Source organism: Amycolatopsis jejuensis, from assembly GCF_000717335.1.
GTDB lineage: Bacteria > Actinomycetota > Actinomycetes > Mycobacteriales > Pseudonocardiaceae > Amycolatopsis > Amycolatopsis jejuensis.
Window position 1 is genome coordinate 55,638 of the sequence record NZ_JNYZ01000032.1, and the last position, 47,092, is coordinate 102,729.

Below are 47,092 nucleotides of genomic sequence, written 5' to 3' on the forward strand. Positions count from 1 at the left end.
GTCCGCGGACGACGTCGAGACGACCTTGCGCACCCTTCGTGCACTTGGCCAGACGGCAACGGGACTAGTACCCTCCTCGCTAGAGCGATCTATCAAATCGCAAGGGGGCGAGAAAAGTGGACGTTCTGCGTGAGAAGGGGCTCGGGCCGCTGCGGGTGGTGCTCGGGTTCACGCTGGTCACAACGGTGCTGCACTACACCCACAACGTCGTCCGGGCGGCCGACTACCCGCAGATTCCGGGTCTCAGCCTGCTGGTGGTGCAGGTCGTGGTGGCGATCAGCTGGTTCGTGTTCACCGCGTTCGGGGTGCTCGGGTACCGCGATTTCGTGGCCGGGAGATATTGGCGGTCGCTGGCGTTTCTGCTGGTCTACTCGCTGTCCGGGCTGGCCAGCGCCGGGCACTTCCTGGTCGGCGTACCGCAGGTCCCGGCATTCTGGTTCGCGACGATCTTCACCGACACGTTCGCCGCGCTGGCGATGTGGGTCTTCGTGTGCTGGGCGGCGATGCGGCTCAACCGGGTGAGCGTTCGCGATCAAGTGTCTACACAATATTGACGTCCGTCGAGATCGTGTAGACAATCGAGGTCGTGACCACCACCACACCAGTCACGTTCGAGCGGCATCCGGACACCTACCGGCACTGGCGGCTGACCGTCGACGGCGAGGTCGCCTGGCTCGAGATGGACGTCGACGAGCAGGGCGGCCTCGTACCCGGGTACGAGCTCAAGCTGAACTCCTACGACCTCGGTGTCGACATCGAGTTCTACGACGCCACCCAGCGGCTGCGGTTCGAGCATCCGCAGGTGCGCGCCGTGATCGTGACGAGCGCCAAGGACAAGGTGTTCTGCGCGGGCGCGAACATCCGGATGCTGGCCGCGTCGCCGCACGAGTGGAAGGTGAACTTCTGCAAGTTCACCAACGAGACCCGCAACGGGATCGAGGACGCCACCGAGTTCTCCGGGCAGACGTACCTCGCGGCGGTGAACGGCAGCTGCGCCGGTGGTGGGTACGAAATCGCCTTGGCCTGCGAGAAAATCCTGCTGGTGGACGACAACTCGTCCACAGTCGCGTTGCCGGAGGTGCCGCTGCTCGGCGTGCTGCCCGGTACCGGCGGGCTCACGCGGGTGGTGGACAAGCGGCGGGTCCGGCGGGATCTCGCGGACGTTTTCGCGACGCGGCCGGACGGCGTCAAGGGGCGTACGGCGGTGGACTGGCGGCTGGTCGATGAGCTGGTGCCGCGGGTCGGGTTCCGGGAGAAGGTGCTGGAGCGGGCCCACGAACTGGCCGCCGAATCCGAGCGGTTACCTGCTGAGCAGGGGATTTCCCTGGCGCCGCTGGAGCCGTCGGTCACTGACGACGGGATCGAGTACCGGTACGTGCGGGTCGCGTATGACCGGCCGAACGTCACGATCACCGTCCACGGTCCGGATGGCGAACCCGAGGTCGACGGCTGGCTGCTGCGGCTCACCCGCGAACTGGACGACGCGATCCTGCGGCTGCGCACGAACGAGCCTGACCTCGGTACCTGGGTGCTGCGTACCGAAGGCGACCCGGCGCAGGTACTCGCGCACGAGCAGGTGGTGCTCAGCGGAAAAGACTGGCTGAGCAACGAAATCCTGCATTACTGCAAGCGCACGCTGAAGCGGCTGGACGTCACCAGCCGCACGCTGATCGCGTTGATCGAACCGGGCAGTTGCTTTGCCGGAGTCCTGCTGGAGCTCGCGCTGGCCGCAGACCGGCAGTACCTGCTCGACGGGCCGCCGATCGACGACGAGGACAGCGAGGAACGCGCGTCGATCACGTTGTCGGAAGCCAACTTCGGCGTGTTCCCGATGGGCAATGGCCTGTCCCGCCTGCAATCGCGGTTCTACGGCGACGACGATCACCTCGCCTGGCTGGCCCGCGAACGCGACCGGGCGCTGAGTGCTGCCGAGGCCGTCGAGCTGGGCCTGGTCACCGACGCGCCGGACGACCTCGACTGGGAGGACGAGATCCGGATCGCGCTGGAGGGCCGCGCTTCGCTGTCGCCGGACGCGCTCACCGGGATGGAGGCGAACCACCGGTTCGTCGGCCCGGAAACCATCGAGACCAAGATCTTCGGGCGGCTCACCGCCTGGCAGAACTGGATCTTCACCCGACCGAACGCTTCCGGTCCCGAAGGTGCGCTGCGCCGTTACGGTACGGGGCAGAAGGCGGTCTTCGACAGGAAGCGGGTTTGAACCCATGCCCGAAAAGATCGACTACGACTCCAAGATCCCGAACAACGTCCACCTCGCCGACGACCGGCGGCTGCAGCGGGCGCTCGAGGGCTGGCAGCCGAAGTTCATGAACTGGTGGGGCGAGATGGGGCCCACGCTGGAGACCCAGGGCGTGTACCTGCGCACCGCGGTCAGCGTCGGACGCGACGGCTGGGCGCATTTCGACCACGTGAACGTGCCGGACTACCGCTGGGGCATCTTCCTCGCCGAACGGGACCCGGACCGGCGGATCGTGTTCGGCGAGCACACCGGCGAACCGGTGTGGCAGCAGGTACCCGGTGAATACCGCGCGGACCTGCAGCGGCTGATCGTGATCCAGGGCGACACCGAACCGGCGTCGGTGGAGCAGCAGCGGCTGCTCGGGCTCACCGCGCCGTCGCTGTACGACCTGCGGAATCTCTTCCAGGTGAACGTGGAGGAGGGACGGCATCTGTGGGCGATGGTGTACCTGCTGCACGCGTACTTCGGGCGCGAGGGCCGCGACGAGGCCGAGGGGCTGCTGCTGCGCAACTCCGGCAGCCCGGACGCGCCGCGGATTCTCGGTGCGTTCAACGAGGAAACCGCCGACTGGCTGGCGTTCTACATGTTCACCTACTTCACCGACCGCGACGGGAAGTACCAGCTCGGCACGTTGAAGGAAAGCTCGTTCGACCCGCTGTCGCGTACTTGTGAATTCATGCTCAAGGAAGAGGCGCACCACATGATGGTGGGCACCACCGGCGTCGACCGCGTGGTGTTGCGCAGCGCCGAGCTGATCCGCGAGCACGACACGTACGACATCGCCTCGCACGGCGGGATCCCGCTGGACGTGATCCAGCGGTACCTGAATTTCCACTACACGGTGTCGCTCGACCTGTTCGGCAGCGAGACGTCCACGAACGCGGCGAACTACTACACCGCCGGGCTCAAGGGCCGCTGGCAGGAGACGCGGCGCAAGGACGACCACAAGCTCACCGACGACAGCCGCCTGCTCGACCGGCCGCGCGACGACGGCACCTGGACGTCCGAGGAACTGCAGGCCATCCTGCTGCTGAACCTCGACCTGCGCGGCGAGTACACCGCCGACTGCCAGACCGGGGTCAACCGGTGGAACAAGATCCTGTCCGACGCGGGCATCGACTTCCGGTTCGCCCTGCCGCACCCTGGTTTCAACCGCGAGGTCGGCATAAACTCCGGCCACCACGTGACTCCCGACGGCAGCATCGTCGACGAGGCCACTTGGGAGGCGGCCCGGCACAAGTGGCTGCCGACGGCGGAGGACCTCACGTTCGTCCGCTCGCTCATGCACCCGGTGTACGAGCGGGGGAAGATCGCGAGCTGGGTCGCTCCGCCGCGGCAAGGCATCAACGGCAAGCCGTTCGACTACGAGTACGTGTACCTCACCTGAGGGAGCACCGATGACCGTTCCCGGGAGCTTCAACGCCGCGGAGTACCTGCTCGGCCAGGGAAGACCGGACGCGCTCGCGGTCGTGTCCCCGCGCCGCACGCTCAGCTACGCCGAACTCGCCACCGAGGCCCACCGGGTCGCGGCCGGGCTGCGCGCGCTCGGCGTGCGCCCGGAGGAGCGGGTGATGTTCTGCATGGTCGACGACGTCGAGCTGCTGAGCGGCATCCTCGGCGCGATGCTGGCCGGTGCCGTCGCGGTGCCGGTGTCGACCATGGTCACCGGGCTGGAACTGGGCCGCGTGCTCGCCGATTCGCGGGCGCGGGTGCTGTGCGTGTCCGGGGAGTTCTCGGGGCAGGCGGCGGCCGCGCTGACCGGCGCGCCCGAGGTGACCGACGTCGTGCTCGATCGCGCAGACCCGGCGGAGTTCCCGGCGGGGGTGCGGGCGCATCGGTGGACCGAACTGTCCACTTCGGACGATCCGGTGACTTCCCTTACCTGGGAGGATTCTCCGGCGCTGTGGCTGTACACGTCGGGGACCACCGGGCAGCCGAAGGGCGCGATGCACCGGCACGCGAGTATCCGTGCGGTTTGCGCTACTTACGCCGAGAAGGTCTTGGGCGTGGTGGCCGCGGACCGGTTCCTGTCGGTGCCCAAGCTGTTTTTTGCTTACGGGCTGGGGAATTCGGCGTTCTTCCCGCTCTCTTGTGGAGGGACGACGCTCCTGGAACCAGCTCGGCCGACCCCGGCGATCATTGCCGCGCGGGCGCTCGCGGATCAGCCGACGTTGTTCTTCGGGGTACCCACGTTCTACGCCGCGTTGCTGGCCAGCGATGTCCCGGACGACGCGTTTTCCTCGGTGCGGTATGCGATTTCGGCCGGGGAACCGTTGCCCGCGGCGCTTTTCACGCGGTTCCGCGACCGGTTCGGGGTGGAGATTCTCGACGGGATCGGGTCGACGGAGGCCTTGCACATTTTCCTGTCCAACCGGCCGGGTGCGGTACGTCCGGGAAGCACCGGGGTCGCGGTTCCGGGGTATTCCTTGGAAATCCGGGACGAACAGGGTGCGGTGATTTCGGCCGCGGGTACGCCGGGTGAGCTGTTCGTTTCCGGGCCGTCCACGGCAATGGGGTACTGGGCGCGTTATGAGACCACGAAACAGGTTTTCCAGGGCCAGTGGCTGCGGACCGGCGACAGTTACGTGCTCAACTCCGACGGGACCTATACGTGTCTCGGCCGGTTCGGGGACATGCTGAAGGCAGGCGGGATCTGGGTGTCACCGTCCGAAGTGGAGGAACGATTGCTGCAGCATCCGTCGGTGGCCGAGGTGGCGGTGGTCGCCGCGCCGGACGAGGACGGGCTGGACAAACCGGTGGCGTGCGTGGTCGCGGCGCCATCGGCCACTGTGGACGCGGACGAGCTGATCGAGTTCTGCCGGGCCGGGCTGGCGGCGTTCAAACGTCCGCGCGGGGTGGTGGAAATGGCCGAGCTGCCGAAGACGGCCACCGGGAAGATCCGGCGTAACGTGATCCGCGAAATGGTGCGCGATTCGCTGCTCGTACCGCAACCGCAATCATGATCGATGACCATTTCGTGGTGGACGCCCACGTACACACGCCGCGGTTGCCCACGTTGAAATCGTCGTGGCTGGAATGGGCGCGGGATTTCGCCGGGGAATATCCGTGGCGGACGGTTTATGATGCCGAGGGTTCGGTGGTGCCGTCGGCAATGGACGACCTGATGGCGCGCGAGGGTGTCGACCGGGTTTTGCTGTTTTGTGAGTACAGCCCGCGCGCTACTGGCATTCAGCCGATCGAGGACAATCTGCCGCTGGTCGAATACAATCCGGAGCGGTTTCGCTTGGTGGCCAACGTGAATCCGCATTTGCACCATCCGTTGCGGGACGAGGTTTCGCGGCAGCTCTCGCTGGGTGCGGTGGCGTTGAAAATCCATCCGGTACACGGCGCGTTTTCTCCCGCGGACAAGGAGTTGTATCCCGTATACGACCTGTGCGCCGAGCGCGGGATCCCGGTGATCCTCCACTCCGGACTGTCGATTTTCCCTGGCGCGCGGGCGAGTTTCGGAGACCCGGCGTTGCTGTCCGATGTGGTCGAAGACTTCCCGTCGGTGAATTTCGTGTTTGCCCACGGCGGCCGCGGCTGGTGGTACGACGTGGCGGCTTTCATGGCCCAGTCCCGCCCGAACGTGTGGCTGGATCTGGCCGGGCTGCCACCGAAGAAACTCCCGGAATACTACGCGCGCTTCGACCTGGTACGGCTGGCGCGGAAATGGATTTTCGGCACGGATTGGCCGGGAATCCCGGGAACGGCGGCGAACGTCCGAGCGGTGGCCGATCTGGGTTTACCGGAGGAGGTCCTGGATGGGGTCCTGTCGGGTAACGCGCTGCGGTTGATGCCAGGGTTGCGCTGAGCCGCTCAGCCGGTCTCCATCGGCTCTCTGCCGGTCCCGGGATCCGTTGGGGAGCCCGCTGTGCATCGGACGCGCCCCTTCTGTGGCCGGTCTGTTGTCCCCGATTCGGCTCGGAGCTATCGGCAGGTGCGCTTGGCGGGTCCGCGGATACACCTGGCCAAGTTGATCACTCGTTTCGGCGTTCGTGCTGCTCAGGGGGATCCTCCGGGCCCGGATGCCCGTCTGCCTTCCCGACCGTTTCGGGAAGGGAGCCGGGAATGCCGGACGAGGACGAAGTGCGCCGTTTGTCGGCTCGGATGGTGGGGATCGTCGGGGCGAACGCGGGCCTTCGGGGCGACGCAGACGATGCGTGCCAGTCGGCGTGGGTCGATTTCCTGGCGCGCCCGCCGGCACTGCGCGACGAGACGCGCTTGGCAGGCTGGCTGACGACAGTCGCCCGGCGGCACGCACTCCGGGAAGCCGACCGCCGCACGCGAGTGGTGACCGGTGACGTGCCGGAGGATGCTCGCGAGCTCGAGGATTCCCCGGAGGAGCACACCCTGACGGGTGAGTTGGCTGCAGCTTTGTGGCGCGCAGTGGCGACATTCCCGGAACGCCACCGGCGGATGATGGTGCTGCTGGCTTATTACCCGGAGCTGCGGCGCCACGAATTGGCCGCTGAGCTGGGGATATCGCCAGCCAGTGTGGCGAAGACCCGGCAGCGGTGTCTGGAGGCACTTCGGCGGAAGCTGGAATCTCAGGGGTTCAGTTATCCATGACAGGCGTGGCTGGTGGGTGCCGTGCTGGTGGTGGGTGCCTGCTGGAGTTGGGATGCGGTCCTGGTGGTGGGCATCCTGCGAAGCCCGCCACCACAGCGCCCGCCACCACAGCGCCCGCCACCACAGCGCCCGCCACCACAGCGCCCGGCACCGCGGAGCCCGGCGCCACAGCGCCCGGCACCGCGGAGCCCGGCGCCACAGCGCCCGGCGCCACAGCGCCCGGCACCGCGGAGCCCGGCGCCACAGCGCCCGGCACCGCGAAGCCCGCCACCACAGCGCCCGGCACCACCTATCCGTTCACCGATCGCAGGGTTCGCATTGCCTCCGCCAGCCCCGCCGCGTCCTCTCCCAGCGGCGTCAGCACGATGCGCCGCAGGATGTCCGCGCATGCCGACCGTGCCTTGACCGCCACTTCCAACCCGTGGTCCGTCAGTGCCGCGAACGTGACCCGGCGGTCGTCCGGGCTTGGGATTCGCCGGATGAGGTCCGCGGCCACCAGGCGGTCGGCCACCTTCGTGAAACCGCCGCTCGACAGGGCTGCTTCCGTCGCCAACCTGGTCATCGGCATGCGGTGGTCCGCCGACCGCACCAGGCGCAGCAGGATGTCGAACGACGCGGGTGCCAGGCCGAACCTCTCGGCGATCTCGCCCATCAGCTTGGCCTGCGTGGCGAGGTAACCCTCGATCACCAGGCCCCACCAGGTCACGATCTCGTCGTCGTCCGTGTGCGGATCCGGGGTCACCCGCGGGAGCCTACCGTACAATCTCTCGGGAATACATCTTCCGCGCGAGAGGTTATCCGGACATTCGAAAGGAGTACGGCCATGACCGTCCGGACCAGCGGGCTTCACCACGTCACCGCGATCGGTGGCGACCCGCAGCGCAATGCCGACTTCTACCTCCGCACGCTCGGCCTGCGGCTGGTGAAGACCACAGTCAACTTCGACGACCCCGGTACCTACCACCTCTACTACGGTGACGCCTCCGGCAAACCCGGCTCGCTGATGACCTTCTTCCCCTGGCCCGACGCCCCCGCCGGGCGGATCGGCACCGGGCAAGCGACCACCACTGCGTTTTCCATTCCCGAAGCCTCCCTCGGCTGGTGGAAACAGCACCTCTCCGACCACGGTGTCGAGACCACCGTCGACGACCGCTCCCTCACTTTCCGCGATCCCGACGGCCTGCAGCTCGCCCTCGTCGCGCATCCGCAGGGCGATCCGCGCGATCCGTGGGACACCAAGCTCGTCCCGGCCGAGAATGCCATCCGGGGCCTGCATTCCGTGACCCTGTCAGTGTCCAAAGAGGACGCGACGGCGGACCTGTTCACCGGCGGCCTCGGGCTGACCTTCCACAGCCAGGACGGCAACCGCATCCGGTTCCAGGCCGGTGAAGGCGGGCCGGGGGCGTTCGCCGACGTGCTCGTCACCCCGGACGCGCCCCGCGGCCAGGTCGCCACCGGCACGGTCCACCACGTCGCCTGGCGGGCGCCCGACGAGCCGACTCAGGCCGCCTGGCGCGACGAGCTCCTGGACCAAGGCGTACGGGTCACGTCGATCCTCGACCGGCAGTACTTCCGTTCGATCTACTTCCGCGAACCCGGCGGTACGCTGCTCGAAGTGGCCACCGACGCCCCCGGCTTCGCGATCGACGAACCCCTCCTCGAACTCGGCCGCGCGCTGAAACTGCCGCCGTGGCTGGAACCTCGTCGCGACGAGATCGAGCACCTGCTGCCGAAACTTAAGCTGCCAACGGAAAACAACCCGGAGCAGGCATGACCTTCGACCATCAGTACACCGAGGGTGACCCGGCTCGCCCGGTTCTCCTTCTGCTGCACGGAACCGGCGGCAGCCCGGACGACCTGCTGGGCCTCGCCCACGAGCTCAGCCCCGGTTCGGCCACGCTCGCGCCGGTGGGTCCGGTGTCGGAAAACGGTGCGGCACGGTGGTTTCGCCGCCTCGCCGAGGGTGTGTTCGACCACGCGGACGTTGAGGAAAGAGCCAACCAGCTCGCCGATTTCCTTCAAGTTGCCCGGGAAAAATACTGCATAGAAAGAAGAATGGTGGCCGTCGGATTCTCGAACGGGGCCAACATCGCTGCCGCAGTAACGCTTCTCCGGCCGGACGCACTGCGCGAAGCCGCGTTGTTCTCCGCCATGTCTCCGTTACCCCAACCGCCCGCGCACGACCTCACCGGCACCCGCGTCTTCCTGTCCAACGGCGAACGCGACCCGATGGCCCCGCTCCCCGCCGCCGACCACCTCGTGCGGCAACTCCGCGACCGGCACGCCGACGTGGTCAACCACCGGTGGCCGGGCGGGCACCAAGTGACCGTGGAAGGAGCGAACGCAGCCCGCGAGTGGCTCGCTAGGGTCGAGGGATGACCGACCTGACCCGCGCGCACGACCTGCTCGCCACCACCCTCCTCGCCGACGGCCACAACGACCTGCCCTGGGCACTACGGGTCAAAGCCGGTCCGAACCCGGTCGACGCCGTCGCCGCAGTGGACCTCACCGTGTCGCAGCCGAGCCTGCACACCGACTTCCCGAAGCTCGCCGAAGGCAAGCTGGGCCTGCAGTTCTGGTCGGTGTACGTGCCGTGCGAGTTCAAGGGCGACAGCGCGGTCACCGCGGTGCTCGAGCAGATCGAGGTGGTCCACCAGCTCGCCGAGCGTTACCCGGATCGGCTGCGGCTGGTGACCACCGCCGACGAGGCCGAGGCTGCCTTCGCCGACGGCCGGATCGCGTCGCTGCTCGGCGCCGAAGGCGGGCACAGCATTGCCGAATCCCTTGGCGTACTGCGGATTCTGCGCCGCCTCGGCGTCCGGTACCTGACGCTGACCCACAACTTCAACACCACCTGGGCCGACTCCGGAACCGACAAACCGGAGCATAACGGGCTCACCGAGTTCGGCCGCGACGTCGTGCGGGAGATGAACCGGATCGGCATGCTCGTCGACCTCTCGCACGTCGCGCCGAGCACGATGCGGGCCGCGCTCGACGTGTCCACCGCGCCGGTGATCTTCAGCCACTCGTCGTGCCGCGCGGTGAACGACCATCCTCGCAACATCCCCGACGACGTCCTCGCCCAGCTGCCCGGCAACGGCGGCGTCGCGATGATCACGTTCGTACCCGCGTTCATCTCGGCCGCGGTCACCGCGTGGGACGACCAGCTCAGGGTCGCGATGGAGGCCGCCGGGCAGGAGTTCCTCGACCTCGGCCAGCGCGGCCGCTTTGCCGAAACCTGGGACGCGCCGCCCAAGCCGAAGGCCACGATCGCCGACGTCGTCGCGCACCTCGAGCACGCCCGCGAGGTCGCCGGAATCGACCATCTCGGGCTCGGCGGCGACTACGACGGCGTCGGCGCGCTGCCCGAAGGCCTGGAGGATGTTTCGAAGTACCCGGTGCTGTTCGCGGCCCTGATGGAACGCGGCTGGAGCGACGAGGACTGCGCGAAACTCGCCGGCCGGAACACGCTGCGGGTGCTGCGCGAGGCCGGCACCGCGGGATGACCAGCCATCCGGGTCCGATTTGAGATCGCGGATCACGGCCGGTGGGCGGACAATCACGACATGTCCCATGCGCGAAACGACGACCCCACCGGGGCCGCGAAATCGGAGATCCCCGAGGCGCCGGGCGCCGAGGTGCCCGGCGCGCTCGAACCCGCCGGCGAACCTGCCCCGCCTGTTCCGCCTGTCCCTGGTGGCAAAGCCAAGGTCAAACCCACCCGCATCAGCGGTACCTGGATCGCCGTGGTCGTGGCGATCGTTGTGCTGGTGTTCCTGCTGATCTTCATCCTGCAGAACCTGGACACGGCGACCGTGCACTTCCTCGGCATTTCCGGCAGCATGCCGCTGGCCGTGGCGATGCTGTTCGCCGCGATTGCCGGTGCCGCGCTGGTCGCCCTCATCGGCGGTGCGCGGATCCTGCAGTTGCGGAAGCAGGCACGCCGGCGGAAGTGAGCGAGCAGTCGCGAGACCGCAGGCCCAGCAGGACCTCGCACACCGCGGGGTCCCCGCTGACCTGCACGCGCGCGGCCGTCTCCGCCGGGGCCAGCGTGCCTGTGCAGAGCCGCCAGAACGCATCCGCGTCGGTGGTCATCGAAGCGAGCGGCGAGCGCGACGAAGCTGCGCCGCGCTCGATGGACCAGCCGGTGGGTGTCGCCCGAATGGTCCAGCGGCCCGCGCCTTCCACCGTGCAGGCCACCTGACGGCCGGGCCGCGCCGACGGCAGGGCGTGCGGTAGCGGGCGCAGGAGTGTGTCCACCACCGGCGTACGGAACTCCGCATCGTCCAGCGGCGGAGCGCCCACGGCCGCGCGGATCTGCTGCTGGTGTACCCAGTGTTCGGCGTAGTCGCGCGCGACGGTGAGCCAGCCGTCCGACTCCTCGAGATCGCGGTGTTTCCACAGGTCAGTGAGCTGCGTCGTGCTGTCCACGAACATCGCGAACAGCACCTCCGGCGACAGCTGCCGCAACGCCGTCACCCACTCCGCACCGAACCCGAGGGCGGCTTCCGGAACATGGCCGTCGCGATCGCGGGACAGGCGCCCGAGCTTGGTGCCCAGGACATGCGCGGTGAGGTCGTGCACCGGCCATCCGGCCTCCGTCGGCGCCGTCCAATCCTGCGCGCCGAGGTCGGCGAGGACCCCGATCAGCGCCTGTTCCTCGCGGGCGAGCAGGGGCAGCACGTCGATCGGCGGCGCGGTCATGCGGGCCATCCAACACCGGGCCGCAACCATCACAGCGCCGTCCCGCCTACTCGCAGGTAGCATCAGCGCGAACAGTGAGGGGAGCACGCCCGTGGACTACGAGCGACCGAACGGCCGGGCCACCGCCGAGGACGTGGCCAACCTGGCTCGCCGGGCAGGCAAGCTGGCCGGATGGGCCGCGCGTACCGGCTTCGAGCTGACCCGCAAGCTGCCCGGCGTCGACACCGCCGAACGCAGCCTCAAGCAGGTCGAACGCGGTCTGCTGAGCGAGCTGCGCCGCCGCCTCGACGAGGTCGACGACCCGTACCACGCCGCCCTCACCGCCGCGTCCGCGATGAACCGGGCCGTCCCCGGCAGCCGTACGGTCGAGGCGACCGTGACGCTGATCCCCGCGCGCGATCACATCGAACCGCTGCGCGCGGCGATGGCCGAACTGCTCAACCACTCCATCGGCTTCGGCCGCGAACGGGCCCGCGAGTACCTGTACGCGATCATCCTGCGTCAGCTCACCCCCGATGAGGCCCGCATCCTCTCCGCACTGTCCGACGGCTCGCCGTTCCCCGCCATCGACGTCGCCGAGCGCACCTCGATGGGCGGCACCGGCCGGATCGTGCTGCGCAATGCGTCCACAGTGGGCAAAACGGCCGGGGTGTCGCTGCCGGACCAGGTGCCCGGCTACGTGACCCGGCTGATCGGGCTCGGACTGGTCGAACTCGACGAGGAGGTCCCCGCGCTCGAGACGCAGTACGAGATCCTGCTGACCGACGAATCGATCCGCGAGGTGGAGAAGCAGGTGAAGCGGACCAAGATCATCCGGCGCACCATCCACATCTCGCGGCTCGGCGCGCAGTTCTGGCAGGCCTGCGACCCGAGCCTCGGCTGAATGCGATGGGCGAGTTCGCCTCGAACCTCCTCGACGACTTCGTCCGCCACTGGCCGCTCTATGTCTCGATTCCGGTCGTCGCCGCGCTGATCGGGTACGGCACCAAGCTGGTCGCGATCCGGATGATGTTCCAGCCGGTCGAGTTCATCGGGATCAAGCCCTTCCTCGGCTGGCAGGGCATCGTCCCCAAACGGGCCGCGCGGATGGCCAGCATTGCCTGCGACACGATGACCGAGCAGCTGATCAAACCGGCCGAGGTCGTCGCCCGCCTCGACGCCGATCGGATCGCGAAGGAGATCGAAAAACCGCTGCTCGCGGCCGTCGAGGACATCGTGCGTGAGGTGGCCGGGAACTATCAGCCGGGGCTGTGGGAGTCGCTGCCGGTCGGCGTGCAGCGGCTCGTGATCCAGCGCGTACAAGCCGAATCGCCGCGCATGGTCAAGGCCGTGCTCGAGCTCATCCAGTCCGATGTGGACAGTGTGTTCGACCTCAAGGGCATGGTCGTCACCAGTCTCGTGAAGGACAAGCGCCTGCTCAACCGGATCTTCCAGGAAGCAGGCGCGGAGGAGTTCAAGTTCATCGCGCGTTCCGGGCTGGTGTTCGGCGGGATGATCGGCGTGATCCAGATGGTCGCGTGGGTCCTCTTCAAGTTCCCGTTGATCATGCCGCTCTTCGGCCTCTTCACGGGATGGTTCACCGACTGGCTCGCGCTGCGGATGATTTTCTACCCGCTGGAACCGAAGAAATACTTCGGCGTCACGTGGCAGGGGCTCTTCCTCAAACGCCGTGCCGAGGTCGCCGAGGCCTACGGCGAGCTGATCGCCAAGGAGATCATCACGCCGCACAACGTGATCGAGGCGGTGCTGCGCGGGCCGCTGTCCGACCGGGTGCTCGCGCTCATCCAGCGGCAGCTGGACCGCGAACTGGGCCGGGCGGCGAACGTGGCCAAACCGTTGCTGGTGTTCGCCATCGGCAGCCGCCGCTACCAGGACATGAAGTTCGCCATCTCGGAACAGATCATGGCCCGGCTGCCGGACACCATGCGGTACATCGAGGACTACGCCACCGACGCGATGGACATCCGGAATGTGCTGGTCGGCAAGATGAAGGAGCTCTCGCCGCAGGAGTTCGAGCAGCTGCTGCGCCCGGCGTTCCAGCAGGACGAGTGGATCCTGATCGCGACCGGCGCGGTGCTCGGCTTCGCCGTCGGTGAGGGACAGGTCCTGCTGCTGGAACATCTAGCCGCCTGACCTCTTGTGGTCGGCCGGGGCGGGCCGGGACACTGACCGCCATGGGTGAATCGGCGGTGCCGTGGCCGCAGGAAATCCGGATCGCCATGGCCATGGTCGGGGGGTCCAGCCTGGCAGTGTGGATGGGGGGAGTCGCCACCGAGACGTCGGCGCTGCTGCACGCGTCGCGCACTCCGGACGACCGGAGCGGGTACCGGAAAGTGCTCGACCTGCTGCGTTCGACGGTGCGGCTCGATGTGCTCACCGGCACCAGCGCGGGCGGCATCAACGCGGCGTGCCTCGGGCTGGCCGAGGCGTACCGGTCGACGCCCTCGGTGCTGCGCGACACCTGGTTCACCGCCGGGTCGCTGGAGAACCTGATCCGCGACCCGAACGAGGTGCAGCCGCGTTCGTTGCTCGACGGCGACCGGGTGCTGCTCGGTGGTCTGGACCAAGCCATGCACGACATCACCGGCGCGGGCGTCGTACCCACCGAGCCGCCGGACGTCACCGTGCTGCTCACCGGCACCATGATCGACGGCGAGACCACGCGGTACGACGACGCGCTCGGAAACCTGGTGCGCGACACCGAACACCGCATGCTGTTCCGCTTCGAAGGTCCACTGTGGAACAACCAGGTACACGGCCCGCTCGCGCTCGCGGCCCGGTCGAGCGCGTCGTTCCCGGGCGCCTTCGAACTGTCCCGGCTGCCGATCGGCCCGGACGCGGCCGACCGGATGCATCCGGACATGACCGAATACACCGAGTTGGTGCGTTCGCATTGGCTCGCCGACGGTGGCGTGCTCGTGAACAAGCCGCTGCGCCCGGCGTTGCGGGAGATCTTCGAGCGGCCGTCCACTGCGGACGTGCGGCGGCTGCTGCTGTACGTGGTGCCGACCGTCGACGGCGAAGCCCAGCAGCTGCCGTGCGATCCGGCGAACCCGCCGATGCTCGGCTCGGCGCTGGCGAAGGTCGTGTCCACGGTGATGAGCCAGACCATCAGTACCGAGCTGGAGGAGCTGAACCGGCACAACGCTTCCGTCACGCGCACGCGGGACACGCGGGTCGCGCTCGCGTCGCTCGGCCTGCGCGGCGGGCAGCTGGTGGACGACCGGGTGCGGAGGGCGTACCTCGATCGCCGGGTCGCCGAGGACGCGGCTGAGCTCGTCCGGTCGGTCACCCGCCGGTTCGCACTGTCCGAAGAGGACGATGCGTGGGCGTCGGGGCTGTCGGCCCGGCTGCAGGACGTCGCCGCGGACGGGCTGCGGCACGGCATGCCGGACGTGCCGCCGGGGGAATCGTGCCCGGTCGGCGAAATGGTCGCGTACCGCACGACCGCGCTGGACGACGCCGTCGCCACCGGGTTGCAGCTGGTCAACGCCGGTTTCCACATGTGCCCGGACCAGGCGCAGGCGGCGCAGCTCAACGAGGCCCGCGCACAGATGCACGCGGCTCGCCGGAGCGCGGAGCGCGACGTGCGGCTGTCCGCGTGGGTAGCCCGGCACGAACCGCCGGAGCCGGGGACGAGCATGACGGACTGGCTCGGCCATCTCGCCCGGGAATGGGCCGACCTCGGGGCGTCGGACGCGGTCCGCGAGGCGTGGCCGGAGTTCACTGCCGCGCTGCGGTCGGCGGTCCCGGCGCTGCGCGAGCTGGCGGGCCGGGAGAACCAGTGGTCGAAGGACGCGGCGGACACCGCGACGACGTTGCTGGACTGGTTCGGCTTCACCGACCCGGAGGTGGCGGACCCGGTCCTGATGTCCCGGATGCTGCTGCTGCACATGGCGACGCGGGGCATGCTCGCCGAGGCGCCGTCGGTGGACCAGCGCGTGGATCTCGTGCAGGTGAGCGCCGACAGCCGGACGTTGCTGGACCTGTCGCGGCCGCGCGGGCACACCAAGCTCACCGGAACGCAGGCGAACAACTTCGGGGCGTTCTACAAATCGTCGTGGCGCGCGAACGACTGGATGTGGGGCCGGATCGACGGCGCCGGATGGCTCGTGCAGTGCCTGCTCGACCCGAAACGCCTGCGCGTGCTGCGGGACATCGTGGGCCGCGAGGAATTCCGGACAGAGGTCAAGGCCACCTTCCTCGCGGTGGGCTGGCAGCCGCCGTCGCCCTCGGACAACGGGAAACTGGCGGAGCTGACCCGGCTCACCGAGCAGCTGGGCGAGGAGCTCGCGTTTCTCGGACTGGACGCGAACCTGTCGCCGGTGGAATTCGGGGACGACATCCCGACGAGCCTCCCGATCACGGCCATGGTGCTCGCGAAGGCCCGGCAGCTGACGATCGCGCGGGAGGAACTGCCGGTACTGGCGGAGCAGGCCGAGGAAGATGCCAAGGAAGGAAACGGAAAGGCTTCGGAGAGTTTCCGGAAGCTGATGGCTTCCCGCCCGCTCCCGGCCGCTACTGTCCACAATGGATCCGTTGGGGGCGAACAGGTTGTGGCCAACGAGGTTGCCCCCAACCCGGCTGCCGATACCACGCAACGCGCCTTCCAGACCTGCCGTGTTTCCGCCGAACGCTTCGAGGGCGAACTCGGCTCCACCTTGCTCACCAAAACCATCGTCAAGGCAAGCGCCGCCGGGCTCAACGCGGCGGCGACCGCGACCCGGGTGCCGAAATCCCTCCAGCCTGCCGCGAAGTTCGCCCAGCTCGGCGGCCGTAGTGCCTGGTGGGTGACGCAGGGCGCGTCCCGGCTCGGGCGGCCGTGGAACGTTCTCGCGGCGGCGATCACGGCCGTCGCCGGGTTCGTGCTCGGCGGGGAAGGCGGGCCGGTCCTGCAGTGGATCGGGCTGCCGATCGCCGCGGGCGCACTCGTGTTCTTGCTGGTGAGCCTGCTTACGCTGCCGCGTACCTGGCGCATGGTGCTGACCGTGCTCGGCGTGCTGGTGGTCGCCGCCCTGTTGTTCGCTGCCTTCCTGCCGCCGATTGCGCAGCCGTTGTTCGGCTGGCTCGGCACCATCGTCGACGGATGGCGGCGCGGACAGGCGCCGTTGTGGTGGCTGGCCGTGGTGGCGTTGCTCGTGCTGCCCGCGGTCTGGACCCCGCTCGCCGGCGTCGGGCGGCGGCTGCGCGGTACCCGCGGGAAACGCCGGTAACCGCTGGTCGGACGCTTTTCCGCGGGTCCGGACTTGCGTACCGGGCGGTGGTGGCTCATCGTCGGGGGTGACAGGTCGCGCACACCGGGTGTGCGGCCCAGGCGCACGCCGTGCCCAGATGTTCACCCGATCAAACATGTTTGTGGTACTCCTCACCGGGGTATCCGCGTCGCCCCTGGTGAGGGCGGTGGGCGTGGCGTGGATCGCTGGCGGCGGGAAAATTCTCTGTTACGTTTCCTTGGTATGTCCGGAAAGCACTTGATCGAATCGCCGACCAAGGCCGATGGCGCTGCCCTCTGGCGAATCGCGCGCGATTCACAGAAGCTCGATCTCAACTCTCCGTATGCGTACCTGTTGTGGTGCCGGGATTTTGCGGAGACTTCGGTGGTCGCCCGGGTCGACGGCGCACCGGTGGGATTCGTCATTGCTTACCGGAGGCCCGCGCAGCCGGATGCCGCGCTCGTGTGGCAGGTCGCCGTCGACGCTTCGCAGCGGGGAAAAGGCCTGGCCGGGCAGCTGCTCGACAGCCTGTACACGCGCTTGGTCGACGATGGGGTGCGCTACCTGGAAACCACGATCACGCCGGACAACGAAGCATCGATCCGGCTCTTCGCTTCGTTTGCGAAGCGCTGGAACGCCGCATTGGAGAGTGGCGAACTGTTCGCTGCGGACGATTTTCCCGAAGGGGAGGGGCATGCCGCCGAGGATCTTTATCGAATCGGGCCGTTGCTCCGTACCGGAACCGTCAATTTCGCCGAGTAGGAGCGAAAGAATAACGTCATGAGCATCTTCGAAGAGCTCGAATCGGAAGTCCGCAGTTACAGCAGGGGGTGGCCGGTCGTCTTCGACCGGGCGCAGGGCAGCAGGTTGTACCGCGAGGACGGCAAGCCCTACCTCGACTTCTTCGCCGGTGCCGGCGCGCTCAACTACGGGCACAACAACCCGCACCTGAAGAAGGCCCTGATCGACTACCTCCAGCGCGACGGGGTCACCCATTCGCTGGACATGTACACGGTCGCGAAGCGGGACTTCCTCGAGACCTTCCGCGACAAGATCCTCGGTCCGCGCGACCTCGACTACAAGATCGTCTTCCCTGGTCCCGGCGGGGCCAATGCCGTGGAGGCCGCGCTGAAGCTGGCGCGCAAGGTCACCGGCAAGGAATCGGTCATCAACTTCACCAACGCGTTCCACGGCATGACGCTGGGTGCGCTGTCGGTCACCGGCAACTCGATGAAGCGGGGCGCCGCGGGGATTCCGCTGGTGCACGCCACGCCGATGCCGTACGACAAGTACTTCGACGGCGCGATGCCGGACTTCATGTACTTCGAGAAGCTGCTGGAGGACTCCGGCAGTGGCCTCAACGAGCCCGCCGCGGTGATCGTCGAGGGCGTGCAGGGCGAGGGCGGGATCAACGCCGCGCGGCTGGAATGGCTCAAGGGCCTCGACGACCTGTGCAAGCGGCACAATATCCTGCTGATCCTCGACGACGTCCAGATGGGCTGTGGCCGTACCGGTCCGTTCTTCAGCTTCGAGGACGCCGGGATCACGCCGGACATCGTGTGCCTGTCGAAGTCCATCGGCGGGTACGGCCTGCCGATGGCGCTCACGCTGATCAAGCCCGAGCTCGACGTGTGGGAGCCGGGCGAGCACAACGGCACCTTCCGCGGGATCAGCCCGGCGTTCGTCACCGCCACCGAGGCGATCCGCGTCTACTGGAGCGACGACGAGCTCGAGAAATCCACCAAGGCCAAGGGCGAGCGCATCGCGAGCTCGTTCAAGGACCTCGTGGAGAGCTACCCGGAGGCGAACCTCACCGCGAAGGGCCGCGGCCTCGCGCGCGGCGTCGAGTTCGAGAACGGCGAGCTGGCAGGCGCCGTCTGCAAGGAGGCGTTCGACCGCGGGCTGCTGATGGAGACGTCGGGGCCGGACAGCGAGGTCATGAAGCTCCTGCCGCCGCTCACCCTCACCGACGACGAGCTCGGCGAGGGCCTGGAGATCATCGGCGACTCGGTCGCCGCAGTCCTCACCAAATAACCCCGAGAGCACCCGAGGAGCCGAGTTGCTGGTCCGCACACTCGACGAGATCACCGACACCGAAGCAGACATCAAGACGCCCAACTGGCGCAGCAAGCGCATCATCCTCGCCAAGGAGGGCGTCGGTTTCTCGGTGCACGAGACCACGCTGTACGCGGGCACGGTGAGCGATTTCTGGTACGCCAACCACATCGAGGCGGTCTTCATCACCTCGGGGGAGGGCGAGATCGAAGATTTGGCCACCGGCAAGGTCTATCCGCTGAAGCCGGGCACCCTGTACCTGCTGAACGACCACGACAAGCACCAGGTCCGGCCGAAGACCGAGATCAAGTGCGTGTGCGTGTTCAACCCGCCGGTCACCGGGCGCGAGGTGCACGACGAGAACGGGGTCTACCCGCTCGTCGTCGAAGAGAACTGACCGACCACCACGAGGAAAGAAACGCCAGCAGAACTGGAGGCGAGCCACTGTGACGATCATGGACACCCGGGTCGACGACGGTTACCCGACCCGGATCACCGGTACGCCGGAACATCTTCCGCGCGTGCACCCCACGGTGTGGGGTACCGAGGCCGACGGCCCGATCGACGCCGCCACCCTGGCCAATCACGACGCCAGGGGCTTCACCGTCGTCGAAGGACTGCTCTCGCCCGGTGAGGTCCAGACGTACTGGCAGGAGGTCGTCCGGCTCTCGTCGGACGAGGAGCTGCGCGCCGACGAGCGCGTGATCACCGAGGCGAAGACCGGCGAGGTCCGCTCGATCTTCGACGTGCACGAGATCTCCGAGCTCATCGCCGAGCTCGTGCGCGACCCGCGGGTACTCGACCGGGCCCGGCAGATCCTCGGCTCCGAGGTCTACATCCACCAGAGCCGGATCAACTACATGCCGGGCTTCAAGGGCACCGGGTTCTACTGGCACTCGGACTTCGAGACCTGGCACGCCGAGGACGGCATGCCGGCGCCGCGCGCGGTGAGCTGCTCGCTCGCGCTCACCGACAACTACCCGTTCAACGGCGGGCTCATGGTCATGCCGGGTTCGCAGCGCACCTTCGTGCAGTGCGTCGGCGAAACCCCGGACCACAACTACAAGAGCTCGCTCAAGGACCAGCGCGTCGGCGTTCCCGCCGAGGAGGACATCACCAAGCTCGCCGCCGACTACGGCATCGACCAGTTCACCGGGTCGGCCGGTTCGGCGCTGTGGTTCGACTCGAACATCATGCACGGCTCGTCGAACAACATCACGCCGTACCCGCGCTCGAACATCTTCCTGGTGTTCAACAGCGTGGAGAACGCCCTGCGGGAGCCGTTCGCGGCGAGCGAGCCGCGGCCGTCGTTCATCGCCGGTCGCAACAGCACGCCGATCCGGCGGTGACGAGCACCACCAGCCCGATGTGGCGGGTCGCCGGTAGCGGAGAATGTGCGCCCTGTTACGTTGTCGCCACTCCGCAGCGGGCCGGGAGCCCGTTCCGCGGAGGGAGGTTGTCCGCGCTGGTCCGGGTTCTTCGCTCGGGGTGAGCCCCCCGAACCGCGGGCGGACAGCCGCGAGAACCGGGCGGACCGCACCCCCTGGCGGCCCGGCCGAGGATCACCGAGTCCGGCCCCGCACCATCAGATCGGGACTGATGGTGCGGGGCCGGACTCGTCTGGTTTCCACGAAAGAGCGGTTTCTGTCCCCGCGGGGCGAGGCGTAAGTTGACCAGTCTGGCTGGGGACGAGCCCGGGAGGTGCGCGCGAGCATGGCCGATGCCGGCGCGCGGGTCGAACTGCTCGGCCCGGTGCGGCTGCTCGACGGCGCAAGGGCGGTCCCGATCGGCGGCCCGGGGGTCAAGGGCCTGCTGGCCCTGCTCGCGCTGCGGGTGGGCAAGGTGGTGCCGCTCGAGGAGATCATCGACGCGCTGTGGGGCCACGATCCGCCCGCCACGGCCCGCACCATCGTGCACGGCAACGTGTCGCAGCTGCGCCGCATGCTGCGGGAGATGGCCGAACCGGTCGCCGAGATCCGCACCAGCCCGCCCGGGTACCAGCTCGCCCTCGCGCCGGACCGGATCGACGTGCACCGCGCGCGGGTGCTGCTCGACCGCGCCACGTACGCGCCGTCGCAGCAGGCGTCGGAGGTGCTTGCCGAGGCACTCGCGCTGTGGCACGGCCCGGCGCTCGCCGGAGTGCCCGATTCGGTGCGGGCGCCCGAATTGGAGGAACTGCGGCACGCCATCCACCGCGCCCGCGTCGACGCCGACCTCGACCTCGGCAGGTACGACGAGCTGATCGTGGAGCTGAGCCCGATCGTGCGGGCCGACCCGCTCGCCGAACGCACCGTGGCGCAGCTGATGTACGCGCTGTACCACGCGGGACGGCGCCGCGAAGCCCTCGAGCTGTACCGCACCGTTTCGCGGGCCACGCTGCGCGCGCTCGGCGTGGAACCCGGCGCCGACCTGCGCTGGCTGCACGAGCGCATCCTGAACGACGACCTCGCCGTCCGCGGGACCTCCGCGCCCGCCGGGCCGGTCACCACGCCGTCTCAGCTGCCGCCTGCGCTGCCGGTGCTTGCCGGACGGGAAGCGGACCTCGAATGGCTCGACGGGCTCGCGGAGGGCGGCGACAGCACGGTCGTCGTGTCCGGTACCGCCGGGGTCGGCAAGAGCGCGCTGGTGATCTGGTGGGCGCACCGCGCGGCCCGGCAGTTCCCGGACGGCGTCCTGTACGCGGCGCTGCACGGTTTCGACCCGCGGCACGCGCCGCTGGAGCCGGGAGACCTGCTTTCGCAGTTCCTGCTCGGCCTCGGCGTGCCTGCCGACGAGGTCCCGGAGAAGACGCACGAGCGCGTGGCGCTGTACCGCTCGCTGATCGCCGGACGGCGGCTGCTCGTGCTGCTCGACGACGCGCGTTCGGCCGAGCAGGTGCGTCCGCTGCTGCCGCCGGGTGCCGGGTCGATGACGGTGGTCACCAGCCGGTCGCGGCTGGAATCGCTGGCGGTGTCGAACGCGGCGAAGCTGCGGGTGCTCGGCACGCTCGCGCCCGAGGACGCGGTGCGGGTGATCGAGGAGCTGGCCGGTCCCGCCGACTTCGACCTCAACCACGCGCTGGCCCGGCTGTGCGGTTATCTCCCGCTCGCGCTGCGGATTGCCGGGGCCCGGCTGGCCGCGAGTCCACAGTGGACCGTCAACGATCTCGTGGCGGAGCTGGGAAACGAACGCACCCGGCTCACCGGGCTGGACGTGCCCGGTGCCGACGACGGCGTACGCGCCGCATTCGACGTGTCCTTCCGCGGGCTGCCCGCCGGGCCGGCCGGCACGCTGCTGCGGCTGGGGGCCATGCCCGGCAGGCACTTCGGACCGCATCTGGCGGCGGCAGTCGCGGAAATCCCGGTGGCGCAAGCCCGCCGTGAACTGCGCACGCTGGCCGCGCACAACCTCCTTGCCGAGACTGCGCGCGACGTGTTCGCCCCGCACGACCTCGTCCGGCTCTACCTGCGTGAGCTGGCGGAAACCGAGCTGGACCCAGCCGAGCGCAACGCGGTGCTCGACCGGGCCGTCCGCTATCACCAGGCGGCTTCGGACACCGCACGACGGCAGATGCTGCGCATTGTCGACCCCCTCGATTTCACCGGTGCATTCCCGGCCGGGGAATTGCCGCCGCTGGAAACGTTCGACCAGGCGCAGGATTGGTTTGCGGCCGAATGGCCGAATCTGCTTGCCGTGCTGGACGCCGCGAATGCCGCGGGCCGGTACGGCGACGTCTGGCGGCTCGCCCGCGTCGCGCATACCTACCGGGTGGTCTGCCCGCTGTACGAGGAATGGACCCGGCTGGTCGACCTCGGTCTCGCCGCGGCCGAAGCCGCCGGGGAACCGCTCGGCCAGTGCTGGATGCTGATTTCCCGCTGCGCCATCGCGCTCACCTTCGAGCTTCCGCCCGGCTGCCTTGCCGACGCCGAACGCGCGGTGGCGCTCGCCGCGGGGCTCGACGCCCGGTCGCTCACCGTGGCCAAGATCCACCTCGGCAGCGTGCTCACCCTGCTCGGACGCTACGACGAGGCCATCGAACGGCTGCAGGAAGCCGCCGCGGACACCGAAGGCGACCTCGAGCTGCGCGGTCAGGCGCTCAACAACTGCGCCGAGACGGAGAAGCGGGCCGGCCGTCCGGTCGAGGCCATTTCGCACGAGCTGGCCTCGCTGGAGATCGACCGCGCGCTCGGCGACGACAGCTACGCCGTGGTGTCCATGAACAATCTCGCCGAGCTGCACCTCGGCATCGGTGACCTGGAAACTGCGGAGCGTTACGCGCGGGAGGCGGTTTCGCTGGCCGTCGCGCGGCAGTTCGAGCTGCAGGAGGGCGTCCTGCGGGTCACGCTGGCGCGGATTCTGCGGGCCAGGCACGAACCGGGTCCGGCAGCGCAGGAGTACGAGCTGGCGATCGGGCTGTACGAGCGGATGAACCCGCGCCGTCTCGGGGAGCTGCGGAAGGAAGCCGCCGAGCCGTTCTCTTGAACAATGTTCAGCCGTATTTGTGCAGGTCAGAGCACTGCGGTACAGTGATCTTTAGCGGATTCTTAGCGAAGGGCGGGCTGCCGCGCGTAGGGTCGGCCGCAACGTCGGCGGTGCCCTAGGGGAGGGGCAGGCGAGGAAGCCGGCGCCGGGGTCCGCGGTCGCGATCCGCGGGCTTGGAGAGCCGCCAGGAGCGGTTCGCGGCGGTTGGCCGGCCGAGATGGGGGTTAGGCCGGCCGGCCGCCAGGCTCAGCGCACGTTCGCGGTGCAGATCCTGCATCCACCACGCCCTTCCGTGAAGGCCACCTTCACGGAATGTAGGGCTGTGAAGGGAACCATGAGGGAATCTGATTCCGTGAAGGTTCCCTTCACGGACCTCAGTCCACGTTCGCGGTGCAGAGTGCGATCGACGACCCGCTGTTCTCGGCCACCTTCTTGCCGTCCACCAGGATCTGGCAGCTGATCTCGTTGGTGACGCCCGCGTTGGCGGTGTCGGCGGTGAGCGACAGGACCGGTGCGCCGCCGTCGTAGGACGCCAGCCCGTGCCAGCCGTCGGTGCTCGCCGGGGCGGAGGCGGTGCGCTGGTCGTTCAACGTCCCGTACCGCACGGTCGCGCCGCCGGCGGAGGTCACCACGAAGTCCACCGAATGCTTTTCGCCCGGCTGCGGCGGAATGTGCAGCTCACCGGCGCGCACCGTGCCGAACATCGACGGGTACAGGATCATCGCGCCGGCCAGCACCCCGGCCAGGAGCGACAGCACCGTGCCGGTGAGCGCGATGCCGAGCCCCCGCATCGCGCCTTTCGACGACATCACGATTCCGGTGATTCCGGCGGCCAGCCCGATTCCGACGAGCGGCCAGGCGAGGAAACCCCAGTCCGGGACGAAGGCGACCCCGGCCGCGCCGAGTCCGCAGGTGACGGCGAGGCCGCCAGGCCAGTTCGCCCGCCTGCGGCGGGGTGCGTGCTGGGGACCGTTGTGGGCAGTGGCCCGGCCGTGTCGGGTGGGTGCGGCCGGATACGGCTGCTCGGTCGTCATGCGTGCCTCTTCCGGGATGAGATGGCGAAGACGCTAACGCAAAGCGGGTCGGTGCGGCGAAATCGTTATGGACTGACAATGTCATTCATTTACCGCGTGGCGCGGGCCGACGTCATTTCCCGCCGGGATTGCCCGATGTTCCATTTAGTGGTCGAAAAGGTTGACTTCGGGCGTGATCTCGAGCAGTTCGTGGACCGGGCGGCCGCGGCGGCCGTCGATCGTGGTGGTCCGCACCACGCGCAGCCGCGCGGTGACCGGACGGTCGAGGTTCTCCTTGATCTGGTCGAGCAGATCCGGCGCCACCGCACCCTGGATCGTGCCGCCGGATTCCCGCTCCAGATAGAAGATCCGCCGCCGCGTGCGCACGCCGTCGAGGCGGCCGGTCACCGTCTCGTATCCCACTGCCTCACGGGATTCGCGCAGGCTGCCCTGCAGTACGCGAGCCTGTTCGGTGGTCATGCTGCGGGTGACGTACTCGCCCGCGGTCGGGGTGAGCGCCATGCCGATCCCGGCGTGCTTGCTCACCGCGTTGACGATGTCGCTCACCGCATTGCGCACGGTGTCGCGCTGCAGCAGTACCGCGTCGAGTGCGCCGTCGTCGGAACCGTTGGCCGGAAGGAAATCGCACAGTTCTTTCACCGCGCGTTCGGACAGCGTTTCGATTCCGTCGTGGATCAGTGCGTCATCGACCGCCGGTTCGGGAAATCCGAAGAAGATCGCGTTCCCCGCCTGTCCCTTTTGGATGAGCGGGGCTTTGTCGCGGTCCGCCGGCTGGACGAAAGTCACCTCATTGGATGGATTGCGGATGATGTGCCCGATCTTCGCCGTCGCATCCTGTAGTGCGCGGCTGATGTCGGAAAAGGTGTACGCGTCGAGGTTCGTTTCGCCGATCACCGAAACGTGCAGCAGCGGCGCGCGGGACGTGCGTTCGAACTTCGCGTTCGCCGCCATCGCCGAAGCGCGGGCGAGGTCGTCCAGCCACGTGCCGCCGGGGATCTCGTCCGCGATCCGCCGGAACTCGTTCCTCACCACACCATCTCCGGGACGCCTCGGCCACCTTCGGCCCACACCGATTCCCACACGTCCTCGTCGCCGGGACGGCACAGGAAGCCGTCCAGCATGCCGCCGACGGGCTGGATCTGGTCGAGGTACATCGCGGGCTGGCCGACGATGATGCCGCGCAACGTGAGCAGCCCGTAGAGCGCGGTACGGCCGGTTTCGTCGAGCCGTTTCAGTGCGCCCCATTCGTCCGGCAGCAGCACGACGTCGAGGCCGCTCGGCGGATGCGCGGTGCGGCTGACGAACGCGCCGCCGAGCCAGGCCCGCCCGGAAGTGATCACCCGCTGGGCGACCCCGAGGTAGCTGTTGAGTGCGCTGAAGAGGATCTCGCGCTCGTGCGCATGCGGGGCGTCGTAGACCAGCCGCTCGTAGACATCCGCGAGGTCGGCGTGATGCCGTCCCGGGGGCAGCAGGTTCTGCGGCGTCCAGTGCGGGAGCGCCATCGGACCTCCTGACCTCGTCCGGGGCCCTCGGCGCCCGCTTACCGTGCGTAGCCGAATCTACCAGGTGGGTGTCAGCCACTGCGTCCAGGTCGGCGCGGCGCCGGTTCGTTGTCGTCCGGCCAGTGCGGGGCAGGCGGGTCCTCGGCAGGCCAGTTCAGCTCGCCGGACAACCGTGGTTCCGGATCGGGCAGCGGGTGCCCGCCGGAGTTCTGCGGTGCGTGATGGGGGTCGTACGGTTCGTCCGGATCGACGTCCGGGTAGTCGTTGTAGACCTCGTCGTCGTAATGCCCGCTGTCGTACGGGTTGACCGGCGGGAAGTACCGGGTTTCCTCGGCCGGATCTTCGACCGGAACCGGCACCGGCAACGGTGCCGCGGCGACGGGTTCCGCCGCGCGCTTCGGCCGCGTCATCCGCGTGAGCAGCCACATCACCGCCGCCCCCAGCAGGAACGAGACGAGCAGCCACAGCCAGATCTGCCCGAAGAGCCACAGCATCAGCCATCACCTCTGTTCCGCAGTGATTTCGACCCGCCGGTCGCCGCCGTCTCCGCCGGCCGCTTCGGTACTCGCCACCGCGAGCAACCGATCGGCAGGTACGTCCTCACGGATCAGCAGCCGGATCACGGTGAGCGCCCGGTTTCGGGAGAGTTTGAGTGCCGCGCTGCGCCCACCGGGTCCGTCCGCGACCTGCCCGGTGATGCGGTACCGCACGTTGTTCGGCGCATCCCGCAGCAGCGGCGCGAGGTCGCGGGCGGCCTTCTCGCCTTCGTCGGTGAGCCGTGCGGTGTCCGGTTCGAACGTGATCGGCGCGTCCGCGAGCCGCCGGTCCAGTTCGGCCTGGATCCCGTCGCGATCCGTGGGCGGCCCGGCCGGCGTGCTCGGCGTGCTCGGTGGCGGGCTGCTCGGCGGCGCCGACGGCACTGACGGCACCGGAGACGGCGCGGACGCCACCGGCGCCGCCCCACCGGACACCTGCGCCGATTCGACCCCCTCGACCCCTTGGACGATGCCCAGCGCCTGTCCGGCCTGCTCGGCCGGGAACCCGGCGAGTGTCGCCTGCCTGCCGGAGAACTGCACGTCGCCGCCGCGGATCCCAGCCGCGTCGAGCGCGGAGCGTGACCGGGCGGCGAGGTCTTCCTGCATCCCGCCCGCCTGCAGCAAGGTGACGATGCCCGCGAGCAGTGCCGTGACCACCACTGCGACGGGGATCAAGCGAAGCCACCCTCGTGCACCGGACATGAAAATGACCATATGCCGGGCTTGCCCGCTTGGCGACCTGGTGGAGGCCGCCGTTCGGGTGGCGCTCAGGCAGGGGCGTTGCCGTGCAGGTCGAGGTCAAGCTCGAGCGTCGCCGGGTCGGCAGGTACCACCGGGGACAGCTGCGGCCGCTTCGGGGACAGCCCGTCTCCCATCGACTCCCCGCGCAGCTGACGGCGGATCCACGGCAGCAGGTGCACCTTGGTCCACGCGAGGTCCGAACGCCGCGACGTGATCCAGGTGGCCGGCTCGGCAGGTCCCGGGTACGGCTCGCGCCAGTCCTCGGTGACCGGCACGCCCAGCACCTCGGCGGTGAGCAGCGCAATGCGCCGGTGCGCGTCGGAGGTGAAGTGCAGCCGGTCGTCGCTCCAGGCGCGGCGGTCGTGCAGCGGCGCCATCGTCCACAGGTCGACCATCTTCGCGCCGTGCCGGGCCGCGATCCCCCACAGATGCGTGTTGTAGATCGCGACCTTCCCGCGCAGCACGCTCATCACCGACAAAGTCTTGGTGTCCGGGCCGTTGAAGATCACGACCGGAATCCCGGCCGCACGCAGCTTCGCCACCCCCGCCTCGAGCCGCGCGGCGATGGCGTCCGGGTCGGCTCCCGGCACGATCACGTCGTTGCCACCCGCGCACAGGGTGACGAGGTCGGGTTTCAGGTCGAGGGCGCTCGGGACCTGCTCGTCCATGATCTCGTCGAGCATCTTGCCGCGCAGTGACAGGTTCGCGTACTGGAAACCGGGCTCGCCGCCGGCCAGCATCTCGGCCAGCCGGTCGGCCCAGCCGCGGAACGTCCCGTCCGGCCGTGCGTCGTTGAGACCTTCGGTGAAGCTGTCCCCGATGGCCACGTAGCTGTTGATCCCGTACACGCTGGGTCCCCTTTCCCTCCGGCGCGCCTCTTCCCCGTGCGTCCCCGTTGTAGTTGTACACCTCAACTAACAGTCGGATATCCCCATATCCTTCCCGCCGGACACACCCGGTTCAGCCGGATGTCACAGTCTCTTACGTTGTCGGGTCCGACCGCTTCCGCATTACGCCGATTTCACCGGGTTGAAATACGTGAACCGGACCAATCGGGCGGCGTGTGGTGAAGGTCTCCCGCCCTGGGGGTCCGCGCGGAGTTACGGCAGGCTGGAAGCTGTGACGAAAGAGGGACCGGCGCGGGAGTCGCTCACGCAGATCCTCGGTGGCCGCCGGGGAGCGATCGACGCCAGCATCCCGCCTGCCGCCTTCGTCGTCGGCTGGCTCGCGTCCGGCCGGTCGATCGCGTGGGGTGCCGGGGTGGCGATCGGCGTCGCCGTGCTGCTCGGCGGGTACCGGCTGGTCCGCGGCGACAAGGCCCGCGCGGTGGTGGTGAGCCTTGCCGCGGTGGTGATCGCCGCGCTCATCGCCATGCACACCGGCCGCGCCGAGGATTTCTTCCTGCTGCAGCTCTTCTCCAACGCGGCGAGTGCGCTCTTGTTCGCGGCGAGCATCGCGGTGCGCTGGCCGTTGCTCGGCGTGATCGTGGGACTCCTCATCGGACAGAAGACCCGCTGGCGCCGTGACCCGGCGTTGCTGCGCGCCTACTCGTGGGCGAGTGGCGTGTGGGTGCTGCAGTACTTGCTGCGCGTGGTCGTGTACGGCCTGCTGTGGTGGACCGGGCAGGTGGTGGCGCTCGGCGTGGCGCGCACCGTGCTCTCCTGGCCGCTGGTGGCCGCGACCGTGGCGGTGAGCGGCTGGGTGCTCTACCGGACCCTGCCTGCTGACCATCCGGGCTTGCGATTGGCGCCCGAGCAGGCGGAAGACGAGCCCGAACCGAACGGACCCAGGACATAAGGCGGCCCCCGGCGAGGGGGGAGGGTCCGGGGGCCGGTTCCTACGGTACCCGGCCCGGTGGGGTTGAGTCGACGGTTTCGGCTCTTCCACTCACGTTTTGGTGGCATTCACCCGTCGGGATGGTCGTGGGGTGTCCTCGCCCCAGGCGTCCACTGCGGCGAGCCAGGCCGCGCCGAGTACGCCATCAGAGCTGGTCAGGACGTCGAGCCCGGCGAATTCGGTCCGCACGAGCGCGCCGACCGGGCTGTCTCCGGTGAGCACGCTGCCGACGAGGACGACGGGAGTTTTTTCTCCCGGCTCGCGCGTGGCGCGCGCCGTGGCGACGAGATGACGGGCCGCGCGGGCGGTGATTTCCTCCGCGACCGGGTCGCCGGAGCGGGCGGCAGCGCTCACCAGCGGAGCGAACCGGGCGAGGCGGATCGGCGGCTCCGCATTGGCCCGCGTGACGAGCGCCCACATGGTGTCCGGACCTTCGTCCACTGCGGACGGTCCGAACGCTTCGGCGAGCACAGTCGTGGCCAGCCCGCCGAGCGGCGCACCCCGTTCGAGCGCGGCGAGAGTGGCGCGGACGGCTTCGCGGCCGAGCCAGAATGCCGAACCCTCGTCGCCGAGCAGCCAGCCGTGCCCGCCCGCGGTGGCGACCATCCGGCGGTTGCGGATCCGCCCGGCGATCGAGCCGGTACCGGCGATGAGCACCGTGCCGTCCGGGGCGGAAGTCGCCGCGGCGTAAGCGACTTCGGCGTCGCCGACCGTACGGACCACGGTGCCGAGGCCGATCCGTTGCCACGCCGCGGAGAACTCCGCGGCAACGTCCGGATCGGACAGTTTGCTGACCCCGGCCATGCCGACCACGGCGGCGAGCACGTCGCGCCTGCCACCCAAGGCGGTGTCGATCGCTTCGGCGATCCGCGCGGCAGCCACGGCGGGCGGATGCGAATTGGGGTTCGCTCCGCCGCCCGCTGCCGAACCGTGGACAGCGCCGGTGGCGTCGACCGCGACTGCCCGGGTCGACGTGCCACCGGCGTCCACTCCGACGACGAGGGTCACCGGGTCTTGGTCACCTTCAGCAGGCCACGCGGGTTGTCCGGATTGCCGCCGCGGGCAAGGGACAGGCCGAGTGCGATCCGCTGGATCGGCAGGATTTCCAGTACTGGAGCCAGTTCCTCGGCACTCGGCGCGACCGGGATGCGCAGCGCGGCAGGCATGTCCTGCGCCGCGGAACCGACCGCGAGGACGTCCGCCCCGCGTGCGCTGACGGCGTCGAGCACTTCGCGCATGGCCTCGCTGCCGCGGCCGAGGCTGGTGGCCGCGAGCACGGCGGTCTCGCCGTCGACGGCGGCGACCGGGCCGTGCAGCAAATCGGCGCCGCTGTACGCGCGGGCCGCGAGATAGCTCGTCTCGGCGAGTTTCAACGACGCTTCCAGCGCGCTGGCGTAGGAGTAACCGCGTCCGGTGGTGAGCACGCGGTCGACAAAGCGATACCGATCCACTGCCCGCTGCACGCCGTCGGCGGCGCCGTCGAGGGTCTGCTGGGCCAGCTCGCCGATGGTCTCGGCGTCCTCGCCCTTGCCACCGCGCACCGCGTCGATGAACAGATACAGCGCGAGCAGTGTGGCGGAGTACGTCTTGGTGGCCGCGACCGCATTCTCCACCCCGGCGCCGATGTCGACGCCGAGCTCGGCGGCCGCGCGCAGCGGCGAGTCCGGGGTGTTCGTGACCGACACGGTGAGCGCGCCCTGCCGCCGGGCGGCTTCGGTGACCTCGATCAGGTCGGGAGAACCACCGCTTTGGCTTACCGTGATGAAGAGCACGTCGCGCAAATCCGGTCGCGCGCCGTACAACGTCGCGGTGGACGGGGATACCAACCCCGCCGGAAGGCCGAGAAGTACCTCGATCAGGTATTTCGCGTACAACGCGCCGTGGTCGCTCGAACCGCGGGCGGCGAGAAGGGCAAATCGAGGAGGCTTTTGTGAAATCTTTTCAGCTACCGCCGCGATTCCGGCCCGCCGCTCGACGAGCCCGGCCAATACGGCAGGCTGCTCCGAGATTTCCGCGGCCATGTGCTCGCCGGGGCGTTGTTGGGTCATCACTTTCCTCTCCGCCGGGACGGGAGTCCCGGTAGTGCTGGGCGGCGTCCGGTCAGGTCTAGACCAATGCTAGCCGGGCGGAGCAGGCTGGGAAAAGGGTACGTTTCCTCACGGGGAAGTGGCGCGTTAAGGTTGGAAAACTGAGGGAGCCGGTCATGCTGGAGACATCCCCCGCGGGTGAGTCGGGAACCGCCGCGGGTGTGCGCGGGCAGCGCGAACCCAAATATTGGGCGTTGAAGCAGCATTTGCTCGATTTGCTCGATGCCTTGCCGCCGGGATCGCCGATCCCGACCGAGCGGGCGCTCGCGGGCGAGTTCACCGTGTCGCGCACGACCGTGCGCCAGGCACTGGCGGACCTCACCGCCGAGGGCAGGCTCCACCGCGTGCAGGGCAAGGGCACCTTCGCGGCCGAGCCCAAGGTCGCGCAGCGGCTGCAGCTCTCGTCCTACACCGAGGACATGCGCAAGCAGGGCCTGAAGCCGTCGTCGAAGCTGCTCGAGGTCGAGGAGCTGCCGGTGGAAGGCGAGCTGGCCAAGCTGCTGCAGATCCGCAACGGTGCGAAGATTCTTCGCCTTCGCCGGCTGCGGCTGGCCGACGGGCAGCCGATGGCGCTCGAGACCACGCATCTCCCGCTCGGCCGTTTCCGCGGGCTGCGCAAGCACATCACGGCGGGCGGCTCGCTGTATGCCGTGCTGCGTGAGCATTACGGCGTGGAGCTGGACCGGGCCGAGGAGACGATCGAGACGTCGCTCGCCGGGCCGCAGGAGGCCGAGATCCTCGGTGCGGACGTCGGCATGCCGGTGATGATGCTGACCCGGCATTCCTTCGCCAAGGACGGGAAACCGGTCGAGTTCGCCCGCGCGGTCTATCGCGGTGACCGGTACAAGTTCGTCACCACGCTGCTGCCCTGACCACGTGACCGTCGCGGGGGACACCGGCATCCGCTGGGGCACGCCGGCCGCCCGCGGGGTGCTCTGGACCACCATCCTCGGGTCGGGGATGGCGATGCTCGACGGCACGATCGTCAACGTCGCGCTGCCCCGGATCGGCGAGGAGCTGCAGGCATCGGTCGCGGGCCTGCAGTGGATCCTCGACGGGTACCTGCTGGCGCTGGCCGCGCTGATCCTGGTGGCCGGTTCGCTCGGCGACCGCTACGGGCGGCGGCGGGTGTACCTGGTCGGCGTGGTGTGGTTCGGGCTCGCGTCCGGGCTGTGCGCGGTGGCGCCGTCCACCGAGCTGCTCGTGGTCTTTCGCGTGCTGCAGGGCGTGGGCGGGGCGCTGCTCACGCCGGGGTCGCTGGCGATTCTGCAGTCGGCCTTCGCCCACGACGACCGGGCACGCGCGATCGGCGCGTGGTCCGGTCTCGGCGGGATCGCCGCCGCGGTCGGTCCGCTGCTCGGCGGCCTCTTGGTACAGGCGTGGTCGTGGCGGCTGGCGTTCCTGATCAACCTGCCGCTCGCGGTGGTCGTGGTGCTGATGGCCCGCCGGTTCGTGCCGGAATCCCGCGACCCGGCGGCCGCCGGGCATCCGGACTACCTGGCCGCGGCGGTCGGCGCGGTGGGGCTGGCCGGGGTCACCGGTGCCCTGGTCGAGGCGCCGGTACGCGGGATCGGCGACCCGGTGGTGGTGGCCGCGCTGGCCGTCGGCGTGGCCGGGCTCGGCGTGTTCCTGTGGCTGCAACACCGTTCCGCCGAGCCGCTGGTCCCGCCCAGCCTGTTCCGCGACCGCACGTTCACGCTGTCGAATGCGCTGACGTTCGTGGTCTACGCGGCGCTCGGCGGCGTGATGATGTTGCTGGTGCTGCAATTACAGGTGTCGCTCGGCTATTCGCCGACGCTGGCCGGGCTCGCCGGACTGCCCATCACGATCATCATGCTGCTGCTTTCCAGCCGCTCGGGAGCGCTCGCGCAGCGGATCGGGCCACGGCTGCAGCTGGTGGCCGGACCAATCGTGGTCGGGGTCGGCATGCTGCTGCTGACGCGCGTGGAACCCGGGTCTTCCTACCTCGGCTCGGTGCTGCCCGCGGTGGTGGTGTTCGGGCTCGGACTGGCCACCGTGGTCGCTCCGGTGACCGCGACGGTGCTCGCCGCAGCGCCGGACCGGTACGCCGGAGTCGCTTCCGGGGTCAACAATGCCATCGCCCGATCGGGTGGACTTCTGGCTGTTGCGGTACTGCCCGCAGCCGCCGGACTGACCGGTTCGGCCTACCGCGACCCGGTCGCGCTCACCGCCGGATGGCGGATGGCACTGGTGATCTGCGCGGTACTCGCGATTGCCGGCGGGCTGATCGCGTTGGGAATTCACAACGGTGTCCTCGGCGCGGGCCCGGGTGAGTCGGACGATTCCCCGCATCCGGGCGACTGCCTGCACTGCGGCGTGGAAGGCCCGCCGACGCACGTACACCCGAGCGCGCACCGCCCGGCCTGACCTCGGTCAGGCGAGGAGTTCCGCCAGCAGGGCCGGGTCGATGTTGCCGCCCGAGACGATCGCGACCGTGCGGCCGCCGGGGAGCTCCGCGGAGTGGTGGAGGTATGCGGCCGGGGCGGTGGCGCCGCTCGGTTCGGTGACCAGGCGGCCCTGGCGGGCGAGAACCCTTACCGTGTCGCGGATTTCGTCCTCGGTGACCGTGATCATGCCGTCCAGTACGCGTTGCAGGTGTGCGAACGTGAGCTCGGACGGCTGCGCGCGCAGGCCGTCGGCGATCGTGCGGGCGCGGTCTTCGATCGGCCAGTCCACGCGTTTGCCCGCACTCAGGCTTGCCGCGGTGTCGGCGGCCAGCTCCGGTTCCACGCCGTAGACCTTGGCGCCCGGGCACTTCGCCTTGATCGCGGTGCCGACGCCCGAGGCGAACCCGCCGCCGCTCACCGGGACCAGCACGGTGTCCACGTCCGGCAGGTTCGCGGCGATTTCCAGGCCGACGGTGCCTTGTCCGGCAATGACGTCCGGGTGGTCGAACGGCGGGATGAGGGTGAGCCCGCGTTCCCGCGCGACCTCGTGTGCGGCCGATTCCCGTTCCGCGATCGGCACTTCCCGTACTTCCGCACCCCAGCGCCGGGTGGCTTCGACCTTGAGCCGCGGGGTGACGTCGGGTACCACGATCACCGCCGGAATGCCGAAAACCTGCGCCGCGTAAGCAACTGCCTGCGCGTGGTTACCACTTGAATACGCAACGACCCCGCGTTCCCGTTGCGCGTCGGGCAATGCCGCGATCGCGTTGTACGCGCCGCGGATCTTGAACGCCCCGATCGGTTGCAGGCTCTCGGGTTTGAGCCACAGCTGACCCGGTGCCCACAGCTGCGGAAGCAACGGCGTGTGCAGTGCGGTGCCCTTCACCCGTTCGGCCGCAGCCTCGACGTCGGAGATCGTCACGAATCGCATGCCAAGAGTATGTCAGGAAAGTGTGAGCTTTTAGTCCATCCACTGTGGACAGTCAACGTGGCGTCCCTCACGCCGGGGCAACGAAAGGAGCACCTCGGCCGACTTAACCGTTGAGAGAAGCAGGGAAAAGGGTGGGAAACGACCAGATCGGGATCATGAGCAAGGAGCAGAAGGAAGAACCGGAGGAGAAGAAGGGTCTCCGGATGACCTCGGTGGTGGCCGCGGCACTCGCGGCGGTCACCGCGGCGTTGCTGGGTTCGACGCTGGGGGTCGCGGGGACGGTGGTCGGTGCCGGGGTGGCGAGCGTGATCACGACCGTCGGCGGCGAGGTGTACCTGCGGTCGCTGCATCGCACGCGGGAAGCGGCGAAGAAGGCGCTCGAAACGGCGGGTCAGCGACGCAGCCGGGGCGGGCTCACGCCGGTGAGCGATCCGGGGGACGCGCCCACGATGCACCTCAGCACGGACCCGTCGGAAATGCCGACCGTACGGCTGTCCAAGCTACAGGAGCCGGAACCGTCCGGCAGTCTCGGCGAGAAACTGCGCACGATGCGATGGCCGTTGATCATCGGGTCCAGCGTGGTGGCGTTCGTGGTCGCGCTGGTGGTGCTGCTCGGCATCGACTGGACCACCAAGGGCACCGTGTCCACCGGGCTGATCCCGCGCCAGCCGCAGACGAGCCAGGACCGCGAGCCGAGCCACGACGGCGGTTCGAACAACTCGCCGCAGGCGCCGGAGAGCAAGGACGCACCGCCGGACAATCCGGCGACGGAGCCCACGACTCCGCCGCCGACCACGTCGGAGTCCACGAAGGAGCAGGCGCCGCCGCCGTCGTCGAGCACGAGCTCGCCGTCGAAGCCGAGCACCACGAGCCAGCCGTCGACGAAGGCCGCGCCGCCGTCGAACGGCGATCAGTGACGCTCAGGCCAGCCGGACGCGGAGAGCCTGTGCGGCGGCTTTCGGGTCGTCGGCTTCGGTGAGCGCCCGGACGACCACGATCCGCGACGCTCCGGCGTCCAGGACTTCGGCCAGCCGGGTCTCGTCGATGCCGCCGATGGCGAACCACGGCCGTTCGGTGCCGCTCGCCGCGGTGGAGCGGACCAGGTCGAGGCCCGGCGCGGAGCGGCCCGGTTTGGTCGGCGTCGGCCAGCACGGGCCGGTGCAGAAGTAGTCCACGCCGTCCTCGGCGGCGGCCGCCGAGGCTTGTTCGGCCGAATGGGTGGATCGGCCGATCACCACGTCGTCGCCGAGGATGCGGCGGGCGAGCGGTACCGGGATGTCGTCCTGACCGAGGTGCAGCACGTCTGCTCCGACGGCCAGCGCCACGTCCGCGCGGTCGTTCACCGACAGCAGCGCGCCGTGCCGCGCACACGCGTCGGCCAGCACTTCCAGCGCGGCGATCTCGTGTTTCGCTTCCAGCGGGCTGCCGCCGGTCTTGTCGCGCAGCTGCACGATGTCGACGCCACCGGCCAGCACCGCGTCGGCGAACTCGGCGAGGTCGCCTCGGGCGGCGCGGGCGTCGGTGCACAGGTAAAGCCGGGCGTCGGCGAGCCGGGCGCGGATCTGGTCTCCGGTCAGGGCGGGCATGGCGGTGACGTTACCCGCGCGCTACGGTGGGGTGGTCCGCACGGGAGCCCGGGGCACGGGCTGAGAGGGAGCTGCCGCTCCGACCGTGGAACCTGATCCGGGTCATGCCGGCGCAGGGAGCGTGATTCGAAAGTGAGTCCAGGCAACGAAACCGTCACTGTCGTGGGCGGTGGCATCATCGGGCTGTCCGCAGCCTGGCGCGCGGCGGCGCGCGGATGGCGCGTCACGGTGGTCGACCCCGATCCGGTCCGTGGCGGTGCTTCGTGGGTGGCCGGGGGCATGCTCGCGCCGGTCACCGAGGCGTGGCCGGGCGAGGAGGACGTGCTCAGCCTCGGCGAAGCGTCGCTCCGGCGCTGGCCCGGCTTCGCCCGTGACCTCGCCGCGGAGGGCACCGATCCCGGGCTGGCCGGACACGGCACGATCGTCGTCGCCTTCGACAGCGCCGACGCCGGTCATCTCGACATCCTCGCCGGGTACCTGCGGTCTCTCGGCCGCTCGGTGGAAACTTTGACCGGACGCGAGGCGCGTCGGCTGGCTCCTGGCCTCGGCGCGGTCCGCGGCGGGTTGCACGTTCCGGGCGATTTGGCTGTGGACAACCGAAAGCTGCTCACTGCGCTGTACGACGCGGCTACTCAGCGTGGGGTCACGTTCCGTCGTTCTCGTGTTTCTGCGCTTTCGGAGTTGAGCGGTCCCGTCGTCCTCGCGGCCGGTGCGTGGACCGGACAGCTGCACCCGTTGCTGCAACACGCCGTACGTCCGCTGAAGGGCGAGATTCTGCGACTGCGGCCGCGTAGGGGTTGTCTGCCGCCTCCGCCGTACACAGTGCGCGCGATGGTCGAAGGACGTCCGATCTACCTGGTGCCGCGCGCAGACGGAGAGCTGGTGCTGGGCGCGACGCAGTACGAAGCGGGTTTCGATCAGGCCGTCACCGCGCGCGGCGTACGCGAGCTGTTGGAAGGCGCGGAACGCATTCTGCCCGGCATCACGGAGTACGAGCTGGTGGAGACCGCTGCCGGGCTGCGCGCGGGAAGCCGCGACGCTCTGCCGTACATCGGCGAAGTGAGCGAAGGCGTGTACGCGGCAACGGGACACCACCGCAACGGTTTGCTGATGGCGCCCGTGACAGCGGACGCCGTGGTCGCGTGGCTCGACGGGGAAGCCCCGCCTCCGGAGGTAGCCGCAGCGACGCCCGCCCGCCTGGTCGAGAAGGAGCGAGTCTGATGGAGATCAAGGTCAACGGCGAGTGGCGGGAGTTTCCCGACGGCGCCACGGTGTCCGAGGTCCTGGACGCGCTGGGGGCGGCCCGCCAGGGGGTCGCGGTCGCGGTCAACGGCGAGGTCGTGCGGCGCGGCGAATGGGACGGATCGGTGGTGCCGAAGGGCGCCGACCTCGAAGTGCTGACCGCGGTTCAGGGAGGCTGAGCATGGACGACCTGGTCATCGGCGAACACAAGTTGTCGTCGCGGCTGATCATCGGCACCGGCGGCGCCGCGAACCTGGAGGTGCTGGAGCGCGCGCTGGTCGCCTCGGGTACCCAGCTCACCACGGTCGCCATGCGCCGCGCGGACGCCGAGGGTGGTTCCGGCGTGCTGGAGTTGTTGCGGCGCTTGGACATCGAGCTGCTGCCGAACACCGCGGGCTGCCGGACGTCGGCAGAGGCGGTGCTCACCGCGCAGCTCGCCCGCGAGGCCCTGGAGACGAACCTGGTGAAGCTCGAGGTCCACGCGGACGACCGGACGCTGCTGCCCGACCCATTTGAGACGCTCGACGCCGCCGAACGCCTGGTGGCCGACGGGTTCACGGTGTTCGTGTACACCAACGACGACCCGGTTCTCGCGCTGCGCCTCGAAGAAGCGGGCTGCGCGGCGGTGATGCCGCTCGGCGCCCCGATCGGGACCGGGCTCGGTATCCGCAACCCGCACAACATCGAGCTGATCGTGTCCCGCGCGACGGTCCCCATCGTGCTGGACGCAGGCATCGGCACCGCATCGGACGCCGCGCTCGCGATGGAGCTGGGCTGCTCCGCGGTGCTGTTGTCGACAGCCGTTACGCGCGCCGCGGATCCGGAACGGATGGCCGCCGCGATGCGCAGCGCGGTCGAGGCGGGTTACCTGGCACGCAGCGCCGGGCGGGTGCCGCAACGGTTCTGGGCACAGGCCTCGAGCCCGCCGCGCTAGACCTCGACGACGATTTTCCCGCGTACGCCGCCGTTTTCCAGCGCCCGGTGTGCCCCGGCGAGGTCGGACAGCGGGAACACGCGGTCGACCAGGGGGCGTAGTGCGCCTGCGGTCACCAAACGGCCCAGCTCGGCGAGCAGCGGGGCTTTCGGGTTGCCGCTGAAGAAGCGTGTCCAGCGGGTGCGGTGCAGGGAGTTCACCAGGAGGTAGCCGGCGGTGCGCAGGAGATGGTCGGGGTCGAACGAGATCCCGACCATCCGTCCGTGCGGCGTGAGCAGGCGGCGGAAGTCGGCGAGTTCGGTGCCGACGGTGTCGAGAACGACGTCGAACCGGCCCAGAGCGCCCGGCGCGCGGTAGTCGATGGCCTCGTCGGCGCCGAGTTCCTTCACCAGGTCCAGATTCTTCGCGCTGGCCAAGCCGGTCACATGCGCGCCCATGGCTTTGCCGAGCTGCACCGCGAGGTAGCCGACGCCGCCGGTCGCGCCGCGGACCAGCAGCCGCTCGCCCGGCGCCAGGTCGGCCCTGTCACGCAGCGCGGTGATCGCCGTGGTGCCGACGGGCAGCGCCGCCGCCGGTACGGGATCGAGACCAGCAGGTACGTGGTCGAGCCGCTCGGCGGGAACGGCGACGTACTCCGCTGCCGTGGTCGTGCTGCGGCCGACGCCCCACACCAGGTCGCCCTCGGCGAAGCGGCTCGACCCGGGCTGCACGACCTCGCCCACCAGGTCGAGGCCGACCCGCTTGGGGAACCGGTTGCCGCTGAACGGCCGCAGTTTCCCGGATCGCAGGTACAGCTCGCCGCCGTTCACCGACAGCGCGCGCACGCGGACGAGGACGTCTCCGGGGCGAACCGACGGCAGCGGTCCGGTGGTCTCGTACAGCACGTCCGGGGGCCCGTAACGGTCGTAGGCAACGTATCGCATCGAAGTGGAAGGCATGTTCCACTTGTAGCACGGAAAATGGAAGGGGGCTTCCGTTTGGGCTAAAGTGAGAGAGTGCCGGAAAAAACGACTCGGTTGCGCACGGACGCGGCCAACAATCGCGCGCAGATCCTCGACGTCGCCGGGCGCACCTTCGAAACCGAGGGCCTCGGCGTGTCGATGAGCGAGCTGGCGCGGCGGGCGGGCCTCGGCGTCGCGACGGTGTACCGCCACTTCCCGACCAAGGCCGACCTCGTCGCGGAGGCCTTCGCCGAGCCGATGGCCGAGTGCGCCGGGATGCTCGACGAGGCGCTCGCCGATCCCGATCCGTGGCGCGCGTTCTGCCGGGTGATCGAAGAAGTGTGCGCGATGCAGGCACGCAACCACGGGTTTTCGGTCGCGATCGTCACCGCGCTCCCGGACGAGGCCGCCTTCGGGAAGTTCCGTGACCGCGCCGCGCAGGCGTTCGCGGAGCTGATCCGCCGCGCCAAGGAGGCCGGTACGCTGCGGTCCGATTTCGCGCTGTCCGACCTGCCGTTGATCCTGCTGGCCAACGGCGGCCTGCGGGCCGGCCCCGACGCAGCGGCCGCGTCCCGGCGGCTCGTGGGGTATCTGCTGCAGTCGTTCCGGGCCGGAACCGCCGAGCCGCTGCCGCCGCCCGCCGACCTGCCGCTCGACGCGTCAGTGCTCTGACTCCGAGGTCTCGCTGCGCGAAAGGGCTTCGTTTGGTGATTTCGCCCGCGCTTGACACTGATTGAGCACCGGCAGGCCGTATGGTGGACGACACCCTTTCCGGCGCACCCAGCGGCGGGCACCAGCGTCAGAAGGAGCCGATCGTGACTCTTTCCTCGGTCCAGGACGTATCCGGCCGATTGTTCCTCGCCGTGGGGCGGCTTTCGCGGTCGCTGCGCCAAGCGGGCGTACCCGGGCCGGGCCACGGTTCGATCTCCGCACTCGCCACGCTCGTCCACTTCGGCGAGCTGCGCTTGGGCGACCTCGCCGCCAAGGAGGGCGTCGCCGCGGCCACGATGTCGCGAATCGTGGCGACGCTGGTGGAAGCCGGTTACGTCACGCGCGAATCCGACCCGGTCGACCGGCGGGCATGGCTGGCCCGCGCAACGGAGGAAGGCGAACGGCTCGTGTCGGGCGTGCGGTCCACCCGGGTGCAGGAGCTGAACCGCCGCCTGGACCGGCTGAGCCCGGAAGCGCGGGAGTCGATCATCGCCGCGCTGCCCGCGCTGGAGTCGCTGATCTCGGACGAGGGCTAGCGGTCTTCAGGCGCGAGCCGCCAGAAGGCTGACACGGGGCCGACTTTGGCGCCCATGGGGTACGAGTGCTCCACGGCCTGGGACACGAACCACTTGCCATAGCGCGCCGCCTCGACGACCGGCATGCCCTTGGCCAACCCGGCGGTAAGCGCGGACGCCATCGTGTCACCCGCGCCGTGCGTGTGCGGGGTTTGCCAGCGCTGGCCGGGCAGTTCGACGAATGTCGTGCCGTCGAAGAGCAGGTCTACGCATTCCGGGTCGGATTCCAGGTGGCCGCTCTTCACGAGTACGTATTTCGGGCCCAGCTGGTGTAGCACGAGCGCCGCGGTGCGCATGCCGTGGCGATCGGTGACCGTGAGGCCGGTGAGCAGCCTTACCTCGTCGAGGTTCGGGGTGACGACGGTGGCCCTCGGCAGGAGTTCGTCGCGGAGGGTGTGGAGTCCGCCGTCGTCGAACAGGGGCTGTCCGGTCATCGAGGCGGCCACCGGATCGACCACGAACGGAATTGCGCCGTCCCGGCCGATTCCGGCTTTGTCGCAGGCCGCGGCGACCGCGCGGATGATTTCCGCGGACGCGAGCATGCCCGTCTTCGCCGCGCCCACCCCCATGTCGGCGGCCACGGCCTCGATCTGCCCGGCGACGATGTGCGGCGGCAGATCCGCGCGGTCGTGCACGCCGAGGGTGTTCTGTACCGTCACCGCGGTGACCGCGACCAGGCCGTGCACCCCGCAGGTCAGGAAGGTACGCAGGTCCGCCTGCAGCCCCGCCGCACCGCCGGAGTCGGATCCGGCGATGGTGAGCGCGGAGGGCGGGCTGGGGTTCTCGGTCATGGGCGCGTCCCGACTTCTGGTCTAGTCCATTTGGTCAGCTGTGCTTCATTCACAGTCCACCACGATGGCACAGTATGCCTTGGTCCGGTGACGAAGGAGACAGGATGAAACTCCACTCGGCGCTCGTGGTGGCCGGAGCCGTACTCACGCTGTTCGTCCCCGCGGTGGCGCAGGCGGACACTCCGAAGCTCTCGCACGTGACCACGGTCGGCGTGCACAACACCTACGATCCGGCCGCCTACCCGTATCTCGCGCAGGCGCTCGACAACGGTTCTTCCCTCATCGAACTCGACGTGTGGCCCGATTTCTTCACCCACGAGTGGAAAGTGAGCCACTCCAACCCGTTCGGCAACGGCAACAATTGCGTCGACGCCCCCGACCTGTACTCCGGCGGCGCGAACAAAGACCTCGAATCCTGCCTCGACGACATCCGTGTCTGGCTCGGGGCACATCCCGGACATTCTCCGATCACTTTGAAACTCGAGATGAAGACCGGTTTTTCCGCCAATACCGGACTCGGCCCGGAGCAGCTGGACGCAGCCCTGCGCGACCACCTCGGCAGCGCGGTGTTCAAACCGGCCGACTTGCTCGGCGGGTACGGCACGCTCGACGAAGCGTCCAAAGCAGACAATTGGCCGTCGGTGGATGCATTGCGAGGCAAGGTGATCACGGAGATCATTCCGGGCACGGTCGAGGAGAACAACCCGACTGACACTTTACGCACCGATGTCGAGTACTGCCGTTACCTGTTGGCACAGAAGGCGTCGGGGAAGCTGGATTCGGTACAGATCTTCCCGACCGTCCACGGCGCGGCCGCCGGTGATCCGCGGGACCAGTATTCCGCGGAACAGAAACCGTGGTTCGTCGTTTTCGACGGGGACGCGAGCGAATGGCTCGCGAAGGCCGGAATGTCCTGGTACGACGACAATCACTACTACGTGGTCATGACGGACGCCCAGAATGTCGCCCCGGCCATCGACGACCGCAATCCGACCGTAGATCAGGCGAACCAGCGGGTTGTGGAACTGGCCAGGCAGCACGCTTCGGTGGTGACGTCCGATTGGACCGGGCTTTCCACCGTGTTGCCGCAGGTGGATCCGCGTGGCTAGATGCCCCGACTTACGCATCGCTTTGCCGGGTCAAGGCACTTTCGGGCAAAGCTGGAGAGACCAACTGCCAGTAGCCGGCGAGGTTGCCTGACAGATTGACAACAACGAACCTAGCTTGGGTTTAGGTCAAGATCAGGAACCGCGAGCGTAAGGAAATGGTGAACCTGTATGGTGGCAATGCGCAAACTTCTCGCTGCGGCCGCGATGCCGGCAATTGTCGGCTTGGCACTGACCGCTGCCGCCACGCCGAGTGCGGCAGCGACCACGTACAACTTCCGGCTTTCCAATTTCTCCGGAACCGTTGCAAACATCTGTGTGTACACCGGAGCAGGCAAAGCCTGCTCCGGACGTTGGGGTACCAATAAGTCCGAGGTGTTCAAGGTCCAGGCCAACTCCCCGTCCGGCTGGCACTGCTACGCCGAGGTGATCAGCGGAACCGATGCGTCTTCGGTGAACTTCAACCGGAATGACGTCAAGGAATGCATCCTGCACGGGACCCTCAAGAAGACTTCGATCGCATTCAAGTAGTACTCACGACTGGTCCGCGAGCCGCCAGAACGGGGACACCGGTCCCACCCCGGCGCCGAGTGGATAAGCCTCCGCGACACAACGCTCGATGAACCATTTCGCTTCGGCGACCGCAGTGGGTACGTCGGCGCCTTTCGCGAGCGACGAAGTAATTGCCGACGCCATCGTGTCGCCGCCGCCGTGGGTGTTTTCCGTCGCGATCCGTGGTCCGCTCAGCTCGACCACGGCCGATCCGTCGGTGAGCAGATCGACGCAATCCTCGGCGTCGTAGAGGTGCCCGCCCTTCACCAGCACCCACCGGGAACCGAACTCCAGCAACGCTTCCGCGGCCGTGCGCTGGCTTGCTGTATCAGTGACGGTGACCCCGGTGAGCAGCCGTACCTCGTCGAGGTTCGGCGTGATCAGGGTGGCGCGCGGGAACAGTTCGGTGCGGATTGCTTCCAGCGCTTCCTCGCGCAGCAAAGCGTGCCCGGTCATCGACGCGGCTACCGGGTCGACCACGAACGGCGTGTCCGTGTCGCGTCCGATGTGGACCTCGTCGAGCGTTTTCGCCACTGCCTGAATGATCTCCGCAGTGGCGAGCATGCCGGTCTTCGCCGCGTCGACGCCCATGTCTCCGGCGACGGCTTTGATCTGCGCGGTGACCACGTCGACTGGAATCTCGGTGAATCCCTGTACGCCAAGCGAATTCTGCACGGTGACCGCGGTGAGCGCGACCAGTCCGTGTACACCGTTGGCAAAGAAGGTGCGCAAATCCGCCTGCACGCCCGCACCACCGCCGGAATCGGATCCGGCGATGGTGAGGGCGGTGCGGGGCGTGGTCGTCATTGCCCGACGACGGGCAGGTAGACCTTGTTGCCCTGCTCGGAGAACTCGTGCGACTTCTCGGCCATTCCGGCCTCGATCGCCTCCACAGTGGACAGACCGTGCTCCTCGGCGTACTTGCGGACGTCCTGGGTGATCCGCATGGAGCAGAACTTCGGCCCGCACATGGAGCAGAAATGCGCGGTCTTCGCCGGTTCCGCGGGGAGCGTCTCGTCGTGGAACGAACGCGCGGTGTCCGGGTCGAGCGAAAGGTTGAACTGGTCGTTCCAGCGGAATTCGAAACGGGCCTTCGACAGTTCGTCGTCCCATTCCTGCGCGTGCGGATGCCCCTTGGCGAGGTCGGCGGCGTGCGCGGCGATCTTGTACGTGATCACGCCGGTTTTCACGTCGTCGCGGTTGGGCAGGCCGAGGTGCTCCTTCGGCGTGACGTAACACAGCATCGCCGTGCCGTACCAGCCGATCTGCGCGGCGCCGATCGCGGACGTGATGTGGTCGTACGCCGGCGCGATGTCCGTCGCAAGTGGACCGAGGGTGTAGAACGGGGCCTCGCCGGTGAGCTTTTCCTCCAGTTCCACGTTTTCCTTGATCTTGTGCATCGGCACGTGGCCGGGGCCTTCGATCATCACCTGCACGTCGTGCTCGCGGGCGATGTGCGTGAGCTCGCCGAGGGTTTCCAGCTCGGCGAACTGCGCGCGGTCGTTGGCGTCGGCAATGGAGCCGGGGCGGAGACCGTCGCCGAGGGAGAACGTGACGTCGTACGCCCGCAGGATTTCGCACAGCTCGGAGAAATGCGTGTACAGGAACGATTCCTGGTGATGCGCAAGGCACCACGCGGCCATGATCGACCCGCCGCGGCTCACGATTCCGGTGACCCGCCGGGCGGTGAGCGGGATGTACCGCAGCAACACCCCGGCGTGCACGGTCATGTAGTCGACGCCCTGCTCGCACTGCTCGATGATGGTCTCGCGGTAGATTTCCCAGGAAAGCTTTTCCGGCTCCCCGTCGACCTTCTCCAGCGCCTGGTAGATCGGCACGGTACCGACCGGGACGGGCGAGTTGCGGATGATCCACTCACGTGTTTCGTGAATGCGCTTGCCGGTGGAGAGATCCATGATGGTGTCGGCGCCCCAGCGGGTGGCCCACACCATTTTGTCGACCTCTTCCTCCACCGAGGACCAGACGGCCGAGTTGCCCATGTTGGCGTTGATCTTCACCAGGAATTTCTTGCCGATGATCATCGGCTCGCTCTCCGGGTGCTTGCGGTTGACACAGATCACCGCCCGCCCGCGCGCGACCTCGTCCCGCACGAACTCCGGCGCACACCGTTCCCGCGCGGCGACGAACTCCATTTCCCGGGTGATCACCCCGGCTTTCGCCCAGCCGAGCTGGGTGTTGTGCTCCCGCCCGTCGGCCCAGCCGGACCGCAGCGGGTGCAGTCCATTGTGGACATCGATGTGCACGTCCGGATCCGTGTACGGCCCGGACGTGTCGTACACGTCGAAGTGCTCCCCGTTCGACAGGTCGATCCGCCGCGCAGGGACCCGCAACCCGGATTCGGTCCGGTGGTAGACCTTGTGCGATCCGGTGATGGGCCCGGTGGTGACGGACGGTGCGATGGCGCCCTGATTTTCCAGCGTCGTCAACGACGTTCACTCCCTACGCCGGCATTACCCGGTCAGGTTCATGCGGTCGGTGGCGCCGGGTGTCCCAGGACACCAGCCACCCTCTCAGCCCGCCAAGGCGCGAGCTCCCGCGTTGCATTCGGTTGAGGTTCCTCTTCGACGATGCCATGAGGGCGGGGTTGGCACAACCCTCGTGGGTGGGTCTCGCCTGTGTGGCCCAGGGTCGTTGCGGTGGGTCTTCTGTAGGCCAACTGTTGCGGTGGGGTTCTGTGTTGGCCGGGACTGTTGCGTGGTGGGGTTCCCCCTTCGGATCGGACACGTTGATCCTTGGCTTTGGCCTGGGGAAGGATGTGTTTGTGTCTGGTTCGTCGAGGTATCCGGAGGAGTTTCGGCGGGACGCGGTCGTGTTGGTGCGGTCCTCGTCGCGTCCGTTGGCGCAGGTGGCTCGTGAGCTGGGGGTGAATCACGAGACTCTGCGGACCTGGGTGCGGGCTGTGGAGAGGGCGGAGCGGGCCGCGGAAACGGGCAGCGATGCGCAGGAACGCGAGCTGCGCCAGTTGCGGAAGCGGGTCGCCGAACTCGAGAAGGACAAGGAGATCCTGCGGAAAGCGGCCGCCTATTTCGCGCAGGAGATGGGTCGTTGACCTGCAGCTACCGGTTCATCTCCGACCATCGCGACACGTGTGGTGTCGCTCGGCTGTGTCGTGTCCTGAACGTGCGTCGTCCCGGGTTCTACGAATGGCTCGCATCGACTCCCGCTCGCGACCGGCGAGCCGCGGCCGAGGATCGGCTGGCTCGCGAGATCACCGGTATCCACGCCGCTCACCGGGGTGCCTATGGGAGTCCGCGGGTCACCGCCGAGCTGCGGCGCCGTGGTGTGGTGGTGAACCACAAGAAGATCGAGCGGGTGATGCGGGAACGCGGTATCGCCGGGTTCACCCGGCGACGGCGACACTCACTGACCAAGCCGAACCCGGCCGCGGTTCCCGTCCCGGACCTGATCCGCCGGGACTTCACCGCCGACGCGCCGGGACAGCGGCTGGTCGGCGACATCACCTACCTCCCCACCGAAGAAGGCTGGCTCTACCTCGCGACCGTGCTCGACCTGCACACCCGCGAGATCGTCGGGCACGCCCTGGCCGGGCATCAGCGTGCTGATCTGGTGTGTGACGCGATCACCCTCGCCGCGGACCGCGGCCTGACCCGCCCGGGCGCGGTGTTCCACTCCGACCGCGGCACCCAATACCGCTCCGCCGAATTCCACCGCACCCTGACCGCACACGGCATCCGCCCCTCCCTGGGCAGAACCGGATCCTGCTACGACAACGCCGCCGCCGAATCCTTCTTCGCCACCCTCAAAACCGAAATCGGCACCCGCACCTGGACCACCCGCACACAGGCCCGACAGGCCGTGTTCGCCTACCTCACCTACTACAACCACGACCGCCTGCACTCCACCCTCGGCTACCACACCCCACAAGAAACCCGCACCCACTACAGTCCACCCACCACCCACGCAGCATAAAAACCAGTGTCCGATCCACGGGGGGAACCCCAGTGGGGGCACCCCGAAGCCCGATTGTGACGACGTGCGGAGGGTGCTTGTCAAGGCGGGAAAGATGCCTTGACAAGCACCCTCCGCACGTGTGGGGCTTCGGATCGGGGTGCAGGGCGGGGGCTGGGTGCCTGGTCCGGTGGGTGCGTCGGCTGCGGTTCGCGAGGTGGGGGTGAAAGCCGTGAAGGGAACCTTCACGGAATGTAAGTCCGTGAAGGGAACCTTGAGGGAATCTGGCCTGGATCCACCGGTGTTTGTGGTGTTGTAGGCCGTGTCTGGACGGGCAGATGCCCTCTGGCCTGGGATGATTGTTCTTGCGACAGAGCAATTGTCACC

47 protein-coding genes and 2 riboswitches (1 of these 49 running past the window's edge) are annotated in these 47,092 nt (G+C 68.7%); of the genes, 31 read left to right on the forward strand and 16 right to left on the reverse strand.

Annotated features, from left to right (window positions below):
• The 7 genes from OO71_RS35735 to OO71_RS35765 form a co-directional block, all read left to right on the forward strand.
• Positions 1–133, forward strand: the 3' end of a protein-coding gene (locus OO71_RS35735) for a MarR family winged helix-turn-helix transcriptional regulator (protein ID WP_084145506.1). The gene continues 362 nt to the left of window position 1, outside the view; the window shows 133 of its 495 coding nt (coding positions 363–495); the start codon falls outside the window, past its left edge; it ends in the stop codon at positions 131–133.
• Positions 117–554 carry a hypothetical protein gene (locus OO71_RS35740; RefSeq protein WP_156096727.1) on the forward strand — a complete coding sequence of 146 codons (438 nt, stop codon included), beginning with the start codon at positions 117–119 and terminating at the stop codon, positions 552–554. The genes OO71_RS35735 and OO71_RS35740 overlap by 17 nt, the downstream gene beginning before the upstream one ends.
• A gap of 32 nt (positions 555–586) precedes the next feature.
• A complete protein-coding gene (boxC, locus tag OO71_RS35745) occupies positions 587–2,218 on the forward strand; it encodes a 2,3-epoxybenzoyl-CoA dihydrolase (RefSeq protein WP_033294433.1) in 1,632 nt (543 codons plus the stop codon).
• Between the two features lie 4 nt (positions 2,219–2,222).
• On the forward strand, positions 2,223–3,644 hold the full coding sequence (boxB, locus tag OO71_RS35750) for a benzoyl-CoA 2,3-epoxidase subunit BoxB (protein ID WP_033294434.1): 1,422 nt from the start codon (positions 2,223–2,225) through the stop codon (positions 3,642–3,644).
• 10 nt (positions 3,645–3,654) lie between these two features.
• On the forward strand, positions 3,655–5,220 hold the full coding sequence (locus OO71_RS35755) for a benzoate-CoA ligase family protein (protein WP_033294435.1): 1,566 nt from the start codon (positions 3,655–3,657) through the stop codon (positions 5,218–5,220).
• The gene (locus OO71_RS35760) at positions 5,217–6,071 is read left to right on the forward strand and encodes an amidohydrolase family protein (protein WP_033294436.1); all 855 of its coding nucleotides are present in this window, start codon (positions 5,217–5,219) and stop codon (positions 6,069–6,071) included. Before OO71_RS35755 ends, OO71_RS35760 begins: the two co-directional genes overlap by 4 nt.
• Positions 6,072–6,328: 257 nt before the next feature.
• Entirely contained in the window at positions 6,329–6,829 is a 501-nt protein-coding gene (locus tag OO71_RS35765; protein ID WP_033294437.1) for an RNA polymerase sigma factor, read from the forward strand.
• Positions 6,830–7,118: 289 nt separating this feature from the next.
• Here the strand turns inward: OO71_RS35765 and OO71_RS35770 are convergent, their stop codons facing one another.
• The gene (locus tag OO71_RS35770) at positions 7,119–7,571 is read right to left on the reverse strand and encodes a MarR family winged helix-turn-helix transcriptional regulator (RefSeq protein WP_033294438.1); all 453 of its coding nucleotides are present in this window, start codon (positions 7,569–7,571) and stop codon (positions 7,119–7,121) included.
• An 81-nt stretch (positions 7,572–7,652) separates the two neighbouring features.
• Here OO71_RS35770 and OO71_RS35775 point away from each other — a divergent pair, with 81 nt between their 5' ends.
• The 4 genes from OO71_RS35775 to OO71_RS35790 are packed head-to-tail and all read left to right on the forward strand — an operon-like array spanning position 7,653 to position 10,785.
• Positions 7,653–8,603 carry a ring-cleaving dioxygenase gene (locus OO71_RS35775; protein WP_033294439.1) on the forward strand — a complete coding sequence of 317 codons (951 nt, stop codon included), beginning with the start codon at positions 7,653–7,655 and terminating at the stop codon, positions 8,601–8,603.
• Positions 8,600–9,208 carry an alpha/beta hydrolase gene (locus tag OO71_RS35780; RefSeq protein WP_033294440.1) on the forward strand — a complete coding sequence of 203 codons (609 nt, stop codon included), beginning with the start codon at positions 8,600–8,602 and terminating at the stop codon, positions 9,206–9,208. Before OO71_RS35775 ends, OO71_RS35780 begins: the two co-directional genes overlap by 4 nt.
• Positions 9,205–10,335, forward strand: coding sequence for a dipeptidase (locus OO71_RS35785; protein WP_033294441.1), 1,131 nt, complete (start codon positions 9,205–9,207; stop codon positions 10,333–10,335). The genes OO71_RS35780 and OO71_RS35785 overlap by 4 nt, the downstream gene beginning before the upstream one ends.
• Before the next feature lie 60 nt (positions 10,336–10,395).
• On the forward strand, positions 10,396–10,785 hold the full coding sequence (locus tag OO71_RS35790) for a LapA family protein (protein WP_033294442.1): 390 nt from the start codon (positions 10,396–10,398) through the stop codon (positions 10,783–10,785).
• Here the strand turns inward: OO71_RS35790 and OO71_RS35795 are convergent.
• A complete protein-coding gene (locus tag OO71_RS35795) occupies positions 10,730–11,533 on the reverse strand; it encodes a maleylpyruvate isomerase family mycothiol-dependent enzyme (protein WP_425388732.1) in 804 nt (267 codons plus the stop codon). The two genes, OO71_RS35790 and OO71_RS35795, sit on opposite strands and share 56 nt — an antisense overlap.
• A 91-nt stretch (positions 11,534–11,624) precedes the next feature.
• On the opposite strand from OO71_RS35795, the gene OO71_RS35800 reads away from it, so the two are divergent.
• The 8 genes from OO71_RS35800 to OO71_RS35835 all read left to right on the forward strand — a co-directional run bounded on the left by OO71_RS35800 (position 11,625) and on the right by OO71_RS35835 (position 23,262).
• Positions 11,625–12,416, forward strand: coding sequence for an Abi-alpha family protein (locus tag OO71_RS35800; RefSeq protein ID WP_033294444.1), 792 nt, complete (start codon positions 11,625–11,627; stop codon positions 12,414–12,416).
• Positions 12,417–12,421: 5 nt separating this feature from the next.
• Positions 12,422–13,666, forward strand: coding sequence for a DUF445 domain-containing protein (locus OO71_RS35805; protein ID WP_033294445.1), 1,245 nt, complete (start codon positions 12,422–12,424; stop codon positions 13,664–13,666).
• A gap of 41 nt (positions 13,667–13,707) precedes the next feature.
• A complete protein-coding gene (locus OO71_RS35810) occupies positions 13,708–16,746 on the forward strand; it encodes a patatin-like protein (RefSeq protein WP_033294446.1) in 3,039 nt (1,012 codons plus the stop codon).
• A gap of 243 nt (positions 16,747–16,989) precedes the next feature.
• A complete protein-coding gene (gene ectA, locus OO71_RS35815; RefSeq protein WP_033294447.1) occupies positions 16,990–17,508 on the forward strand; it encodes a diaminobutyrate acetyltransferase in 519 nt (172 codons plus the stop codon).
• Between the two features lie 18 nt (positions 17,509–17,526).
• Positions 17,527–18,780 carry a diaminobutyrate--2-oxoglutarate transaminase gene (ectB, locus tag OO71_RS35820; RefSeq protein WP_033294448.1) on the forward strand — a complete coding sequence of 418 codons (1,254 nt, stop codon included), beginning with the start codon at positions 17,527–17,529 and terminating at the stop codon, positions 18,778–18,780.
• A 25-nt stretch (positions 18,781–18,805) separates the two neighbouring features.
• Positions 18,806–19,198, forward strand: coding sequence for an ectoine synthase (locus OO71_RS35825; protein ID WP_033294449.1), 393 nt, complete (start codon positions 18,806–18,808; stop codon positions 19,196–19,198).
• 49 nt (positions 19,199–19,247) lie between these two features.
• Positions 19,248–20,150 carry an ectoine hydroxylase gene (thpD, locus tag OO71_RS35830; RefSeq protein WP_033294450.1) on the forward strand — a complete coding sequence of 301 codons (903 nt, stop codon included), beginning with the start codon at positions 19,248–19,250 and terminating at the stop codon, positions 20,148–20,150.
• Positions 20,151–20,514: 364 nt separating this feature from the next.
• Entirely contained in the window at positions 20,515–23,262 is a 2,748-nt protein-coding gene (locus tag OO71_RS35835; RefSeq protein ID WP_033294451.1) for an AfsR/SARP family transcriptional regulator, read from the forward strand.
• 374 nt (positions 23,263–23,636) lie between these two features.
• On the opposite strand, the gene OO71_RS35840 is transcribed toward OO71_RS35835, so the two are convergent.
• The 6 genes from OO71_RS35840 to OO71_RS35865 all read right to left on the reverse strand — a co-directional run bounded on the left by OO71_RS35840 (position 23,637) and on the right by OO71_RS35865 (position 27,923).
• Positions 23,637–24,296 (reverse strand): hypothetical protein, encoded by a 660-nt coding sequence (locus OO71_RS35840; protein WP_033294452.1) that lies wholly within the window; start codon positions 24,294–24,296, stop codon positions 23,637–23,639.
• 144 nt (positions 24,297–24,440) lie between these two features.
• Entirely contained in the window at positions 24,441–25,325 is an 885-nt protein-coding gene (locus OO71_RS35845) for a hypothetical protein (RefSeq protein WP_033294482.1), read from the reverse strand.
• Positions 25,322–25,798 carry a DUF6932 family protein gene (locus tag OO71_RS35850; RefSeq protein WP_033294453.1) on the reverse strand — a complete coding sequence of 159 codons (477 nt, stop codon included), beginning with the start codon at positions 25,796–25,798 and terminating at the stop codon, positions 25,322–25,324. Before OO71_RS35850 ends, OO71_RS35845 begins: the two co-directional genes overlap by 4 nt.
• A 71-nt stretch (positions 25,799–25,869) precedes the next feature.
• Complete coding sequence (locus OO71_RS35855; RefSeq protein ID WP_033294454.1) at positions 25,870–26,292, reverse strand: LapA family protein; 423 nt, start codon at positions 26,290–26,292, stop codon at positions 25,870–25,872.
• A gap of 6 nt (positions 26,293–26,298) precedes the next feature.
• A complete protein-coding gene (locus OO71_RS35860; RefSeq protein ID WP_156096728.1) occupies positions 26,299–27,036 on the reverse strand; it encodes an OmpA family protein in 738 nt (245 codons plus the stop codon).
• 65 nt (positions 27,037–27,101) lie between these two features.
• Complete coding sequence (locus OO71_RS35865) at positions 27,102–27,923, reverse strand: SGNH/GDSL hydrolase family protein (protein WP_033294455.1); 822 nt, start codon at positions 27,921–27,923, stop codon at positions 27,102–27,104.
• A gap of 271 nt (positions 27,924–28,194) precedes the next feature.
• On the opposite strand from OO71_RS35865, the gene OO71_RS35870 reads away from it, so the two are divergent.
• Positions 28,195–28,872 carry a DUF3159 domain-containing protein gene (locus tag OO71_RS35870; RefSeq protein ID WP_033294456.1) on the forward strand — a complete coding sequence of 226 codons (678 nt, stop codon included), beginning with the start codon at positions 28,195–28,197 and terminating at the stop codon, positions 28,870–28,872.
• Between the two features lie 90 nt (positions 28,873–28,962).
• Here the strand turns inward: OO71_RS35870 and OO71_RS35875 are convergent, their stop codons facing one another.
• Entirely contained in the window at positions 28,963–29,919 is a 957-nt protein-coding gene (locus OO71_RS35875) for an N-acetylglucosamine kinase (RefSeq protein ID WP_033294457.1), read from the reverse strand.
• A complete protein-coding gene (locus OO71_RS35880; RefSeq protein ID WP_033294458.1) occupies positions 29,916–30,959 on the reverse strand; it encodes an SIS domain-containing protein in 1,044 nt (347 codons plus the stop codon). The genes OO71_RS35875 and OO71_RS35880 overlap by 4 nt, the downstream gene beginning before the upstream one ends.
• A gap of 155 nt (positions 30,960–31,114) precedes the next feature.
• On the opposite strand from OO71_RS35880, the gene OO71_RS35885 reads away from it, so the two are divergent.
• A complete protein-coding gene (locus OO71_RS35885; RefSeq protein ID WP_033294459.1) occupies positions 31,115–31,870 on the forward strand; it encodes a GntR family transcriptional regulator in 756 nt (251 codons plus the stop codon).
• A gap of 4 nt (positions 31,871–31,874) precedes the next feature.
• Positions 31,875–33,386 (forward strand): MFS transporter, encoded by a 1,512-nt coding sequence (locus tag OO71_RS35890; RefSeq protein ID WP_033294460.1) that lies wholly within the window; start codon positions 31,875–31,877, stop codon positions 33,384–33,386.
• A gap of 6 nt (positions 33,387–33,392) precedes the next feature.
• On the opposite strand, the gene OO71_RS35895 is transcribed toward OO71_RS35890, so the two are convergent.
• A complete protein-coding gene (locus tag OO71_RS35895; protein WP_033294461.1) occupies positions 33,393–34,337 on the reverse strand; it encodes a threonine ammonia-lyase in 945 nt (314 codons plus the stop codon).
• 131 nt (positions 34,338–34,468) lie between these two features.
• Between OO71_RS35895 and OO71_RS35900 the strand changes: the two genes are divergently transcribed.
• A complete protein-coding gene (locus OO71_RS35900) occupies positions 34,469–35,254 on the forward strand; it encodes a hypothetical protein (RefSeq protein WP_342669971.1) in 786 nt (261 codons plus the stop codon).
• 3 nt (positions 35,255–35,257) lie between these two features.
• On the opposite strand, the gene thiE is transcribed toward OO71_RS35900, so the two are convergent.
• Positions 35,258–35,923 (reverse strand): thiamine phosphate synthase, encoded by a 666-nt coding sequence (gene thiE, locus OO71_RS35905; RefSeq protein ID WP_033294462.1) that lies wholly within the window; start codon positions 35,921–35,923, stop codon positions 35,258–35,260.
• A 30-nt stretch (positions 35,924–35,953) separates the two neighbouring features.
• Positions 35,954–36,059: riboswitch (TPP riboswitch) on the forward strand.
• Here thiE and thiO point away from each other — a divergent pair.
• From thiO to thiG, 3 genes are all read left to right on the forward strand, one after another.
• Positions 36,056–37,144, forward strand: coding sequence for a glycine oxidase ThiO (gene thiO / locus OO71_RS35910; protein WP_033294463.1), 1,089 nt, complete (start codon positions 36,056–36,058; stop codon positions 37,142–37,144). (Overlaps the previous riboswitch by 4 nt.)
• Complete coding sequence (gene thiS / locus OO71_RS35915) at positions 37,144–37,344, forward strand: sulfur carrier protein ThiS (protein ID WP_033294464.1); 201 nt, start codon at positions 37,144–37,146, stop codon at positions 37,342–37,344. The genes thiO and thiS overlap by 1 nt, the downstream gene beginning before the upstream one ends.
• Positions 37,345–37,346: 2 nt before the next feature.
• Positions 37,347–38,099, forward strand: a complete 753-nt coding sequence (gene thiG, locus OO71_RS35920) for a thiazole synthase (RefSeq protein WP_033294465.1) — start codon at positions 37,347–37,349, stop codon at positions 38,097–38,099.
• On the opposite strand, the gene OO71_RS35925 is transcribed toward thiG, so the two are convergent.
• Entirely contained in the window at positions 38,096–39,037 is a 942-nt protein-coding gene (locus OO71_RS35925; RefSeq protein ID WP_084145507.1) for an NAD(P)-dependent alcohol dehydrogenase, read from the reverse strand. The genes thiG and OO71_RS35925 overlap by 4 nt on opposite strands.
• Before the next feature lie 57 nt (positions 39,038–39,094).
• On the opposite strand from OO71_RS35925, the gene OO71_RS35930 reads away from it, so the two are divergent.
• Positions 39,095–39,712, forward strand: coding sequence for a TetR/AcrR family transcriptional regulator (locus OO71_RS35930; protein WP_033294466.1), 618 nt, complete (start codon positions 39,095–39,097; stop codon positions 39,710–39,712).
• Between the two features lie 143 nt (positions 39,713–39,855).
• The gene (locus OO71_RS35935) at positions 39,856–40,287 is read left to right on the forward strand and encodes a MarR family winged helix-turn-helix transcriptional regulator (protein ID WP_033294486.1); all 432 of its coding nucleotides are present in this window, start codon (positions 39,856–39,858) and stop codon (positions 40,285–40,287) included.
• Here OO71_RS35935 and thiD (OO71_RS35940) read toward each other — a convergent pair.
• Positions 40,284–41,117, reverse strand: a complete 834-nt coding sequence (thiD, locus tag OO71_RS35940; RefSeq protein ID WP_033294467.1) for a bifunctional hydroxymethylpyrimidine kinase/phosphomethylpyrimidine kinase — start codon at positions 41,115–41,117, stop codon at positions 40,284–40,286. The genes OO71_RS35935 and thiD (OO71_RS35940) overlap by 4 nt on opposite strands.
• Before the next feature lie 104 nt (positions 41,118–41,221).
• On the opposite strand from thiD (OO71_RS35940), the gene OO71_RS35945 reads away from it, so the two are divergent.
• Positions 41,222–42,226 (forward strand): phosphatidylinositol-specific phospholipase C domain-containing protein, encoded by a 1,005-nt coding sequence (locus OO71_RS35945; protein WP_033294468.1) that lies wholly within the window; start codon positions 41,222–41,224, stop codon positions 42,224–42,226.
• 177 nt (positions 42,227–42,403) lie between these two features.
• Positions 42,404–42,754: a hypothetical protein gene (locus OO71_RS35950; RefSeq protein WP_033294469.1), complete on the forward strand. Its 351-nt coding sequence runs from the start codon at positions 42,404–42,406 to the stop codon at positions 42,752–42,754.
• 3 nt (positions 42,755–42,757) lie between these two features.
• Here the strand turns inward: OO71_RS35950 and thiD (OO71_RS35955) are convergent, their stop codons facing one another.
• Entirely contained in the window at positions 42,758–43,582 is an 825-nt protein-coding gene (gene thiD, locus OO71_RS35955; RefSeq protein WP_033294470.1) for a bifunctional hydroxymethylpyrimidine kinase/phosphomethylpyrimidine kinase, read from the reverse strand.
• A complete protein-coding gene (gene thiC / locus OO71_RS35960; protein ID WP_033294471.1) occupies positions 43,579–45,222 on the reverse strand; it encodes a phosphomethylpyrimidine synthase ThiC in 1,644 nt (547 codons plus the stop codon). Before thiC ends, thiD (OO71_RS35955) begins: the two co-directional genes overlap by 4 nt.
• A riboswitch (TPP riboswitch) is annotated at positions 45,216–45,343 on the reverse strand. It overlaps the preceding gene by 7 nt.
• Before the next feature lie 214 nt (positions 45,344–45,557).
• On the opposite strand from thiC, the gene OO71_RS35970 reads away from it, so the two are divergent.
• Positions 45,558–46,726, forward strand: a protein-coding gene (locus OO71_RS35970; protein ID WP_425388733.1) for an IS3 family transposase whose coding sequence is annotated in 2 segments (ribosomal slippage) — positions 45,558–45,824 and positions 45,827–46,726 — 1,167 coding nt in all. Because the reading frame shifts where the segments join, the coding sequence is not laid out codon by codon here.
• The last annotated feature ends 366 nt before the right edge of the window (positions 46,727–47,092 follow it).

Coding starts and splice junctions, on each gene's coding strand:
- boxB (WP_033294434.1), top strand. CDS start 2,223: ATGCCCGAAAAGATCGACTACGACTCCAAGATCCCGAACAACGTCCAC.
- OO71_RS35755 (WP_033294435.1), top strand. CDS start 3,655: ATGACCGTTCCCGGGAGCTTCAACGCCGCGGAGTACCTGCTCGGCCAG.
- OO71_RS35760 (WP_033294436.1), top strand. CDS start 5,217: ATGATCGATGACCATTTCGTGGTGGACGCCCACGTACACACGCCGCGG.
- OO71_RS35765 (WP_033294437.1), top strand. CDS start 6,329: ATGCCGGACGAGGACGAAGTGCGCCGTTTGTCGGCTCGGATGGTGGGG.
- OO71_RS35775 (WP_033294439.1), top strand. CDS start 7,653: ATGACCGTCCGGACCAGCGGGCTTCACCACGTCACCGCGATCGGTGGC.
- OO71_RS35780 (WP_033294440.1), top strand. CDS start 8,600: ATGACCTTCGACCATCAGTACACCGAGGGTGACCCGGCTCGCCCGGTT.
- OO71_RS35785 (WP_033294441.1), top strand. CDS start 9,205: ATGACCGACCTGACCCGCGCGCACGACCTGCTCGCCACCACCCTCCTC.
- OO71_RS35790 (WP_033294442.1), top strand. CDS start 10,396: ATGTCCCATGCGCGAAACGACGACCCCACCGGGGCCGCGAAATCGGAG.
- OO71_RS35795 (WP_425388732.1), bottom strand. CDS start 11,533: ATGACCGCGCCGCCGATCGACGTGCTGCCCCTGCTCGCCCGCGAGGAA.
- OO71_RS35805 (WP_033294445.1), top strand. CDS start 12,422: ATGGGCGAGTTCGCCTCGAACCTCCTCGACGACTTCGTCCGCCACTGG.
- OO71_RS35810 (WP_033294446.1), top strand. CDS start 13,708: ATGGGTGAATCGGCGGTGCCGTGGCCGCAGGAAATCCGGATCGCCATG.
- ectA (WP_033294447.1), top strand. CDS start 16,990: ATGTCCGGAAAGCACTTGATCGAATCGCCGACCAAGGCCGATGGCGCT.
- ectB (WP_033294448.1), top strand. CDS start 17,527: ATGAGCATCTTCGAAGAGCTCGAATCGGAAGTCCGCAGTTACAGCAGG.
- OO71_RS35835 (WP_033294451.1), top strand. CDS start 20,515: ATGGCCGATGCCGGCGCGCGGGTCGAACTGCTCGGCCCGGTGCGGCTG.
- OO71_RS35840 (WP_033294452.1), bottom strand. CDS start 24,296: ATGACGACCGAGCAGCCGTATCCGGCCGCACCCACCCGACACGGCCGG.
- OO71_RS35850 (WP_033294453.1), bottom strand. CDS start 25,798: ATGGCGCTCCCGCACTGGACGCCGCAGAACCTGCTGCCCCCGGGACGG.
- OO71_RS35855 (WP_033294454.1), bottom strand. CDS start 26,292: ATGCTGTGGCTCTTCGGGCAGATCTGGCTGTGGCTGCTCGTCTCGTTC.
- OO71_RS35860 (WP_156096728.1), bottom strand. CDS start 27,036: ATGTCCGGTGCACGAGGGTGGCTTCGCTTGATCCCCGTCGCAGTGGTG.
- OO71_RS35880 (WP_033294458.1), bottom strand. CDS start 30,959: ATGACCCAACAACGCCCCGGCGAGCACATGGCCGCGGAAATCTCGGAG.
- OO71_RS35885 (WP_033294459.1), top strand. CDS start 31,115: ATGCTGGAGACATCCCCCGCGGGTGAGTCGGGAACCGCCGCGGGTGTG.
- OO71_RS35895 (WP_033294461.1), bottom strand. CDS start 34,337: ATGCGATTCGTGACGATCTCCGACGTCGAGGCTGCGGCCGAACGGGTG.
- thiE (WP_033294462.1), bottom strand. CDS start 35,923: ATGCCCGCCCTGACCGGAGACCAGATCCGCGCCCGGCTCGCCGACGCC.
- thiS (WP_033294464.1), top strand. CDS start 37,144: ATGGAGATCAAGGTCAACGGCGAGTGGCGGGAGTTTCCCGACGGCGCC.
- thiG (WP_033294465.1), top strand. CDS start 37,347: ATGGACGACCTGGTCATCGGCGAACACAAGTTGTCGTCGCGGCTGATC.
- OO71_RS35925 (WP_084145507.1), bottom strand. CDS start 39,037: ATGCCTTCCACTTCGATGCGATACGTTGCCTACGACCGTTACGGGCCC.
- thiD (WP_033294467.1), bottom strand. CDS start 41,117: ATGACCGAGAACCCCAGCCCGCCCTCCGCGCTCACCATCGCCGGATCC.
- OO71_RS35945 (WP_033294468.1), top strand. CDS start 41,222: ATGAAACTCCACTCGGCGCTCGTGGTGGCCGGAGCCGTACTCACGCTG.
- OO71_RS35950 (WP_033294469.1), top strand. CDS start 42,404: ATGCGCAAACTTCTCGCTGCGGCCGCGATGCCGGCAATTGTCGGCTTG.
- thiD (WP_033294470.1), bottom strand. CDS start 43,582: ATGACGACCACGCCCCGCACCGCCCTCACCATCGCCGGATCCGATTCC.